At 34.8% G+C, this 57,671-nt stretch carries 55 protein-coding genes and 1 tRNA gene (1 of these 56 running past the window's edge); 33 read left to right on the top strand and 23 right to left on the bottom strand.

Going from position 1 to position 57,671, the window contains the following annotated elements; translation table 11 throughout:
• The 12 genes from IW15_RS14585 to IW15_RS14530 all read left to right on the top strand — a co-directional run.
• Positions 1 to 1,864, top strand: partial view of a SusC/RagA family TonB-linked outer membrane protein gene (locus IW15_RS14585; protein WP_034712688.1) — the 3' portion only. Its footprint begins 1,085 nt before the window's first position; the window shows 1,864 of its 2,949 coding nt (coding positions 1,086-2,949); its start codon lies off the left edge, out of view; its stop codon occupies positions 1,862 to 1,864.
• Positions 1,865 to 1,874: 10 nt separating this feature from the next.
• The gene (locus tag IW15_RS14580; RefSeq protein WP_051882058.1) at positions 1,875 to 3,419 is read left to right on the top strand and encodes a RagB/SusD family nutrient uptake outer membrane protein; all 1,545 of its coding nucleotides are present in this window, start codon (positions 1,875 to 1,877) and stop codon (positions 3,417 to 3,419) included.
• Positions 3,420 to 3,566: 147 nt separating this feature from the next.
• On the top strand, positions 3,567 to 4,184 hold the full coding sequence (locus IW15_RS14575) for a hypothetical protein (protein WP_034712687.1): 618 nt from the start codon (positions 3,567 to 3,569) through the stop codon (positions 4,182 to 4,184).
• An 89-nt stretch (positions 4,185 to 4,273) separates the two neighbouring features.
• A complete protein-coding gene (locus IW15_RS14570; protein ID WP_034712686.1) occupies positions 4,274 to 4,564 on the top strand; it encodes a winged helix-turn-helix domain-containing protein in 291 nt (96 codons plus the stop codon).
• Positions 4,565 to 4,625: 61 nt separating this feature from the next.
• A complete protein-coding gene (locus tag IW15_RS14565) occupies positions 4,626 to 5,465 on the top strand; it encodes a metallophosphoesterase (RefSeq protein WP_034712685.1) in 840 nt (279 codons plus the stop codon).
• A gap of 10 nt (positions 5,466 to 5,475) precedes the next feature.
• The gene (locus tag IW15_RS14560; RefSeq protein ID WP_034712684.1) at positions 5,476 to 5,775 is read left to right on the top strand and encodes a hypothetical protein; all 300 of its coding nucleotides are present in this window, start codon (positions 5,476 to 5,478) and stop codon (positions 5,773 to 5,775) included.
• 10 nt (positions 5,776 to 5,785) lie between these two features.
• A complete protein-coding gene (locus tag IW15_RS14555) occupies positions 5,786 to 6,166 on the top strand; it encodes a hypothetical protein (protein ID WP_034712683.1) in 381 nt (126 codons plus the stop codon).
• A 17-nt stretch (positions 6,167 to 6,183) separates the two neighbouring features.
• Positions 6,184 to 6,669 carry a Coq4 family protein gene (locus IW15_RS14550; RefSeq protein WP_034712681.1) on the top strand — a complete coding sequence of 162 codons (486 nt, stop codon included), beginning with the start codon at positions 6,184 to 6,186 and terminating at the stop codon, positions 6,667 to 6,669.
• Positions 6,670 to 6,673: 4 nt separating this feature from the next.
• Positions 6,674 to 6,964 (top strand): hypothetical protein, encoded by a 291-nt coding sequence (locus IW15_RS14545; RefSeq protein WP_034712678.1) that lies wholly within the window; start codon positions 6,674 to 6,676, stop codon positions 6,962 to 6,964.
• Positions 6,965 to 7,016: 52 nt separating this feature from the next.
• Positions 7,017 to 8,390, top strand: a complete 1,374-nt coding sequence (locus IW15_RS14540) for a DUF4153 domain-containing protein (protein WP_034712676.1) — start codon at positions 7,017 to 7,019, stop codon at positions 8,388 to 8,390.
• 5 nt (positions 8,391 to 8,395) lie between these two features.
• The gene (locus tag IW15_RS14535) at positions 8,396 to 8,935 is read left to right on the top strand and encodes a hypothetical protein (RefSeq protein WP_034712674.1); all 540 of its coding nucleotides are present in this window, start codon (positions 8,396 to 8,398) and stop codon (positions 8,933 to 8,935) included.
• A gap of 53 nt (positions 8,936 to 8,988) precedes the next feature.
• Entirely contained in the window at positions 8,989 to 9,501 is a 513-nt protein-coding gene (locus IW15_RS14530) for a hypothetical protein (protein WP_034712673.1), read from the top strand.
• A gap of 76 nt (positions 9,502 to 9,577) precedes the next feature.
• Here IW15_RS14530 and IW15_RS14525 read toward each other — a convergent pair whose 3' ends face one another.
• From IW15_RS14525 to IW15_RS14515, 3 genes are read right to left on the bottom strand one after another with little or no spacing between them, the layout of a single operon-like run.
• Complete coding sequence (locus tag IW15_RS14525) at positions 9,578 to 10,261, bottom strand: FKBP-type peptidyl-prolyl cis-trans isomerase (protein ID WP_034712671.1); 684 nt, start codon at positions 10,259 to 10,261, stop codon at positions 9,578 to 9,580.
• Positions 10,262 to 10,291: 30 nt separating this feature from the next.
• Positions 10,292 to 10,741 (bottom strand): D-aminoacyl-tRNA deacylase, encoded by a 450-nt coding sequence (dtd, locus tag IW15_RS14520; RefSeq protein ID WP_034712668.1) that lies wholly within the window; start codon positions 10,739 to 10,741, stop codon positions 10,292 to 10,294.
• 1 nt (position 10,742) lies between these two features.
• Positions 10,743 to 11,195, bottom strand: a complete 453-nt coding sequence (locus IW15_RS14515; protein WP_034712666.1) for a hypothetical protein — start codon at positions 11,193 to 11,195, stop codon at positions 10,743 to 10,745.
• A gap of 109 nt (positions 11,196 to 11,304) precedes the next feature.
• On the opposite strand from IW15_RS14515, the gene greA reads away from it, so the two are divergent.
• From greA to IW15_RS14480, 7 genes are all read left to right on the top strand, one after another.
• Positions 11,305 to 11,775: a transcription elongation factor GreA gene (greA, locus tag IW15_RS14510; RefSeq protein WP_034712663.1), complete on the top strand. Its 471-nt coding sequence runs from the start codon at positions 11,305 to 11,307 to the stop codon at positions 11,773 to 11,775.
• 37 nt (positions 11,776 to 11,812) lie between these two features.
• Positions 11,813 to 12,202, top strand: coding sequence for an HIT family protein (locus tag IW15_RS14505; RefSeq protein WP_034712662.1), 390 nt, complete (start codon positions 11,813 to 11,815; stop codon positions 12,200 to 12,202).
• Between the two features lie 57 nt (positions 12,203 to 12,259).
• On the top strand, positions 12,260 to 13,447 hold the full coding sequence (gene clpX, locus IW15_RS14500) for an ATP-dependent Clp protease ATP-binding subunit ClpX (protein ID WP_034712659.1): 1,188 nt from the start codon (positions 12,260 to 12,262) through the stop codon (positions 13,445 to 13,447).
• 74 nt (positions 13,448 to 13,521) lie between these two features.
• Complete coding sequence (locus IW15_RS14495; RefSeq protein WP_034712657.1) at positions 13,522 to 15,492, top strand: T9SS type A sorting domain-containing protein; 1,971 nt, start codon at positions 13,522 to 13,524, stop codon at positions 15,490 to 15,492.
• A 5-nt stretch (positions 15,493 to 15,497) separates the two neighbouring features.
• Positions 15,498 to 15,719, top strand: coding sequence for a hypothetical protein (locus IW15_RS14490; protein WP_034712655.1), 222 nt, complete (start codon positions 15,498 to 15,500; stop codon positions 15,717 to 15,719).
• Positions 15,720 to 15,780: 61 nt separating this feature from the next.
• Complete coding sequence (locus IW15_RS14485; protein WP_034712653.1) at positions 15,781 to 17,073, top strand: peroxiredoxin family protein; 1,293 nt, start codon at positions 15,781 to 15,783, stop codon at positions 17,071 to 17,073.
• 44 nt (positions 17,074 to 17,117) lie between these two features.
• Positions 17,118 to 17,191: transfer RNA gene (locus IW15_RS14480), tRNA-Met, on the top strand.
• Between the two features lie 348 nt (positions 17,192 to 17,539).
• Here IW15_RS14480 and IW15_RS14475 read toward each other — a convergent pair.
• From IW15_RS14475 to IW15_RS14430, 11 genes are all read right to left on the bottom strand, one after another.
• Complete coding sequence (locus tag IW15_RS14475; RefSeq protein WP_034712651.1) at positions 17,540 to 18,838, bottom strand: HlyD family secretion protein; 1,299 nt, start codon at positions 18,836 to 18,838, stop codon at positions 17,540 to 17,542.
• A gap of 192 nt (positions 18,839 to 19,030) precedes the next feature.
• Entirely contained in the window at positions 19,031 to 19,228 is a 198-nt protein-coding gene (locus tag IW15_RS22610; protein WP_131368563.1) for a bacteriocin-like protein, read from the bottom strand.
• A gap of 70 nt (positions 19,229 to 19,298) precedes the next feature.
• Complete coding sequence (locus IW15_RS14470; protein WP_034712649.1) at positions 19,299 to 21,491, bottom strand: peptidase domain-containing ABC transporter; 2,193 nt, start codon at positions 21,489 to 21,491, stop codon at positions 19,299 to 19,301.
• 148 nt (positions 21,492 to 21,639) lie between these two features.
• On the bottom strand, positions 21,640 to 21,813 hold the full coding sequence (locus IW15_RS22840) for a bacteriocin-like protein (protein WP_165585203.1): 174 nt from the start codon (positions 21,811 to 21,813) through the stop codon (positions 21,640 to 21,642).
• A gap of 103 nt (positions 21,814 to 21,916) precedes the next feature.
• Complete coding sequence (locus tag IW15_RS14465; protein ID WP_034712647.1) at positions 21,917 to 23,425, bottom strand: thioredoxin domain-containing protein; 1,509 nt, start codon at positions 23,423 to 23,425, stop codon at positions 21,917 to 21,919.
• Positions 23,426 to 23,829: 404 nt separating this feature from the next.
• Positions 23,830 to 24,720 (bottom strand): hypothetical protein, encoded by an 891-nt coding sequence (locus IW15_RS14460; RefSeq protein WP_034712645.1) that lies wholly within the window; start codon positions 24,718 to 24,720, stop codon positions 23,830 to 23,832.
• 207 nt (positions 24,721 to 24,927) lie between these two features.
• Positions 24,928 to 25,752, bottom strand: coding sequence for a GLPGLI family protein (locus IW15_RS14455; protein ID WP_034712642.1), 825 nt, complete (start codon positions 25,750 to 25,752; stop codon positions 24,928 to 24,930).
• Positions 25,730 to 26,767 carry a grasp-with-spasm system SPASM domain peptide maturase gene (gwsS, locus tag IW15_RS14450; protein ID WP_034712639.1) on the bottom strand — a complete coding sequence of 346 codons (1,038 nt, stop codon included), beginning with the start codon at positions 26,765 to 26,767 and terminating at the stop codon, positions 25,730 to 25,732. Before gwsS (IW15_RS14450) ends, IW15_RS14455 begins: the two co-directional genes overlap by 23 nt.
• A gap of 169 nt (positions 26,768 to 26,936) precedes the next feature.
• Positions 26,937 to 27,908, bottom strand: a complete 972-nt coding sequence (locus tag IW15_RS14440; protein WP_034712633.1) for an ATP-grasp domain-containing protein — start codon at positions 27,906 to 27,908, stop codon at positions 26,937 to 26,939.
• A gap of 23 nt (positions 27,909 to 27,931) precedes the next feature.
• Positions 27,932 to 28,381: a hypothetical protein gene (locus IW15_RS14435; RefSeq protein WP_034712630.1), complete on the bottom strand. Its 450-nt coding sequence runs from the start codon at positions 28,379 to 28,381 to the stop codon at positions 27,932 to 27,934.
• A gap of 115 nt (positions 28,382 to 28,496) precedes the next feature.
• Complete coding sequence (locus IW15_RS14430) at positions 28,497 to 28,700, bottom strand: hypothetical protein (protein WP_034712628.1); 204 nt, start codon at positions 28,698 to 28,700, stop codon at positions 28,497 to 28,499.
• A gap of 308 nt (positions 28,701 to 29,008) precedes the next feature.
• On the opposite strand from IW15_RS14430, the gene IW15_RS14420 reads away from it, so the two are divergent.
• Together IW15_RS14420 and IW15_RS14415 are read left to right on the top strand one after the other, a co-directional pair.
• Positions 29,009 to 30,718: a helix-turn-helix domain-containing protein gene (locus IW15_RS14420; RefSeq protein WP_034712624.1), complete on the top strand. Its 1,710-nt coding sequence runs from the start codon at positions 29,009 to 29,011 to the stop codon at positions 30,716 to 30,718.
• Between the two features lie 143 nt (positions 30,719 to 30,861).
• Complete coding sequence (locus tag IW15_RS14415) at positions 30,862 to 31,062, top strand: hypothetical protein (protein ID WP_034712622.1); 201 nt, start codon at positions 30,862 to 30,864, stop codon at positions 31,060 to 31,062.
• A gap of 70 nt (positions 31,063 to 31,132) precedes the next feature.
• Here IW15_RS14415 and IW15_RS14410 read toward each other — a convergent pair whose 3' ends face one another.
• From IW15_RS14410 to IW15_RS22835, 5 genes are all read right to left on the bottom strand, one after another.
• Positions 31,133 to 32,227 (bottom strand): hypothetical protein, encoded by a 1,095-nt coding sequence (locus tag IW15_RS14410; RefSeq protein WP_131368562.1) that lies wholly within the window; start codon positions 32,225 to 32,227, stop codon positions 31,133 to 31,135.
• 200 nt (positions 32,228 to 32,427) lie between these two features.
• Positions 32,428 to 33,402: a grasp-with-spasm system SPASM domain peptide maturase gene (gene gwsS / locus IW15_RS22085; protein ID WP_084681441.1), complete on the bottom strand. Its 975-nt coding sequence runs from the start codon at positions 33,400 to 33,402 to the stop codon at positions 32,428 to 32,430.
• Entirely contained in the window at positions 33,389 to 33,574 is a 186-nt protein-coding gene (locus tag IW15_RS14400) for a hypothetical protein (protein ID WP_034712618.1), read from the bottom strand. Before IW15_RS14400 ends, gwsS (IW15_RS22085) begins: the two co-directional genes overlap by 14 nt.
• Positions 33,544 to 34,533: a grasp-with-spasm system ATP-grasp peptide maturase gene (gwsG, locus tag IW15_RS22080; RefSeq protein ID WP_051882056.1), complete on the bottom strand. Its 990-nt coding sequence runs from the start codon at positions 34,531 to 34,533 to the stop codon at positions 33,544 to 33,546. Before gwsG ends, IW15_RS14400 begins: the two co-directional genes overlap by 31 nt.
• Before the next feature lie 62 nt (positions 34,534 to 34,595).
• The gene (locus IW15_RS22835) at positions 34,596 to 34,763 is read right to left on the bottom strand and encodes a hypothetical protein (protein ID WP_165585202.1); all 168 of its coding nucleotides are present in this window, start codon (positions 34,761 to 34,763) and stop codon (positions 34,596 to 34,598) included.
• 305 nt (positions 34,764 to 35,068) lie between these two features.
• Between IW15_RS22835 and IW15_RS14390 the strand changes: the two genes are divergently transcribed.
• The 4 genes from IW15_RS14390 to IW15_RS14375 all read left to right on the top strand — a co-directional run bounded on the left by IW15_RS14390 (position 35,069) and on the right by IW15_RS14375 (position 40,305).
• Complete coding sequence (locus IW15_RS14390; protein WP_034712616.1) at positions 35,069 to 36,799, top strand: helix-turn-helix domain-containing protein; 1,731 nt, start codon at positions 35,069 to 35,071, stop codon at positions 36,797 to 36,799.
• 136 nt (positions 36,800 to 36,935) lie between these two features.
• The gene (locus tag IW15_RS14385) at positions 36,936 to 37,130 is read left to right on the top strand and encodes a hypothetical protein (protein ID WP_034712614.1); all 195 of its coding nucleotides are present in this window, start codon (positions 36,936 to 36,938) and stop codon (positions 37,128 to 37,130) included.
• Positions 37,131 to 37,242: 112 nt separating this feature from the next.
• Positions 37,243 to 39,450, top strand: a complete 2,208-nt coding sequence (locus IW15_RS14380) for a lantibiotic dehydratase family protein (protein WP_034712612.1) — start codon at positions 37,243 to 37,245, stop codon at positions 39,448 to 39,450.
• A complete protein-coding gene (locus IW15_RS14375) occupies positions 39,451 to 40,305 on the top strand; it encodes a thiopeptide-type bacteriocin biosynthesis protein (protein ID WP_034712610.1) in 855 nt (284 codons plus the stop codon).
• Positions 40,306 to 40,823: 518 nt separating this feature from the next.
• On the opposite strand, the gene IW15_RS14370 is transcribed toward IW15_RS14375, so the two are convergent.
• From IW15_RS14370 to IW15_RS14355, 4 genes are read right to left on the bottom strand one after another with little or no spacing between them, the layout of a single operon-like run.
• Entirely contained in the window at positions 40,824 to 41,900 is a 1,077-nt protein-coding gene (locus IW15_RS14370) for a DUF3810 domain-containing protein (protein ID WP_316931882.1), read from the bottom strand.
• Complete coding sequence (locus IW15_RS14365) at positions 41,878 to 43,323, bottom strand: MFS transporter (RefSeq protein ID WP_034712608.1); 1,446 nt, start codon at positions 43,321 to 43,323, stop codon at positions 41,878 to 41,880. Before IW15_RS14365 ends, IW15_RS14370 begins: the two co-directional genes overlap by 23 nt.
• Before the next feature lie 41 nt (positions 43,324 to 43,364).
• Positions 43,365 to 44,093, bottom strand: a complete 729-nt coding sequence (locus IW15_RS14360) for a lysophospholipid acyltransferase family protein (protein ID WP_034712605.1) — start codon at positions 44,091 to 44,093, stop codon at positions 43,365 to 43,367.
• A 3-nt stretch (positions 44,094 to 44,096) separates the two neighbouring features.
• Positions 44,097 to 44,555, bottom strand: a complete 459-nt coding sequence (locus tag IW15_RS14355) for a GtrA family protein (protein WP_034712602.1) — start codon at positions 44,553 to 44,555, stop codon at positions 44,097 to 44,099.
• Between the two features lie 230 nt (positions 44,556 to 44,785).
• On the opposite strand from IW15_RS14355, the gene IW15_RS14350 reads away from it, so the two are divergent.
• The 8 genes from IW15_RS14350 (at position 44,786) to IW15_RS14320 (ending at position 57,462) form a co-directional block, all read left to right on the top strand.
• Positions 44,786 to 45,049 (top strand): hypothetical protein, encoded by a 264-nt coding sequence (locus IW15_RS14350; RefSeq protein ID WP_034712600.1) that lies wholly within the window; start codon positions 44,786 to 44,788, stop codon positions 45,047 to 45,049.
• 84 nt (positions 45,050 to 45,133) lie between these two features.
• On the top strand, positions 45,134 to 45,985 hold the full coding sequence (locus IW15_RS14345) for a BadF/BadG/BcrA/BcrD ATPase family protein (protein WP_034712598.1): 852 nt from the start codon (positions 45,134 to 45,136) through the stop codon (positions 45,983 to 45,985).
• Between the two features lie 18 nt (positions 45,986 to 46,003).
• Complete coding sequence (locus tag IW15_RS14340) at positions 46,004 to 48,292, top strand: NADP-dependent malic enzyme (RefSeq protein ID WP_034712595.1); 2,289 nt, start codon at positions 46,004 to 46,006, stop codon at positions 48,290 to 48,292.
• A gap of 292 nt (positions 48,293 to 48,584) precedes the next feature.
• Positions 48,585 to 48,782, top strand: a complete 198-nt coding sequence (locus IW15_RS23255; protein ID WP_449389514.1) for a bacteriocin-like protein — start codon at positions 48,585 to 48,587, stop codon at positions 48,780 to 48,782.
• Between the two features lie 186 nt (positions 48,783 to 48,968).
• A complete protein-coding gene (gene ruvA, locus IW15_RS14335; protein WP_034712594.1) occupies positions 48,969 to 49,553 on the top strand; it encodes a Holliday junction branch migration protein RuvA in 585 nt (194 codons plus the stop codon).
• Positions 49,554 to 49,610: 57 nt separating this feature from the next.
• A complete protein-coding gene (sov, locus tag IW15_RS14330) occupies positions 49,611 to 56,621 on the top strand; it encodes a T9SS outer membrane translocon Sov/SprA (RefSeq protein WP_051882055.1) in 7,011 nt (2,336 codons plus the stop codon).
• A gap of 111 nt (positions 56,622 to 56,732) precedes the next feature.
• Positions 56,733 to 57,110, top strand: coding sequence for a glycine cleavage system protein GcvH (gcvH, locus tag IW15_RS14325; RefSeq protein WP_034712592.1), 378 nt, complete (start codon positions 56,733 to 56,735; stop codon positions 57,108 to 57,110).
• Positions 57,016 to 57,462 (top strand): VanZ family protein, encoded by a 447-nt coding sequence (locus IW15_RS14320; protein ID WP_394331246.1) that lies wholly within the window; start codon positions 57,016 to 57,018, stop codon positions 57,460 to 57,462. The genes gcvH and IW15_RS14320 overlap by 95 nt, the downstream gene beginning before the upstream one ends.
• Positions 57,463 to 57,671: the final 209 nt, after the last annotated feature.

Genomic DNA, 57,671 nt, shown 5'->3' with positions numbered 1-57,671 from the left:
AATTTACAGTCCTTACGCTCATGATCCTACCACCTTTGCAACCATGTACGATGCATTTGGAAACATAGTGTATGATGCAGGAAATGCAAGAGGTGCTGATGCAGCGGCGGGAAGAAATATTATTCAGGAAACATTGCTGAATAAAGATATTTCTAAAAATTATTATATCATTTCAAGAGCCTATGCGGAAATTAAGGTAGATCCTTATTTAACTTTATCCACCAATGTTGGTTACGATATCCGAAACAACAGAAGAAGCAGATATATCAATAAAGTGATTGGAGATGCTGCTCCGGGAGGTGCTGCTGAAAAAACTACTTATACAGAGCAGACCATTACATGGAACCAGTTGTTGAATTATAAAAGAAAATTCGGATCTCATAACTTTGAATTTTTATTAGGACATGAAAACTATAAATATATCTATGAATATATGTATGGTTACAAGCAGGGACAAACAGTGGATAACAATGATGAGTTGATTAATTTTGTTACCCCTACATCGCTGACTTCACAAACGGATAACTACAGAAAAGAAAGTGTTTTCTCAAGATTGAATTACGATTATGATTCTAAATACCTATTGTCAGGGTCTATCCGTTGGGATGCTTCATCCAGATTCAGCAAGGATGTAAGATGGAGTTCTTTCTGGTCGGTAGGAGCAGGATGGAGAATTAAAGGAGAAGATTTCCTGAAAGAGTCTAACCTTATTAGCGATCTGAAATTACGTGGCTCTTACGGAGAAGTAGGAAATGACGGTACCAACAGCTATTATATGTATAAAAATACATTTAGCTTAGGGTATAATAATGCGAATGAGCCTGGAATATTATTCGGATTCCTTGCAGATCCTACTATTACATGGGAAACGAATAAACAAAGTGATGTAGGACTTGATTTTGGATTCTTCAACAACAGAATTAATGGTTCGGTTGAATATTATAACAGAACTACATCTGATTTGATCTTCCCGGTACCAACGCCTGTATCTTCAGGGGTTCCAAACAATAATATCAGCAGAAATGTTGGAACGATGTACAACCGTGGTTTTGAAATTACTATCGGTGGAGATGTAATCAAAAATGAAAACTTCACTTGGAGTCTAAATGCGAATGCTTCAACTCTTAAAAACCAAATCACAGGATTGTCTAACGGAATCACTGAGATTATTAATGGAACTAAGAAAATTTCTGTAGGACATTCTGTTTATGATTACTGGTTGAGACAATGGTATGGAGTAGATCCGGCAGATGGTTCTCCTTTATTCTTGGTAGCGGATGCCTTTGCCAATACAACAGCTACTGATATCAGAACTGTTAACGGAACAAAGGTGACGACCAACTTCAATAAAGCGAAGTATGATTATTCCGGGACGGCAATTCCTGATTTATTTGGAAGTTTCGGTACATCATTTACCTATAAGAACTGGTCTGTTTCTGCAATGTTTACGTATCAGTTAGGGGGTAAAACCTATGACTCTAACTATGCTTCTTTGATGTCAAGTTATTCTCAGGGAGGAGCATTAAGTACAGATATCTTGAATAGATGGACAACTCCTGGGCAAATTACGGATACACCGGCATTGAATTCATCTACTTATACAAGTTCTAACGCAGCTTCAAGCAGATGGCTGGTAAAATCAGATTTTATTACTTTCAGACAAGCAAATTTAACGTATAGTTTCAATCCGGAAATGATTTCAAGGTTTGGATTATCCGGTTTAAAACTAATGGTATCAGGAGAGAACCTTTGGAGCAAAACGGCTAGAAAAGGATTGGAGCCTTCTCAGGCTTTCAATGGAACAACGACCAACAGATATTCTCCGGCTAGAATTGTAACCATAGGATTTAACTTGTCATTCTAAAAATTCAATTATGAAAAATATTACAAAACATTATAAAAAATTGGCAGTGCTTTCCACTGCAGTGCTCACATTAGCACTCACTTCTTGTAAAAGTGATTATTTAGAAACAGATACTACCATTGCAGTGCCTGAAGATGCTGCATATTCAAGTGCTTCCAACCTTATGGCAATTATTAACGGAATGCATAGGAATTTGTATACAAGACAGAATTCTAATCAGGGTCAGAATGGTCAGGGAGGTATTATGATTATGATGGATGCCCTAGGAGAAGATCTTGTGTTTCCTTCTACCGGGAATGGCTGGTATGTCTCTACGGTAAGATGGCAAGATCAGGTAAATGAAAATGCAACCAATGATTTTTTTCCTTATCAATTTTATTATGCATTGATCAGAAATGCTAACCTGGTGATCGCTAATGGTCCTAATGTTCCTGTACCAACGGCTGCCGATGCTACTACAGTTAAAATGGCTATTGGAGAAGCATTTGCATTCAGAGCTTTTTCATATTATATGCTGGTACAGATATACGGAAAAAGATATATACCAAATACTACAAATAGTCAGTTAGGAGTTCCTATTAAATTAGTTGCAGATGAAGTTCCAATGGCAAGAAATACTGTTGAAGAAGTGTATGCACAAATTAACAAGGATTTGGCAGAAGCGTTATCAAGATTAAACGGTTCGAGAGCTACAAAATCTCATTTTAACGATAAAGTGGTATTGGGATTAAGAGCGAGAATCGCTTTGACTCAAGGAAACTATGCGTTGGCTGCATCTTCTGCCCAACTTGCAAGAGCTGGTTTTGATTTAATGAGTAGCGCTACTTATGCATCTGGTTTTAATAACCTGGAAGGAAATGGTGAATGGATGTGGGGCGCAACTATTATTGCAGATCAGACAGATTACTTCGGAAACTTTGGAGCCTATATGTCCAGAAATTATAATTCTACGAATATCAGACAGGCTCCTAAAGCAATGAATAGCAAACTGTATGCAATGTTCCCAAGTACCGATGTAAGAAGGTTGGTTGTTGATCCCCTAGGAAATCATTTTGGAGTACCCGGAACGCCTACAACTCCTGCAATACCTGCAGTTGCTTTATCTTCTACGTATTCGAAATTTGCATATACCAGCCAGAAATTCCTATCAGTAAGTGCTTCAGACAGCAGAATGGATGTACCTTACATGAGAGCTGCTGAGATGTATCTTATCGAAGCTGAGGCTAAAGCTAAAGCTGGTGATGAAACGGGATCAAAAGTGGTCTTCAATGAGCTTACTAAAAAGAGAAATGATGTTTATACAGGAGCTACAACTACTGGAGCAGCTTATATCACGGAAATTCTTAACAGCAGAAGAATGGAATTATGGGGCGAAGGATTTAGATTCCTAGATCTGAAAAGATTGAATCAGGGCTTAGATAGAACCGGAGCCAACCATTCAACGGTAGTGGACAATAATGTCATGACGGTTGCGAATACCGATACACGTTGGGAATATCTTATTCCAAGGACGGAGATCAATGCAAATCCGCTTATTGTTCAAAACCCATTATAAATTTTACACAAATTTTAATATTTTTTTTTAGAATCCTGCTTCTTAGCAGGGTTCTTTTTTTATGTCATGAAATTATTTTATTTAAAACGAAAAAAATAATTGGAAGATTAAAAATAAATTTTAACTTTGTATTTCAAAGTTCTTTATATGGAGACAAAAAACTATCACGAAGATTTATCTCATATCCGTTCCATGATGGAGCGTTCTTCCAGATTCATTTCATTAAGTGGATTATCCGGTGTTGTTGCAGGTCTGACAGCACTCATTGGTGCAGGATATGTATATTTTGTGCTAAAAAGAGAAGGGATCAGCTATTTTGATGGAGATAGGAATATCTATCAACCGGAACTGGTTCGTGAACTTGTCATTATCGGAGCCTTGATTTTATTTGTGGCTTTATTGAGTGGATATATTTTCACAGCCAATAAGAGCAGAAAGAAAGGACTGAAGATTTGGGATGCTACCACCAAGCGTCTTTTGATTACTTTTGTAGTTCCCTTAATTACCGGAGGTATTTTTTGCCTGGCGCTACTTTTCCACCATCTTTTCGTATGGATAGCACCGGCAACTTTAATATTTTACGGTTTAGCATTAGTAAGTGCTGAACGGTATACTTTAACAGATGTTAAATATCTGGGATACTGCCAGATTGTTTTAGGACTGGTTTCTTTATTCTTTCTCGGTTGGGGGTTGTTATTTTGGGCAATAGGCTTTGGCGTTCTTCATATTGTATACGGATCAATAATGCATAAAAAATATAAATAGACTTCTATAAGAATACATATAAGGTATTGTTTCCACCAGATCAATACTTATAGATTTAACCTTTAATTTATCATTTAAAATTCAAAATAGTGATTAACATCAATCAGCTCAACAAAGAATTCGAAAGCCGTGTAAGATTGGGAATTATGTCCGTTCTTATGGTGAACGACTGGGTTGATTTTTCTGAAATGAAAGGATTACTCGAAATTACAGACGGTAACCTGGCAAGCCACAGCACTGCTCTGGAAAAAGCAAACTATATTGAAGTGAAAAAAGAGTTTGTAGGAAAAAAACCAAAAACATCATACCGCGTTACACAAAGTGGAAGACAGGCATTTACAGAACATCTTGATGCCCTAGAAAAATTATTAGGACGATAAATCCTATATTTTTTTGAAATTTCACTTTGTATTTCAAAGTTCTTTGTTCAAAATATGCCAAATGAATAGAAAAACATTTTTAAAAAAGATTTTACAACTCTCCATCCTTGGAAGCTTCCCGCTGCTATATTCCTGGCAGATTGAACCGTTTTGGATTGAATTTGTACAAAGAAAGCTTCCTGTTAAAAATCTGCCGGAGCATCTCCGTGGTAAGATACTCATGCAGATCTCTGATCTCCATGTTGGAAATCGTTTCGATTGGAACTTTTTGATAGAATCATTTCAGGAAGCAAAGCAATTTAACCCCGATTTTGTAGTCTACACAGGAGATTTTGTCAATTCCGGGACAGCTTCGGAATGCAACGACTTAAAGACAGTTATGAAACACGCTGTACTGGGGAGGCTGGGTACTTTTGGAATATTAGGAAATCATGATTATGGTGAAAATTGGAAAGATCTCGAATGTGCAGAGAATATTAGCCGTATTGTTGAAAATTCTGGAATTACCATAATCAAGAATAATCAGGAAGAAATTCATGGACTGAATTTTATAGGATTTGAAGACCTGTGGTCTCCCAATTTTAATCCATCAGAAGTAATGAAAGACTATGATCCTTCAAAAGCCAATATTGTACTCTGCCACAATCCCGATGCATGTGATAAAGCTATCTGGAATGGCTATCAGGGATGGATTTTAAGCGGACATACCCACGGAGGACAATGTAGGATCCCTGGAGTAATTACACCGGTTCTCCCTGTAAAAAATAAAAAATACGTGTCTGGGGAAATTGACCTCCAGGATGGGAGAATGTTGTATATCAACCGTGCTGTAGGTCATTCTTTTCAGGTCAGGTTTATGGTTCGTCCCGAAATTACAGTTTTTATATTAACTCAAGGTTAAAAATATTATTATGAAAGAAGAAAACATTTTAACTACAGGTAAACTCTTCTTCTGGCTTTCATTCATATTGGGAAACATTTGCTTATTCGGCTATCTAATAACTAAAGATGAAGGCTTTGCATTTTATGGTTTTATGCTTTTATTTTTTGGCTCTATCCTTAATGTTCTGGTGATCATAACTTTATTAATTTATGGTGCCTTCAATAAAAATTACCTTGATACTTGCTACAAATCAATAGGAACTATTCTTATAAATATTCCAATAGCTACTTTATACGCTGTTATTGGAATCTCTATTCTAAATTTTTAATTGAACTATTATGATGAAAATTTTAAAAAATAATAATCTTAGAAAATGGTGGTTTAAAAGGAGAGCTAAATATAATATTGGTTTGCTAATTTCAGGATTTATATCATTCAACTTATATTGGTTTTTAGGAGAACTTTTGATTTTTCCTCATGATGAAAGTTTTGACGTGACTCTGTTTACAATATTTTTCCAGTCCATAGCATATTTTGTTTTCATTCTTATTGTCAATGTTTTTTACACGTTCGGTTATTTTGTTGATAAATATTTCAATAAAAATAATAGCGAAGAATTTAGAGTGAAACTTTTTAATAGTGGATTCGGAGTATCTATGTTTATACCATTCCTGATTCCCATTCTTATTGTCGTTCAGTATTTTATCGAATATTATTAAAATTAAATACATAAACTATGAAAAAATTACGTGTTAGCTTTTTACTTTTTGTGTACGGAATTACTCAAAAATTATACAGAACCTACTTTAAAAAGAAGAAAAGACAGTGGCAGTTCAATGAAAAACAGCTGCTCGAGTTTCAGGAAGATTCCTTAGGACGGAAATTAGGAGAATTCTATAAACGCCATGGATTTTCAATGATCCCAAAAATGGAAAATCATGATGTGCATCACCTCATTACAGGATGCGGAACTCAATTCGAGGACGAAATTGCCATGCAGTATCTCCTGCTGGGAAATGGTAAACTGAATGCCCACCTCCTTGCTGCAATCGTATTGGGAAGCCTTATTCTTCCGGAATATTTCAGAATGTATATCAAGGCCTATAAAAAAGGACAGGATATGAAACCGTTTTATCATTGGGATTTTGAAAGTCTGTTATGGCAGAATTTTGATCATCTTAAGGATTTTATCCAGCAGAAAAATACAACCGCTCTTTATTAATGATATGAAAAATATACAATTCAGTTCGCTTGGGAAAAATGCCTTTCTTTTCTCCTTGTTACTGGGAAGCTGCCTGTTGGTTTTATTTCTTATCACAAGAGCAGATATTGTCGTGGTTTGTGGTTTTTATTATGTAATGGCTGCAATGGTAATTAATATCCTTATCCTCTTGTATGAACTTATAGAGTTTCTTACCGATGTTTCTGAAAGAAAAGACAGCGGGAACTCTATATGGCTGATGCTTCTGAATATTCCCATAGCATTCCTGTATCTCTTTATCATCTTCAACTTATAATCTCAACGTCTTTAAATTATTTAAATCTTTCAATAAATTAATCCTCAACATCATGAAAACACATCATTATATATTTCTTACAACCCTTCTATTTGTCATCCTTTTCTATGATGAAAATATGGGTTTAAATCTAGGGATCCTGGGAGTGGTATATGCACTGCTTACTTTTTACAAAACAGTAAAAAAGAATAAAACGAAAGTTTTTAACCTTCTTTTTGCGGCAGGAATCATTTCCAGCATCTCTTTTGCATGGTACGGAGATTTTGCTTCATTTTTGGCAGTGGTAACCTCACTTTTACTGCTTTCTTTCAAATCCAGGAATAGGAGACTGACCATACTTTTTCTGATTCCGGTATTTGCAATGAATTGCTTTACCTCAGTATTCAGGATATTCAACTTTGATGCGTGGCTGCCTAAGAGAAATGTCTCAGGAATATGGCAGAAAACACTAGCTTTTGTGCTGATTCCCTTAGTGCTTTTGAGTGCTTTCTTTGGAATCTATTCTGCAGGAAGTGATCACTTTGCCAGTATTTTTACAGATTTTGAACTTGATATTAATCTGTGGCAGGTGCTCGGACTTACCATCCTGGGATTATTCATTGCCTTTAATTATTGGAATTATGCTGTTGAAAGATTTATTTATAAAAACAACAGGATGCTGGATAATCACTTTCAGGATAAAGATAAAATACAGAAATCTACATACTCATTTCTCGATCTTGATGCCGAAAGAATGAGTGGTGTTGTTTCATTCTTTTGTTTAAATATTTTATTGATTTTCTTTATCATCACTTACAATTACGAACAATTTTATGAAGTTTCCAAAACACCGGCTCAGCTTTCAGAAGAAACCCATGAAAGAGTAAATGCTGTAATCATATCTATTGTAATGGCAATTCTGGTGATCATGTTTTATTTTAAATCTGCCTTTAATTTTGATCCTAAAGCCGGCTTTTTAAGAATTTTAGCCAAAATATGGATATCACTCAATGCAGTTCTGGTATTTTCTGCCATGGCGAAAAACTATGAATATATTATCAGTTATGGTCTTACCTATAAGAGGTTAGGAGTCTTTGCATTTTTAATTTTATCTTTAATAGGACTGGCTTTGACTTTTATTAAAATTCAGAAGAAAAAAAGAAATGTATTTCTGTTTAATACCATGGCCTGGTGTTTTTATGGAACAATTTTGGCTTGCAGTTATATCAACTGGGGTGGTATTATTACCTCCCAGAATATGAAACGCCGTGATTTTGCGGTGGAATATCATTTTACGAATGTTAACTTCGGTGAAAAATATTTACTGAAATATGCTGATGAAAAAAATGATATAGCACTAAAAAAGAAAATAGTAAGAAAAATTGAAAGCAAGAAATCATCTACTTTCCTTTCAAAAAATCTTTATTATGAAACATTAAAAGAATAGTTATTATGAGAAAATCCTTATTGTTAATCCCATTGATTATTATTTCGTGCAAAAAAGATCCTAATATAACAGAAATGCCAAGTAAGGATTCTGTGGCAGTGTCTGAAATGCCGGATGCAGCTTCTAAAGCCGATTCTGTAGCACTTAAAAAGAAAGATTCAATCATTAACAATGCTCCGGCTACCAAAGAAGTACTTCGAAAAGGAGTCATGAGAAACGAAAAAGCAGGACAGATTATACGAACGGCAGATGCTTCACAGCTTCCATTTACGCTGGGGGAGGAGTTTACAGAAGATGGCCAGGAACTTGTTTTGAAATTAACCCATTATGACAAAGCTGATATTAAAGCAAAAATTTCTACTAAAGAAAAAGATTTTAATATCCGTTTTAATCAAATAAAACTTCCGAACGGAGACTATGACGGTCCTTTCGGAAGAGAGATCACTCATGAAATATCAGGGAAGGGAGAAGTCTGGCTCATTATAGGAAAAAGCAATATGGCATCCGGAAATACAAAAGGAAGCTTTACCGTAAGCGTAGATTAGGGTTTTGGTAATTTGGTATAATTTCTGCAACCTTTACGGTAAAGTGTAATATTATGAAAAATATATTTTTAACAGCAATCGCTGCTTCGGCAGTACTCGTAAGCTGCGGAACAGTACAGTCTCTTGTTCAGAATACGTTCCCATATACCGCCAATGTATTGGTTTCTACGGGAGTGCCTGCTGATAAAGAAGTTTCTTCTACTGCCACAGCAACCAATGTACAGACCTGGTTTGGTGGAAACAACAATGCAAAAATTAAAGATGTCAGAATTTCTGAAGCAAAAATATCCGTAGCCTCTCCTTCAGGAGGAAATTTAAGTGCTTTTAAATCCGTAAAAGTCTATATATCATCAGGAGGAACAAACGAAAGATTGGTTGCTTCCAGATCCAATATATCTTCAAACTCGGACACCCTTAATCTTGACCTGAACGATACAGGATTTTTGGATGAGGTCGTAAAAAGTACAGGTCTTACCGTGAGAACGGTTTATGAACTAAAGAACCAGACGAGTTCAGATATGAATATTAAAGTATCACTTAATTTCAACAGTGTTCCTGTAAATTAAATATAAAAGTTGAGCAGTAAAAAAACGTCTTTCAAAATTTTTTGAAAGACGTTTTTACTTTTTATTTAGAAAATAATTATTTAAAATCTACCAGCTCGATATCGAAAATAAGAGCTGCGCCGGGAGGAATTACGTTTCCTGCTCCACTATCTCCGTACGCAAGATCGGATGGAATATAAAATCTGTATTTAGCACCTTTGCTCATTAGTTGGATACCTTCTGTCCAGCCTTTTATCACTCCGGAAAGATTCAGTTCGATTGGTTTTCCTCCATTTTTCTCTGTAGAATCGAAAACAGTCCCATCCATCAGCTTTCCTGTATAAGCTACATTAGCTGTACTTGAAACGGTAGGTTTTGTTTTTCCGTCGCCTTCTTTCAGTACTTCATATTGCAAACCGCTTGCTGTGGTTGTTATTTTCTTGTTCAGCTTGTTTTTAGCAAAAAATTCTGCACTTTTTTTCTTATTTTCTTCTGCCTGTATTTTTGCCTGTGCTTGTTTTTTCTCACCTTGTTTCTGCATGAAACCTTGTAAGAATGTGCCCAGTTCCTCTTTTGGGAATAATGTTGGCTTATCAGAAAATCCATCTTTTATAGCCTGAGCCAAAAGATCAGGATCTACTGTGAATCCTTGCTTTTTTATATTTTCAGCAATATCAAGACCAATGTAATAAGACGCTTTTTGATCGTCTGTGTAAGATTTTTGAGCGAATGCAAGATTTGCTCCTGTTAAAAGAACTAAGGTAAATAACGTTTTTTTCATTGTTAAATGTAAATATATTTTTTTGCGAATTTAAGCTTTTGTAACGGAATCCATAACAATGGTTACAGGTCCATCATTGATCAAAGATACTTTCATGTCTGCTCCGAAAATTCCGCTGGCAGTTTTGAGTCCGGATTTTGCTATTTCTTCTTTAAAATAATCAAAAAGAGGAATCGCCTTATCCGGTTTTGCGGCTTTAATAAAAGAAGGTCGGTTACCTTTCTTGTAGTCGGCAATCAACGTAAATTGGCTTATACAAAGGATTTCCCCTGAAATATCCATCACCGAAAGATTGAGTTTGTCGTCCTGGTCTCCAAAAACCCTGAGATTCAGTATTTTCTGAACCAGCCAGTCAGCATCGGTTTTCTCATCATTTTCATCAATTCCTACCAGCAGCATGAAGCCTTTTCCTATTTCACCAACCGTTTTTCCGTCTACTTTTACACCAGCTTCCGAAACCCGCTGTACAACAACTCTCATATTAATAATAAATATTTAAAATTTTACTTACGTCGTCATAATTAAAAGGGTAAGTCTTAGGCGGAAGAGACGTTACGGTAGTAGGCTGTCCCGTAAGAAGGATCCATGTGGCATTATCTTTTGGACATCTGATGCTAATATTGTCTTTCACTTCAAGGGTTGTATTGCTGTCAGGGCAGATGTGAGGGGCGTTTCTGTCGTACACCTTGAAACTGGTGGCAGAAGCTCTTACCACAATCAAACCTCTGGAACCGGACTGCTGCTCGTTAACATAAATCCATCCTCCAACCTGGTTCAAAGGGAAGTAGTTAGGTAGGTTTAGGTTTAAAGTAACATTAATTGGGTTGCTGGGAAAGCAGCTTACTGTTTCTTCTCTGCTTCCACAAGAATTTATAGTTAAATTATTGATAATCAATAATATGAAAATAGATAATATTGAAAAAGTTTTTTTCATTTCAAATTAAATTTTTATATATTTGTAAAAATTAAACGATTATAACTCGAAAACATTGTCCGGCAAATGTCGGATTATTTTTTTATACTAAAACTAAATTTTGAAAATTATGGCAAGCTATGTTACAAAGGAGGGATTAGAGAAAATGAAAGCTGAGCTGGAACAGTTGGAAACTGTGGAAAGACCCAAAATAACGATGCAGATCGCAGAAGCAAGAGATAAAGGAGATTTGTCTGAAAATGCAGAATATGATGCGGCTAAAGAGGCTCAAGGAATGCTTGAAATGAGAATTTCAAAACTTAAAGATGTTATTTCTACTTCTAAAATTATAGATGAAAGCCAATTAGATACTTCAAAAGTTTCAATCTTAACAACTGTGAGACTTAAAAATAATGCCACTAATCTGGAGCAGGTATTTACTTTGGTACCGGATAATGAAAGCGACCTGAAAACAGGAAGAATTTCTGTAAATACACCGATTGCAAAAGGATTGCTTGGTAAAGTTATTGGTGAAACTGCCAATATCGTTTTACCGAATGGAAACAAATTATCTTTCGAGGTATTGGAAATCACTCTGTAATCTAATTTCAAGCATCTAACTTTTAACTTCTAAACACATGAGTACAATATTCACAAAAATCATTAACGGCGAGATTCCCTCTTATACCATTGCTGAGGATGAAAATTACATTGCATTTCTCGATGCAATGCCTTTAGTGAAAGGACATACTTTGGTGGTTCCTAAAAAGGAAGTTGATTTAATTTTTGATCTGGAAAGCGAAGAATATAAAAATCTCTGGGGATTTGCCCAGAAAGTCGCCAAGAAAATTAAAAATTCAGTACCCTGCGTAAGAGTAGGGGTGGCAGTAGTAGGTCTGGAAGTTCCACACGCCCATATTCATTTAATTCCCTTACAGAAAATGGAAGATATGAACTTCAGAAATGAAAGATTAAAATTAACAAACGAAGAATATACAGAGATTCAAAACTCAATTATTAATTCTTAAAAAATATGAAAATCGTAAAATTCCCTTTTTACGATTTTCTTTAATATATATTATAGTATGAATTCAAACCAATGTTCTTTCTGTGGCAGAAAAAGAAATGAAGTGCAGATGCTGATTTCTGGCCAGAATGGTTTTATTTGTGAAAACTGTATCGAGCAGGCTCATTTGATTGTAAAGGATGGGGTTTCTAAAACAGAATCTTCAGTTGCAGAAAATGTAGATGAGCTTAAAAAGCCGAAAGAGATTAAGGTGTTTCTTGATCAGTACGTTATCGGACAGGATCAGGCAAAAAAACAACTTTCAGTTGCGGTTTACAATCATTATAAAAGACTTCTTCATGCTCAGTCGGAAAATAGAGAAGTGGAGCTTGAGAAATCAAACATCATCATGATCGGTGAAACCGGAACCGGTAAAACATTACTCGCTAAAACGATTGCCAGAGAATTGAATGTTCCGTTTTGTATCGTGGATGCTACGATTTTAACGGAGGCAGGATATGTAGGAGAAGATGTGGAAAGTATTTTGTCACGACTTCTTATGGTTGCAGACTATGATGTTGAAAAGGCAGAAAAAGGAATTGTATTTATTGATGAGATTGATAAAATTGCAAGAAAATCCGATAATCCAAGTATTACCAGAGACGTTTCCGGAGAAGGAGTTCAGCAGGGATTGCTGAAACTGCTTGAAGGCAGTATCGTGAATGTACCGCCACAAGGAGGAAGAAAGCACCCTGATCAGAAATATATTCAGGTAAACACTCAAAATATTTTATTCATTGCAGGTGGAGCTTTTGACGGAATTAAAGAAATCATCGAAAGAAGAATGAACAAGCAGGCTATCGGTTTCAGCCTTGATAAAATCAATAAAGTAGATGAAGATGAATATGTATTAACAAATATTAATGCAATCGATCTTCGTTCTTTCGGATTAATTCCGGAACTTTTAGGAAGGTTTCCAATCATTACTTATCTCGATAAACTCACGAAAGAAACGATGGTAAGAATCATGAAGGAACCTAAAAATTCGATCGTGAATCAATTTATCGAACTCTTTAAGATGGATGGTACCAATCTGGTTTTTACAGATGGGGCTATTGATAAAATTGTAGAGGAAACTATGGAGAAAGGATTGGGTGCAAGAGGGTTACGAGGAACTACGGAAAAGGTGTTAGAAGACTATATGTTTTCAATAGGAGAAGAGAAAGAAATTATTTTAACGGAAGATAATATTTTTGTTAAAAAATAAAAAAAATTGTTATATAAGAAAAAAATCATACCTTTGCGGGTGAAGATTGTATTAACACACAAATAATTTATACAATGAGAAAAAGTTTATTTGCTATTGGTCTTTTAGCAATTGGTTCCTCTGTTCAGGCGCAGATACTTTGTCATGTTGACACCAATGCTAATATGTATGTGAGTGAAGGCACCCTAGTTTATAGCGGTGGGGGTGTGCAGACCAGAGGTAATGGCCTTCTGGACGTTCACGGGAATGTTATGGTTGTAGGCGCAGCCGGAGATGCTTTTAAAACAATTACTACTACGGGTACAGATAAAACCGATGGTGGAAATATCGTTTTAAGGCTGAATACTCCAGGCACTTATGCTACATCCACTTATGGACAACTTTATATTGATGGTTTAACCCAGACCAACATTACAGGAGTTGTGAGTAAAGAATTTAGAACTGATAGACATGGTAACGGTAATTATTTCCAACAAATTGCAATGCCTTTCTATGGTAAAACACTAAATACTTTATCAACTGAATTTGCTAAAACCTTTAACACAGGAAGATATAGTAATCCAATTCTAAAGTGGGATAACGCAGGTGCGGTATCTAACCATTTTACGGATTTGACGGCTACTACCAATGATGGTTCAGGATATTATATGCTTAAAGTTACCGGTAACGACTTGAATACAAGTACTCCGCCGGCAACCATGGCTACAATAGCTCCAACACCTACAGGATCTGTGTTTACTCTTAACGGTAAACCTTATGCTACTTTACCTGTTGCCACGTTGCAAAACGCTGGAAATGTTAACTTCGGAACAGGAGGTAACAATATCAACCCTCAAAATGAAAAGTATAATTCTTACCTTCAGGATCAGTTTGAGAACACTGCCAGTTTATGGACAGGATCTTATGGTAAAAATATCTACCAGTTTGGTAACCCGTTCCTTACCAATTTAGATTTATCTAAAATTGGATATGTGGAAAATGTAGGAGTTACTGACGGAAATGCAGTTTCTAATATCTGGGGTGTTAAATATTCTGCAGGTACTGTGCAAACAAGTTCTACAGGGTCTACCTATAGTACCGGAGCTCAGATTCAGACATTTAACAATGACGGAACTCCTGTTGGAGATATAGGTCTTATGATTCAACCAATGCAGCCATTTGTGTTGAAATTAAGAGATAATACTTCTCAGACTTTAAACTTTAACACTTTAAGACGTTTCAATCAAGCGGTAAGAGCAGCTGGTACTGACTATAGTGTTACTGCTGCTAAAAATGCACATGCAGGTAAACTTGCTTCAGGAAGTGTGAAACAACTTGGAGTGATCGGTCTTGACGCTAATGGTAAAGAAATTGCAAGAACATATTATGTAGTTTCTCCAACGGCAACTACCGGACACCAGGTGTCAACAGCTACAACGGTTCAGGCAGCGGCAAGTTCAGGAAACTTAATAGGTACTTTCGAAGAAGCTTTAGCAGGTGGATATGATAATAACTATACTTCACAGTACTGGTTATATATCAATGAAGCTAATGAGAGTAACTTTAAAGGTAAAAATGTAATGTTAGTAAATTACGACCTAAGTAAAGTGAAGTCTTATAAATTCGAAATCAGAGAAAATGCAGAATTAGTTCCTGTTGGAACCCATCTGTTATCTGCTGGTATCGGATTCTATTATAAAGCTACAAACGGAACTGTACAACAGGCAAAACAAGGTGATGTAATCACTGTTAGTAATGACGAATACAATTTATATTACGGAGAACCTAGTAAGGATGTTTTAGCAACTCAAAAAGCAGCTACGCCTTCAAGAACGTTAGTAGTATATAATCCTGAGATCACTAACTACGTTGTTAGATTCGATCCAAACTGGAAAAAGGCAGATATTGAGGTTTACGATATGAGTGGTAAACTGGTTATCTCTAAAAAAGCAGTTGATGCATCTAGAGATTTTGTAATTGAACTTGATGGTTCTATTAAAAATTCTTATGTTGTAAAAATTGTTTCTGATAAGGGGGAAACTGTTAACACCAAAATCTTAAAATAAAAAATATGAAAAATAATATTAGTAAACTATTATCCACTCTTTTTCTTTTTGCCGTTTTATTGGTTAAGGCTATTCCATCTACTCCTGTCCCAGGCGACGGAAGTACAGGAGGATCCGGAACTGGAGAGCCAGCAGCACCAATCGACATGTATGTTTATGTACTTTCAATAATTGCAGTTATGTTTATTGTATTCTATACAAAAAAATATAAAAGCCAAAAAGCATAAAATTTTATTAAAATAATAGTAAACTCTCTGATTAATCAGAGAGTTTTTTTATTTTTACTCAATGAAAAAGATTTATATATTATCAGCAGCATTAACTGCATTTTCTTTACAGGCTCAGTTTACTGTTACAGTACAGGCGCCATCAGATTTCAAAGAACAAGAGGCTATTTTATATACATTGAACGGTTCAAAAGATATTATTGTTACCAAAGAACAAAGTAAGAATAATACATGGACCTTTAAATATCCCACCAGCTACATGGGAATGATGAAGCTGAACTTTCCGAACACCAATAATATGGTGAGTTTTATTTCTGAAAATAAAAACGTAAGCATAAAGTTAGACGTTCAGAACAATAAAGTGAAAGACATTATCTATCAGGATGAAGCTAATTCACTTATGAACAAGCAGCAGGAAGGTTCTCAAAAGAAAGAACTGATTCTTCCTGCATTAACTCAGATTAAGGAATATTATAAAGACAATACGGATTTTGGTAAAGCCCTGAAAGAGGAGATCAGTAGACTTTCCGGTGGTGCGGGAAGCATAGATCAAACACAGCATCCGTTTATTTATTATTATAACACGAACTACAGCAAATTCTTATCTAATTCCGCAGATCCTTCTAAAAAAGCTACTCAGGATGACATTATCAATTTCCTTGATAAGTCTAATGATATGCTAGAGACATCATCATTATTAAGACCGGTATTGGTATCGTATCTTAATGCAGGTGGTAATACAAATGTCGGAACTTCTGTTGATAAACTTTTAGACCGTTTAAAGGTAGAAACACCAAGAGGACAAACAGTTTTATCTGAGCTTATTGATATTTTTGACGTCTATGAAATGGATGAATTTAAAACTAAATATCTGAACCTCGCTAAAAATCTTAAATGCACCATTAATGACAGGCTGGCTTCTACGCTGAAGTCGAATGCAAATATAGAAATGGGAGCTGTTTTTCCTAACTATAAATTCCAGGCACCTGCTAATACTACAGCGAAATCGCTACATGATATAAAAGCGGATAAAAAGATCATCGTATTCTGGTCTTCCACTTGTTCTCATTGCGAGAGCGAACTTCCTCAATTGCTGGCAAAATACAATGATTTAAAGGCTAAAAATGTACAGGTGGTAGGTTTCTCTTTAGACGTGGATAAAGATTCATATACGAAGAAAATTGCTGCGTTTCCTTGGATCAATGATTCAGAATTAAAAGGATGGAACAGCAGTTATGTAGATACCTATAATATTCATGCAACTCCAACATATTTTATTTTAGATGCTAACAATAAGATAATCAATAAACCAGACCATGTTGGCGATGTTTTGGAATATTTTAAAGCAAAATAATTTTGGTGGTAAGTAAATATTTTCTATATTTGCACCACCAAAACGGCGAGGTAGCTCAGTTGGTTAGAGCGCAGGATTCATAACCCTGAGGTCACGGGTTCAATTCCCGTCTTCGCTACAAAAAGCCCCTAGTAATAGGGGCTTTTATTTTTTCATCTTCTTTCAATCATAATTTATTTTCTTTTTATTCTAAAGAATTATCAAAATAAAAATCAACTTTTAAGTAAAAAATCAATCCATTCTGGCAAGCTTTAACTCGGGATATGGAATTGAGAATGATAAGCAATTTTCAGGATACAAAAGGTTTCTATTACAATCAGATTTAACATAGGTAAAAGCTTCTTAAATTGCTACTTCATCTATAGTTTATCAAAGGTTTCAAAATAAATTATTAACGGATAATATCATAATAAAAACCGCAGCAAGATCGCTGCGGTTTATTTTTTATATCGTATGAGAAATCAAATTAACTTTGATATCCCAGAAGTTTTCTGATTTGGTAGAAGAATCTTTCAATAAGTCGGAGATCCTGAGTTACAATCTCAGCATTCCCTCTTAGTTCTTTGTCGAAAGTAAGCGTTTTGTTGTAGCTCGTCTTTAATCCTTTTGGAAGAACTACATCTACATAGTAATTTCCTTTATCATCAGGAATAAGAGAAATATTCTGAACTTTTCCTTCTATGATACCATATTCCTGAAAGCGGTAATTGTCTAGCTTAATCAATACTTTCTCTCCTGCAATAATCTTTCCTGAATTGGCTGTAGGTACAGACATTCTACCTACCAGCTTTTCTTTGTTTTTAGGAAGAATAGAAAGGATGGGATCGCCTGTTTTTATAAACTGGTTTTCACCAAAAAACTGTTGGAAACTGGCTACTCCGTCAATAGATGAAATAACTAGGAAGTTTTGTTCCCATTGCTTTAATGATTTTCGAAGCTGCTCAAAAAGTTGCAACGTCTGAGAAGAGTAGGTGATCTTATCTTTTTCAGTGTTGATAGCGGTTCCGCTTTTTGTTTTATTTAAATTCAAAATACCTTCATCCATTTGGGATAAAGAAATATTGATATTTTCCAGATTCTGTTGAGCCTGGATATATTTTATCTTTTCATTTTCGAGTTCCATTGCAGCGATAACGCCTTGATTAAAGAGTTCCTGAGATCTCTGGTAATTTTTCTTTGTCAGCTCATATTTTGCCTGTTCCAGACTCTTTTGCTGTCTAAGGGTAGAAATCCTTATTCTGTATTCTGAAATACTCTGATTGGCTGCTAAATTTTCTGGAGCGTATGGCTGAAGCCTAGTAAAAAGCTGCTCATCCTGTAATGCTTTTGCAAAACTGTTATAATCTCCCTGCAGCTCTCCCAATTTGAATCTTGAAGCCTGGGCAAGCGGAAAGGCATGCAGTTGACCGGGAACAAGTGAATCTACCAGTTTTTTGAGTTCCAACACATCTTTATAGTTGGCTGCAGACTGCATCACCATTAACAAATCATCTTTCTTAACATCCTGATGATCTTTAATGAGGATCTTTTCTATTTTGGAGCTTATTCTGGCTTCAATTTTTTCCGGTGGATTCTGTGAAGTCACAATAATAGGTGCCGGAATAAATTCCGGATATTTGATGATATAGCTCATCAGCATAATGAGCAGTAGAATAATAAATATAATGCTGTTCCCCCAGCGTATCATCCAATGGGGAGGCTGGGTAAGAATGTCCTGAACACTTTCCGAGCGTAGTTCTATGTTGTCTAATATATCTTTTGACATCGTATTAAAAAATTAAATCTATGAAGATTTAATAATATTTCTGGTAATTAAATCTATACAGTTTGCGGAATAGATACTTTGTGAGCTATTGTAACTACTACATTTTTTTGAATATCAGCAACCCTTTGAAGAAAGTTGCTGATAGTATCTTACAGCATATAATGCTCATATGCACTCAATGCCTTTTTGTCCTTATACCCTGCAGTTTTCAGGTGAGAAAAAACTAGGATGAACACAAGCGGTCATCTTTTCACACCATGCTAAATTACAGTCGCATTGGAAAGGTGTTCCAATATCAGGTGGATTCTGTGGGAAGTAGTCTCCGCAAACTTTCCCTCCTCCTTTCAGAGACTTAAGGTCGATTCTTGTTAATTTTCTTAGATTTTTCATAGTAATATAATTTTAATTTTTCCTACTCTGTATGCTTTTCGGATTCCGCTCTTTGGTGATATCTGACGTATTAATTTCCTAATTCTAATTGGTTTTTAACCAGTCTATAGTATTCGCCGCGTAAGGCTACCAATTCGGTGTGATTTCCTTCTTCTACTACTTTTCCTTTATCCAGGACAATGATTTTATCTGCATGTTTCACAGTTGAAAGTCTATGGGCAATAACCACAGCTGTTTTTCCTTTAAAGAACTGCTCCAGGTTTTCCATAATGATTTTCTCGTTATTGGCATCCAGTGCTGAAGTAGCTTCATCAAATAGAATGTATTCAGGGGATTTGTAGACGGCTCTTGCGATGAAAAGTCTTTGCTTTTGTCCACCGCTTACTCCTAGACCTTCATTTCCAATTTTGGTATTGTAACTTAACGGCAGACCTTCTATAAATTCCTTGATATTGGCAATTTCTACGGCACGTCTCAATTTCTGTTTATCCACATAATCTTCTCCAACTGCGATGTTATTGGCAATAGTATCATTGAAAACATACCCTTCCTGCATCACCACTCCGCAGTGATCTCTCCAGAATCTTGGTGAAACATTTTTCAGATTGGTACCTCCAATTTTTATGTCTCCCTCATTCGGATCGTAAAATTTCATTAATAATTTAAGCAAGGTTGTCTTTCCGCTTCCGCTGGCCCCAACGATGGCTGTAGTCTTTTGATAAGGAATGACAAGATTCAGTCCTTCGAATACCGGAACATCTGAACCGATATATCTGAACGACATATTGCTGATTTCAAGATCTTTTTGTGGGATTTCAGAAGCATATTGCTCATCTTTCATTTCTTCATCATCCTTGTCATGGATCTCGCCTAATCTTTCAAGAGAAATTTTAGCATCCTGACTCTGTTTGATAAAGTCAATAAGCTGAAGCAGCGGGCTGTTAAGCTGCCCGATAATATACTGTACAGAAAGCATCATCCCTAACGTAAGGTTTCCGCTCAATACCAGTTTTGCAGACAGGAAGCTCACCAGAATATCTTTCATCTGGTTGATGAAATTACCTCCTACCGACTGCCACTGTTCCAGCGACAGCGATTTTATTCTTATTTTAAATAATTTCACCTGCAAAAATTCCCAATCCCAACGTTTCTGCTTTTCGGCGTTGTGCATTTTAATCTCCTGCATACCGTTAATAAGCTCAATCACTTTGCTCTGCTCCTGAGAAACCTGTGAGAATCTTTTATAGTCAAGCTCTTTTCGTTTTTTAAGGAAGAAACTGATCCATGCTACATACAGTACTGCTCCTATAAGGTACACGACAAAAAGCCTGTAATCATATAACAGGAGTACAATGCTGAAAATAATCAGGTTGACAAGAGAAAAGAGGGTATTTAAAGAAGAACTCGTCAAAAGTTGTTCTATTCTGTGGTGATCATTGATCCTCTGCATGATATCTCCGGTCATTCTTGTATCAAAAAAACTTATAGGAAGCTTCATGAGCTTGATAAAGAAATCAGAAATAATCGAAATGTTGATTCTTGCAGAAAGGTGAAGCAAGATCCAGCTTCGAATAACCTCTATACCCATTCTTCCCAAAAAGAGCATGATTTGCGCCAGCAATACCACGTAAATGAAATTCAGATCCTGGTTTTGTATACCGACGTCTACGATACTTTGGGTAAGAAAAGGGAAAATAAGGGAAAGTAAGCTTCCTGCCAATAAACCTACTGCAAGCTGGATAACCAGCGATTTGTATTTCAGCAGGTATTTTGAAAGAAAAGTAAAACTCGCTTTACTTTCATTGGTATCAAATTCGGTCTGGAAGAAAGCGGGTGTAGTTTCCAGAATAAGGGCAATCCCTTCTTCCGTATTCTCATTGGCATTCTCTCCGATCCAGGATTTGATGAACTCTTCTCTCGTATAAGTAATCAGGCCGTAACTCGGGTCTGAAATATAGACTTTATTGTTTTTATCAATTTTATAAACAACAACGAAGTGGTTCTTGTTCCAGTGTACAATACATGGAAAAGGAACTTCCTCTGCCAGCGTGTTAAAGTTGATCTGAACTCCCAGTGAGCGGAATCCTAAATTTTCTGATGCGTCGCTCAGTCCCAGCAGGCTGCTTCCTTCACGGGTCGTTTCAGAAAGAGTGCGGACTTGCTGTAAAGAGATGCTTCTGCCGTAATATTTGCTTACAATCCTGAGACACGTAGGTCCGCAGTCCTTTGCGTCAGGTTGTTTATAAAAAGGAAATTTCTTCAAAACTTATACTCATTATAAAATGCCGTCAAAAATATGACGACATTTTTCATTATCCAATATTAATATTCAAATGTATTGTCGACTAATAAAAGCACCATTGGTTGATTATATCCGACAAATGGTGCTTTAATCCCGAAGGCGGGCAATTTTAATTTAAAGGTGCATCACACAGATAGGTTGTTGGGCTGGCTCCTGAAAAAGGTCTACACGCGCCTTTTGAACAGCAATAGCCTGGACCGCAATCTCCATCAACCGGACATTGTCTAAGTCCACCTTTAATAGTTTTTAAACTTTCTCTTGTGATTTTTTGTAAATTTTTCATAGTAATTGGTTTTGATGTTTTTCCTACTGTTTTAAAGCTTTTCGGAATTCGCTTATATAGTTTTTCCTAAGATAGTGAATTTTTGTATGCTGTTTATTTTTTACTAAAAGTCTTCGTCTTCAATTAATTCATCAATGAAAAACCAAATATCCTCACGGTCATATTTATCCGGAAACTGGTGCCCGTTGATGATGAAAACCGGTGTGAATGTCAATCCGGCATCTGTATTGTCTTTCGACATTTCAATGATCGGGTTTAAATTTTCGGATCCTTCAGTTGCGGTAGATTTTGTGCTTATCTTGCTTTCGTCTTTCGTTTCAAACCATTCTTCTACCGTTTTCAGAAATTCTTTTTCCGGTTTGTTGTGGTAGATATTGGTAAAGTCTGAAATCAGTTTTGTATATTTTTCGTTAGCTTTTTCAGGGAAGTAGTTGAATCTTAGCTGAGCGGAAAGCTGCTCCGGATACTTTTCCAGAAGATCTTCCATTATTTTGTGAGCATCTTTACAAAATCCGCAGTACGGATTGGACACAATAGAAATATGAAGTTTAGCATCTTTATTTCCTAAAGAGAATGTTTCATTATCCCGGAATTCTATTTTTTCATTGTCTACAAGCTGAGATTTGAAAAGTTCATAGTTTCTTTTAAACCTAAGGTTTTTGGCATTTGATTTCTGCAGTGTTTCTTTATAGGAAAGCAGATTATTAACATAGAGTACCGCAGAAAAAATAATAATCCACAAAATAGCCGTTAATAAAAGTGTCCCAATTCCAAAGGATATATTTTCGAAAAGTAATGTACTTACAACTAATTGTCCTACCAGGATTGAAATAATCAGGAGACATACCCGGCAGAAAGTTTTTTCTACAAAGGCTTGTATATATAAGGAGTAACCGATGGCTAGCACTGATACAAAAGTGAATCCTTTAACGATATAGGCTGTAGTAGGTAAAAAAAGCCCCAGAACCACAAGTCCTGTAAAATAGATCAGTGAAAAATCGGCAAATTTTAATCCTAAAATACTTGTTTTATCCTGCTTGATAATCTTATCACATGAGTTGGCAGCCTGGCTTGCTGTGGTGTCGCCACAGATACTTCCAATGACTGAAGAAGTATTTCCGAATTTTTGGTTGAAAAGTTCGAGAGAAATATAAACTCCTGCCAGGGAAAGAACATTGAATAAGGCTTCATATAGAGTCTGGCTTAGGAATGAATAAATCAGAACAATGGCAAAGACAATATATAAGATAGGCTTGAGGTTGACAGCCGCTTTACTTTCTGCATTTTCTGTTTTCTCAAAGAGTAAAACAAAGTCTGTGGATTTTTTATGGAGATCTTCTTTGTTGAGTGTATTGGCTTTTTCTGAATAAACTGAATAACTATTTCCTGCTTTTTTTACCAGCGAAAAAGAATTATCAACAATGGCGATGAATTCTTCCGGCAGTTCATCCCAATATTCTTTATCAAGTTCATAAGCATCATTTTTCACGCCCATAAAATTCAAGGTGTCACTGAAAGCCAGCGCAGACGGATAGTTTGGGTGGGAGTTAAACTGGAAAATAAACTCCTGTTTATCAAGCTTGAGGTAGTTAATTAGTTTATCGAAAATCATATAAATATTTTTTATCTAAAATACACAGATGTTTTAAAAAAACAAAACTTTTTCTTTTTATGGTGATATATATTGTTTAAATAGAATTAACATCTTGTTATCAATGCTATTACGTTTGTAGTTGAATATCATTTTTTTGTCAATTAATAGTGTTTTTTGGTGGAAATTCCTGATTTGCATATTTTCATCACTAATGAATAGGAAGGTGAATTACTTCTATTGTGGTATCTCAGCGTTATTTGTTTGTGTTAAAGTTTCAAGCTGGCTCCTATTTTTTCAACAATTATTTTACAGATAGGCTGCTGGATTGTTTATAGTAAAGATCAAAACTTTATAAATCCGATCCAAATAAAGTATACCGTAATTGATAAATTCCGGATAGAAAGGCTATAGATTCATTACTATTATTCAGAGGAATGTGATTCATCTTCTTTGAGTTTTTTAAAGAAATCCTTTCGTATCTGGAAGCTGTGTTTTATACTCGCAATACCCAAACTTTTTCGGTTTCGGTTGGTCTGCACACTATCTTTTACTGCAATCATATTAAAACCGTAGAGGCTGGTGCCTTTGTGGGATCCTAAATGCGTATCATGCATCCGTGCATAATCAAGGGGTGAGCAATCACCGGATTTTATATATTCCAGGAGTTTTTCTTTTATATAAGGATAATACTTTTTAGATTCATTCATATGCGTAAGCAGGGTAGTCATATGAAATCCGTTGCCGTTATTTCCTGCCATGCCTATTTTTTGCTGAGATGGAAATCCATATTTTTTAAATGTCCATATGAAAAGCTCTGCATTTTTTTTTACATTTTTTCGAACAACTGCCGTATCATAAGGACGCCCTATCTGATCTCTTGTAGCAGCAACTGTGAAAGAATCAATAAGACGTTTATTCAAATCTTTTTTCCAGTCTGCTATTTTTTGTTCTACCGTATTGTTATCAATTCCATATTTATTAAAAAGGGGAAGATAGTTTTTGTATTTATCACCATAAGGAGCTATTAAAGAAATCAAATGATACAGGCTTTCTTTCCCTCCAAAATCTTCATGGTATTGATCGGCAAGGTTTATATAGGTAGCATATTCTTCAATACGCTCCTGATTTTTAGGGGTATATTTTTTAAAAAGCTCACGATATTCTTTTACGGCAAGTTTTGGATTATTGGCCAGCCTGTAGATACTGTCAATTTCATTTACCTTATTGTAATAGGGGATGTAGTTCTTTTTGCAGGATAAAAGGCATAGTGCGAGAAGAAAATAAAGACAATAATGAATGGGTAACTTTTTCATGGTGTTTTAGTTTAAAGATTATAATAAGCAGAAAATCGAGATCATCTGATGTTGGATTTCTCTGCTATATACATGTTATTATAATGATGTAAATTACACTTTTTACCGTATTCTTTCTCATTAATGAAGAAATACCTTTATTTTTCTATAAGCATATACAGATCTTTTTCTGAAGACAGTCCGACAGAAGATGCTACTATTTTCAGATTATTTGGGGTATTTTACAGCATCTAATAATTCAAGAGGGTTATTAAATTTCTTTATTTCTTCTTGTTTAATTTTTGTTAATTCATTCCAATTGATGTTTTTAAGTTCATTACCATCCTGGTCAACAAAATTTACTTTTATTTTCCCCATTTTCGCTTCTTTGTACGGATCTAAGTAATAATTAATGTAAATTTTATTTAATTGTTCTTTATTTACTTTTACAACGTTTTCTGTCTTAAAATCAACACCATTATATGGGTCATAAAATGTTTTAGCAACCTTTTTTAAAGAAAATTCATAATTTCCCTTATCATCAGAAACCCATACAATTAATCCTGGTAATCCTTTAAACAAAGAAGGACCTTCTGAAATTGGAACATCCTGAGTAAACCATGCTGTCCAATATCTGTTTTTATAATATGATGTAGCTTGCTGGCATGAATAGTCGCCTATTTTTTTAGTGTTAGATGTTATTTTCCACTCTAAATTAGGGGATTCTGCAGCTACTTCATATACATCTGTTAGTACACGATAATACTTTTTCAGTATGTTTTTATCCTTAACAATAGCATTATTAAAATCTAAAGAATAATATTGTGATTGGTTTCCATTAATTCTTATGGAATCACTTTTAAATAATTTTTCCGAATAAAAACGAGATAGATTAGAATCATACACATCTAGCAACATATTACTTTCTTTATATATCGATTGAGTAGAGTCGGGTTTGTACTTTATATTGTAAGTAACTCTTATTTTTTGAGCTATTATAATGTTAATTGAGAATGAAAAAATTATTATTTTAAGTAAAACTTTCGAGATCATAGTATTTTATTGCTTTTTGTTTTAAAGGATTCTTGCTCCATTCTTCCCATATCCCCTTATATGGATCGTAACCACATTTTAATGGTTTAGAAAAAATATTTTCCGGATTTTCTTTATATGCACGACAATCTATACAAAAATATCTATATTCACAATCCCTGCAAATTTCTATTTGATCTTTTGTAATAAACCTCTCTTTCTCTTCATTAATTTTAGGTATTAAACTTTTTGCTGATATAGTATTAAAATTTTCTAAGACATTTTGCATTGCAGGGCAGTTTTTGAGGTCTCCATTATTTGAAATAAATAATTTACCATACAAACAACTATTAACAGTCTTATTTTTCGATATATTATTTAAATCATTCAGAAAATAATCTTCACTTATTACTCCGCAATATTTAGGATTGATTAAATCTTTCTCATAGTAAATCATTGTGAATAGTCTTTTATTATCAACAATTGATTTATTTTCAGGAGAATTATAAAAATAAACTACTTTTATCCGGAAGTTTTGTTTTAATAAATTTATAACTTTTGAGCTTTGAGTCAAATCTGTATATGGTAATATTAATTCCGCTGTCCTAATGCAGGAAAATTCAATTAGAGATAATATTTTTTTAAATTTGGAAAATGAAAATTCTAAAAATCTAATTTGAATGAAAGTTGAGGAAAGATCTTCTATGAACATATATACATCTTGCAGGTTGAAATTATCTCTAATCTTATGTTCAATAATTACCTCATTAATTTTATTTGGAGACCGCCATTTAAATTGTTTACGATATCCTTTTGGTGAAATAGTATCGGTAATAGTTCCAAATTTTTCGTCAACGAAATAAGATACGGATTCCAATTCATCATTATTAATAATTGGTATGTAATAATCATCGACAAATAAATGATAAAAGTCAGTAATATTTAATATCTTATTAAAATGAAAATCACAGAGAAGGATATTTTTTGCACCCTTAACTATAAAGCAATCTTGATATAGTTCAAAAAAATTTTTCATTTTTCAAATAGTTTTAGATCTATAAAAGGGGTACACACTTTATCATATACCTTCACTTTATAGTCTGTTGAATGGTATTTATGTGAGACCGCCTTATTCAGCTCTTTTTTAGATACGAATTTTTGTAATTTCTCTGCGAATGAATCATCCAATAAGAAATGAATTAAAGTCATGTGTTTTTTATGTTGCATTCTTTTAACATTTTTTTTAATGCGAGAGCAATTTCAATTTCTAAATATGTATTGTTAAATACAGAATGGTAAGTAAACTGCCCCACAGGATTTACTTCCAAAAAAAAGTGTTCATTATTTTGATTTACTACTAAATCTATTGAAGCACAATTTAAATTCATAGACTCTAAAAGATGGTGTAAATTTTTTTCTACTTCTTCAGGAAGTCTATAAATTTCAAACCTACATTCATCATTAGCTACAGAGATACGGTGATCTACAATTAAATTATCATTTGTAATGATTTTTGTTGAATAGAATTTTCCTAATAAATAAAATGATCTTATCTCAAAACTTCTTATTATCTTTTGTTGTAATAACGCTGGTTTGAAAAATTGGGGAATGTTATTGATTTTTTCATTTACCACTGTTGTTTGCATTGTTATAATGCTATTTTCTGATCTAAAATTAACACAATTTTCAAAGGGTTTTGTTATAAATTCTTCGTCATTCGCTGTCAGGGATTCAAGAGTGTTCTTATTATTAACAATAAATGATTTAGGTATTAAGAGTCCACAATTTTGCGCCATTTGCATTTGAATCAGCTTATTTTCCGTGAGATAAAAAGGGTTTGTTAGCCAAGTAACATTTCTTTTATTTAACTCAAATAGCAAATATTCTCTTAAAGCTCTGGATTCAATCATGTTATATTCAACCAAAGAATGATATAACTTTTTTCTAATATCATGTTTTTGGCTTTCACGCAATGCATATGGAAACTTTCTAAACCAAACCACCTTAAAAGTGTCTATTGGATATTCCCCTATAAATATTGTTCCATTATTAAAATCGATTTTTAATACATCATAAATATTATCATTTAAGATATAAAACGGAATATTATAAGCATTTAGCCAATTTGAAACTTGCTCTGTAGGGGTGTCGTCAGATTTTGATATAATTAAAATCATAATATATATTTATATCTGATCAGTTATTTCAGACATTTGAAATCATTTAAATAAAACTGTATAGTTTCATCAAAGGTTGTTTTTGAAATTTTAAAAGACAATGCAGAATTACCACATTTTATGGTTCGTATATAGAACTTTTTTGTTTCTACAATAGGAGGTAGCTCCTTTTTTTTGATAATTAGAGCACAGTCATAAGTTTTATATGTGGAGTTTTGTAAATAGAATAATTTTTTACCATTATATTTATGAACAGTTTTTTTCAGTCGATACTTAATACTGTCAAACTCTTTTTTATTTTGTGCTAGATCAAACCCTCCAAAAATCATCATTGTTACTTTTAAAGAATCATTTCTAAATCTATAATAATCTCCTTCTCTTTCAAAAGAATTGTATTTAGATAGTGAACTATAAGAATTCGTCCCACAACTATATAGTAAAATTGTAAATAAAGCTATTATAAATTTTTGCATAAAATTTTAATATAAAAAATAAAGATAATTTTCCAATAAAATAAATTTACTACCCCAGATCACTATGAATATGAGGTAGTAATCAAAAGGGAGCTTATTAGGCTCCTTTTATCATTTAGTAAGGACCATCATTTGTTTGATCTATAGGTGCATCATCATCACCCATGCCAGAATCGAGGGCCTTTGGCTTATGAACTACAATTACAATTTCTTTGATTGATCTTGTAGGTGCTCCTTCACCACCAAAGATTTTGCTACCAAAAGTTTTGGTAAAATTACCCAACGATTTTGCTTCTAAGTTTTTGATTGATTTTTTCATTTTTGAATTTTTAGAATTAATATTTTACTTGCCATATATTATTCCCTGGCTTGGGAAGGCGCTGATCAGCATTTCATATTTATACTTTTGTACTGTACACATACAAAAAATAAACATTTGTGTTTTTACCTGAAGCAAAGATGTTGGTGTTTTTTTTATTTGCAAAACAAAGTATATCGGAATTAATTAATTTTGGATAATTGAATTGGATTTTTATAAATTTAGATATTATTTTATATATTTCTTTATGCAGTACCATTACTATTTAATGACAACAATAAAAATATGTATTATTGTACTTTGAAAAAATGAATAAAACATATTTTATTTTCTTTCTGTTTTTTTATTGCATATACTCTTCTCAAAGTATAAAAGGATTCCGTATATCTGATTCTTTAAAAGATAAAAAAATTAACGAACTGAATCAGGCATATGATAAAATATTCAGAATTGATAATGATAAAGCTGAGTTATACGCAAATACAATTCTGGTAAAAGGTAAAAAAGAACAAAATAAAGATGCTATTTTTGATGGGTATTATAAATTAGCGCATACTAAAGGTCTAAAACGAGAAAATGGAACTCCATATGCTGACACTTTATTTGCATTAACTCAACATTTGAATACTAATGAATATCCAGCAAGAACTTTTATTATTAAAGGGATTTTATATAGCTATGAGTTTAAATATAAGCAAGCTTTAGATGAATATATAAAAGCTCAAAATTTAGCAAAGAAAAAAAATAATATTGATCAATATTATTACATAAAGAAATTGATAGGTGTCTTAAAAACTACTACAGGGGAAAATGATGAATCCCTTTCTTTATTTTTAGAATATTATAATTATCAAAAGAAAAAAATTAATAGTAGTACAAAGGATATTAAAAATTATTTAGGGGCTATATTTTCTGTTGCAAATGCATATAATAAGCTAAAGCAATATAAGCAAAGTAAGCTCTTTAATAAGTTAGGTATTTCTGAATGCAAGAAATATGATGATTATAATAATTACCCTTACTTTATTATGTCAGAGGGAATATCTGATTATTACTTAAAAAATTATAATGAAGCTTTTGTCAATTTTTCCGAAATAGAACAGCTACTTGTAAAGAATAAGGATTATGCAAATTTATCAATCTTATATTATTATAAAGGAAAGGTTAATAAAGACCTGAATAAGGAAAAAGATGCTATCATTTTTCTTAAAAAATCTGACTCTGTGTCGAAATTTTCTAAGGGTGCTTTATATACTATAAGGGATGGATACGAAATTTTGATTGACTATTATAAGAAGAAAGCAGATAAAGAAAATCAATTAAAATATATAAATAAATTAGTTTATGCAGATAGTATTATAAACAGTAATCAGAACAATCTTTCAAAAGAAATATATAAGAAATATGACACTCCAGTTTTATTAAACGAAAAAGAAAAACTTATAACTGACTTAAATTCAAAAAACAATATTTTATTTTGGGCATTAGGGATAGGCAGTTTGCTATTTATTATTTTATCATTTTTGTTTGTAAAAAATAAAAATAAAATAAAATTATATCAGAGTAAAGCGAATTTGCTTGCTAAATCTCAGGCTACTGATGAAGTTTCGATCACTCCGACAGAAATAAAAGATGTTCAAAAAGAGAAGGCTAAAATATCTTTATCAGATCATACTTTTAAACAATTAGGTATCCAGTTAGAGGAATTTGAAAATGCGAAACGATTTTTAGATAAAAAAATTAATTTAGATGTTTTATCTAAAGAGTTCAATACAAATAGAGTGTATTTATCAAAAGCAGTAAATGAACTTAAAGGAAAAAATTTCCCCCAATATCTAAATGAATTGAGAATTCAACACATTATTGAAGAGTTAAAAACCAACAAAAATTTACAAAAACTTACTATAGCAGGTGTTGCAGAAGAAGCTGGTTTTAATAATGCTGAATCTTTTACTAATGCATTCAAGAAAATTACAGGTACACTACCATCTTATTTTATAAAGGTATTACAAGAATAATAAGAATTTTAATTTGTTAAAATATTGTATTTCAGCTTTTTGCGTTTTATTTTACAAGAAATTTATTAATTTCGGTATCTAAATTTTGAATGTTTAGACCTTTTGTTTCTTTATTTGCATAAACAATCAAATATTATGATACAATGAAACAGAAAAAAGAAATTGCACAAAAATTATCATTAAAGAAAATGCAGATGATTAAGATAAGTGTAGATAATTTATTATCAATCAAGGGTGGCGATATGAGTGGACATTCAATTTATCAGACTGATACTGTTCCTACTACTGGTGATAAAACAATCAACACCCATTTTCCTACTGGAAATGAGATTTTAAATAATTAGAATAGTTTTTACTGTTATCATTCAGAGTTCTTTATGTAAAAAGAATTTAGTATGATAACAGTGAAATTTTTTACAGAAAATCACTAAACACCACATCTCCATCCTGATCTGCAATAAAATAAACATAAGCATATTCCTCCCGGAGAGATAAAGATATTGTTTCCGAATTGATCTCGATAAGCTGCTCGGGGATGCTTTGATAGTAAACCGTTTCTTTTCTGTATAATAAAAGATGCATACCCAGAAAGCGTGTATCCAGTGTTATGGAAATATTTAAATAGTGATGCGCATACCAATCTTTGGATCTTGGAAAGAAAATTTGAATATCATAAAGTTGAGGATGATCCATTAGTATATCTCCGTTATCATTAAGAAAGACACAAGGTTCTGATAAGGCATATTCATCATTGACAAAATTAAAAAAATCGGATTTTCCCAAATCTACATTTCCCATTTTAGATTGGTCTGCACAATATATTTTTTTGTCTAATAAAATTTCACTAAGATATTGAACTGTTTTTTTCCAGCCATTGCCGGATGATTTTTCAATATGGGAAGAACCTGCATAGAGGATAGATTTTGTGCTGGGAAGCGAATTTATTTTATCAATGATGTTTTCTGCCTGGATACAATCTCTGAAACTCTGCCGTTGCGCCTTGTCCGGATGAGAAGATATTTCGGATGACTCGTAGCTGTTGACGATAAAACCTAGCTCTAAAGCCTTCCTGAGAAAAGACGCATAGCTCGGATTCAGAGTATAATATCCTATAAATGAACTAACTTGATGAATATTGCTAAGATCAGCATTGATTCCTTCCACAAAAATATTTCGGAAACCATTGTGGTAGAGCTTTTCTAATAATAATTCCATGAATATTCTGTTTTCATGGTTCAGATGATGTTCGTTGATCGCAAATATTTCCTGATCTCCTGAGATTTTTACGATATACTCTATAGCGGAAACAGGATGGTACCCTTTAAATTTTTCAACCATTTCATTTCTATTGTAGCCTATATTACGGGCTTTGTAGTGGTAAAGTAATGATTCAAAATTATTATCACCGATTCTCTGGCTTCTGAAATAGTCTAAAACTCCCAGATAATTGGGGAAAAATGAAGACTGAAGTATTTCAAGAGGGCGTTTTAAATCTTTGGTGGTATTCATTTTGGCCATTTTAGAATAGGAGCATCAGTAATTTCCGGTGTGCTGAATCAGCTTTGGAAACATTTTTCATAAAGTGAATCCCTCAGAGTTATAAAATGCGAGGGATCACCATTAACAGGAATGCCATGATGGTGGTATATAAAAAAAGAATTGGTGTTATTTTGAAAAAAAAATTGTCCATGCTCAAAATAGAGTATTAATTACTGCCATGTCGCAGTATAAGGGTCATAGCTGCAGTATTTAGGTTTTGTATTCATCTTTTCAGGACTTAGATAAGCTCTGCAATCGTGGCAGATATACCGGAATTCGCAATCCCTGCATACTTCTATCTGATCTTTAGCAATATTATAGCTTTGTATGACGGTATTGTTGGCAATATCCCTGAGATCAAAATCATTAATATTTCCGATCGCTCTCTGTATGGAAGGACAGGGTTTGATATTGCCTTCAGTATCCAGCGCCATTTTTTTGTTTAAACAGGAATTACAATGGTTAGCCTCCGCGAAATTTTGAAAGTTGATGATGAAATTCTTCGGAGAAATCCGTCCACAATGGTCATTTCTGAGTGACATTGTGTTATAAACGATCAGGGTATCCTGTATGATGAAGCTGTCATTTTCACTGCACTCAAAAAGAGAAATAGCTTTCAGTTCATTGAATTGATCTCTCAACGTATTAATATCAGACAAGACCATGGTAAAATCTTCGTTAATGGTTCTGTAATCTGACAGGCATAATGATACCGACCGGATATTGGAAATTGAAATTAGATTGAGGATATCGACTAAAAAATCTTTAGAACGGTTGTATACCCTCAATTCTAATGCTTCAATTCTGCTTTGCTCACTTTTTTCTAATAGTTTTTTTAAATGATCTGCGGATTCGTTGAGTTCAACAATCGCATTGGTTATAATAGATGAGTTTTCATGGTTAAAAGTAAGTCTTGGAAACCGTTCAGGAGTATCCGTATAAAAGCCGTAATCTTCTTCCACCAGATAATCAAGCCATTCCTTATTTTCATGATCTACGACCACGGTATTTTTAGAAAGCGCTTCATAATGTCCGGTTTCTATAAAGATGAAGTCATTTCTTCCCAGGTCACATATCAGGCTTCTTGCACTCCCGTTTACAGGGATACAATCACTATATAAGACAAAAAAATTATTGTTCATCATCTTCAAAAAATTGGATAGGTGAAATAAGCTTATAAAATGGATGGGATATTTTTCCTTTCAGTTTCTTCTTTATGGGAGCAGAGCCCTTATGCATTTCTGCCATCAGGATATTCAGAGAATATTTCTTTTTTTCTTCGTGCCCTATGATATCTTTATATTTTCGTGGTTGCATAGTTTTATTAGGTGGTCTGCAATTTTATAATCCAAATTATAATTGCAGGGGTTAGAAGTCATTCCGTATTGGCCCACAGGGTTTATTTCTAAAAATATATATTCTCCTTTTTTATTTTTAATCATATCGATAGATCCGGTTCTGAGACTAAGTTTTTTACACAATATTGTTAAGCTTGTTTTGATATCTTCAGGCAAATTATATCTTACATATCGGGTAGGGGTATCAGTTTTGATTCTGAAATCAAGCTTGGTTTCATCCTGCCCCTGGGAAAAAATAGCCATCGGATAAAATTCTTCATCAATAAAGAATATCCGCAGCTCATATTCCTTATCAATCTTGTTTTGAACAAGAGAGGGAAAAAATTCTGAGGGTACATCAGGATGGTCGAAATCAATTTCTTTAGTCAGCATGCTCATCATATAGCCGTTTTTGCTGTTCATGAAATTGGCATCATGGATTGATTTTGTGATCATACCTTCTTTAGCACTATCCGCAATAGATCTGTTCGTGATAAAAGTCTTCGGGATCTGTAAACCTGCCTGAGCTGCTTCCTGAAGAACGATAAGTTTATTCAGATTGCCGCTGGCTGCCGGATACCATATTTTATCTTTAAGTCTATAATTAATATAAGAAATCAGCGTAAGAAATTCAGCTCTCAACTGTTCCTTAAACTTGATCGAATCGAAACCGAAGAATTCAAAATTATCTTTAATGGCATTATCATAATGATCTGTATAATCCAAAGATGCAAATCTCCTGCACCATACTGCCGTAATTTTTTCGAAATCAATCTTCCGGTCTCCAATTACGACATCTCCGTTGACTTCAATAAGCATTTTGTGCTCAAAAATATCCGAAGTCGTAATAACCATATAGTCTTCAAAGCCTTTATCTTTAAAAATATCGATCAGCTTTTGAGTGGAATAGTCCCAATAATTGGTTAAAAATAGTATCATGTTGAATTTCGATAGATGTTAAAAGGCTGTTTTATGGGAAAACAGCCCTTTTATATGGGCTACTAACCAGTCCAATCAGAATCGTCACCGTCAAGCTGCCATCCTCCGCCTTGGCAAAGAGTAGTAGTTTCGTTAGTGGTAGATGTAATTGGGCTAAGTTTACCTCCAGCTACTTTTTTCATCATTTTCTTTTCGATTGAAAACGCATTTAATTTTTTTAAATTTTTCATTTTCTAAAATTTTTTAATTAATATTTTCTTTGCCATACAAACCCCGGCACAGGGCTTACTGATCAGTGTATTATTGTAGGGCGCCTACAAGGTTTTGTGTTCTTACCTTCTGGAACAAAGATGTGGATGTTCTGCTTTTCTGGCAAACAATGTATCCCGTAATTGATAAATTTCGAATAGTTATTAGTAGAGTTTGATAAAGATAAATGTTGGATTTTTGAAGTAATATTTTGTACATTAATGTGTTATTGTATTCTTATAGAAAAAGATAAAAATGTGTATTATTGCAGTTGGAAAAAACGTGTATGAATAAATATTTTCTTCTCCTACTCACTTTTTTTTGTCAGATAGTATGCTTTTCGCAAAGTATAAAAGGTTTTTATATTCCAGATTCTTTAAAAAAGAGAAATAATGAATACTTACAAAAATCCTATGACAAAATTTATAGAATAGATAATGATAAAGCAGAACTGTATGCAAATACCATTTTATTAACGGGGAAAAAAGAAAAAAATAGTGAGGCAATTTATGATGGATATTATAAATTGGCACATACTAAAGGACTGAAATTTGAGAATGGAAAACCTTATGCGGATACATTATTAAGTTTGACTAAGCATCTAGATACTAAAGAATATCCTGCAAAAGCTTTTATTATTGAAGGTATTTTGTACAGTTATTCATTTAATTACAAGGCTGCGTTGAATGAATATGTTAAGGCTCTGAATTTAGCTAAGAATAAGAATGAGGATCAATACTATTATATAAAGAAACTGATAGGTATTTTAAAAACGACAACAGGCGAAGATGAAGAGTCACTTTCTCTATTCTTGGAATATTATAGTTATCAAAAGAAAAAAATTAAGACTGATACAAAAGATATTAAAAATTATATCAGTGCAATATTTTCTGTAGCAAATGCATATAATAAGATAGAGCAGTATGAAAAATGTAAATTTTATAATAAATTGGGAATTGCCGAATGTAGGAAATACAATGATTATAACAGCTATCCCTATTTAGTTATGTCAGAAAGCATAGCAGACTATAATCTGAAAAATTATAACGATGCTTTTGTAAATCTTTCGAGTATAGAGAAAGATCTAACAAAAAATAAAGACTATGCAAATCTATCAATATTGTATTATTATAAAGGAAAGATCAACTATGATCTGCATAAAGAAAGTAAGGCAATTCCATTTTTGATTAAATCAGATTCACTTGCGAAGCTTTCACAAGGTGCATTATATACAATAAGAGATGGATATGAGATTTTAATAGATTACTATAAGAAAAAGGATGATAAAGAAAATCAACTTAACTATGTTAATAAGTTGATGTATGCAGATAGTATAATTAATAACAATCAAAACTATCTTTCAAAAGAAATATATAAAAAGTATGATACAGTTGTATTACTAGACGAAAAAGAAAAACTGATTAGTAGCCTTAATAACAGGAATTCATTATTATTCTGGATTTTGGGTGCAGGTTTTCTTATCATATCTGTTTTGCTCTATGTGTATGTTGAAAACAAAAAAAGGATAAAAGAATATCAGAAACAGGCAGATCGTTTGCTGGAAAGATCAAAAGAATCATTTTCCGATTTCACAGCTGTACCTCTTCCTATTGAAACAAAACTAGGTCTCCCCGAGAAGGAAGAAAGGAGCAAAATTTTGTTGTCAGATGAAAAACTTCAGGATATAAGAGCCAAATTGGAGAATTTTGAGGGAGAAAAAGGATTTTTGCGTAAAAATATTACGGTAGATAGCTTAGCAAAAGAACTTGGAACCAACAGAGATTATCTTTCAAAATCTGTAAATGAACTTAAAGAAAAAAACTTCTCACAATATATTAATGAATTAAGAATTAATTACGTGGTAGAGGAGCTTAATAAAAATGAGAAACTTAGAAAATATACCATTTCGGCTATAGCAGATGAAGTAGGATATAATAATTCGGAGTCATTTTCTAATGCATTTAGAAAAGTTACTGGAACTTTACCATCTTATTATATCAAATTATTGGAAAAATAGGGTGTTTTTATTAATACTGATAATGTGCGTGTTATATATTTTTTAATACGATATTGATCAATTTAGAGAATCTTTTTTTGGGGCAATTACAATTATTTGGTTTCTTTGTGGTAGTTACTTTATAAAATCGTTTCACATGAAAGAAAAACAAGAAAAGAAATTATCTTTGAAAAAGTCACAAATGACTAAAATTAGTAATCAATCATTATCATCAATAAAAGGTGGATTAGCGCAATGTAGTGGTTCTGTTTTTCATACAGGAACTACGGTGGGAACTGACACTGGTGTTTCTCAAAATGTTATAGAGGACGTTAAAGATAGCTATAACTAACACTTATATCACTTTTGAAATAAAGTGACATCAAATAATTTTAATGGCAAATATCAAAAAAGATATTTGCTATTTTTTATTACTATAAATCTATATAAATAGCACTCTAATAATGCCTCGTTTTCCCTATCAGTTTTTTGATGAATATGTAGTACGCTCACCGTTATTTTCGCTTAAAGACTTTATTGAAAAGACAGACCGTGATGAAATTCCGGATGAAGTATTGCGGGAAATTTGCACAGACCCTGTTTTTCAGGAAGCTGTTTATCTCGCCTCGCCTTATCTGCATGGAGAGATTCTGAAATGGCTCAATTCCGAAGGGAAATTCTCTTCCAGACAGCATGAAAAACTGAAAAACACCGTATTAAAATACTACAGTCGAATGAGTACACGCTGTACTCCGTTCGGTCTTTTTTCAGGCGTTGGATTAGGAAAATTTAATACCGATATTTCCACTTCGATATCCAATAACCAACAACCGGCAACCAACAATCAGATTCGGGATACCAAGCTTGATATGCATTTTTTGGTCGCACTGTCCGAAACGCTGGCAAAAATTCCGGAGATTAAAAGCCAACTTTTATTTTATCCGAATACCAGTATCTATAGAGTAGGGAGCAGGATCCGGTATGTAGAATATACGTATGCTGAAGGAAAAAGAGAATATGTAATTTCATCAGCACCCAATTCCCAAGAACTTGATCAGTTACTGAAGTTTGTCGAAAAAGGAAAAACAATAGTCCAAATTGCGGAAACTCTTATCAATGATGAAATCACAGAAGAAGATGCCGCCGGATTTATTGAGGAATTAATAGAAAATCAGGTTTTGGTAAGTGAGCTGGAGTCTAATGTTTCAGGTGCCGATTTTTTAGATGCTATCATTGCTGTAGTACGAAAATTTGGGGCCGACAATTATACCGATATCCTTGTTTCTATACAAAAGAAGCTTGAACATATGGATATAAAGCTCGGGAATTCAGTTTCTCTATATACCGAAGTAGAAGAGCTGATGAAGTTTTTCAACATCAATTATGAGCAGAAATACCTTTTCCAGACAGATTTATATTTCAACAATACATTTCAACTGCCTCTAATATGGAAGAAAGAATTAAAAACGGCTATTACCTTTGTGAACCGGATGACCTTGTTCAATAAGAATACCGTTTTTGAAACCTTTAAAAAAGCTTTTTATGAAAGGTTCGAAACAGAAGAAGTACCCTTAACTTATGTATTGGATACTGAAATTGGAATTGGCTATAAACAGAATATCCAGGCCAAAGGACTGCATCCGTATTTAGAAGATATCAATCTTCCGGGTAAAGTGATGAAACCGGAATGGAATCTAAGACTAAACCCTGTTCAGATTATTTTAAATAAAAAGATTCAGGATAACCTGTTGGATAGAGCATTTTCCATTGAACTTCATGAGGACGATTTTAAAAATTTTGAAGAATACTGGGAAGATTTACCCGATACTCTTTCTTTTATGACAGAGATAGTTTCTGAAAACGGACAGGATAAATTATTTTTTAACGGCGGTGGCGGAAGCAGTGCCGGAGATTTGCTGGCAAGATTCTGTTCTGAAAAATCAGAAGTCAGAAACTTCGTAAAAACAATTGCTGACAAAGAAAAAGCCTTAAATCCTGATGTGATTTCTGCTGAGATCGTCCATCTTCCGGAAGCCAGAATTGGAAATGTCATCCGGCGCCCTCTGCTTAGAGAATATGAAATACCTTATCTCGCCCAGTCTGTCTTGCCTCAGGAAAAGCAGATTTCGGTTGAAGACCTCTATATTTCGATCAAGAATGACAGGGTTGTCCTGCGTTCAAAAAAGCTGAACAAAGAGATTAAGCCTTATCTTACCAATGCACACAACTATTCGGCAGATTCATTGCCGGTTTACCATTTCCTGTGCGACTTATATTCGCAGAATAAACGTTCCGGATTATCTTTCTATTGGGGAGATCTGAAAAAAATCTACCGTTTTTTACCAAGAGTTGAATATAAAAACATCATTCTTTCAAAAGCACAATGGAAGATTAAGGAGGAGGATGTCAACATACTGCTCCCTGTAATGGATAATAAAGACGAATTTCTGTCATCGTTAAAAACCTGGAGAGTCAAAAGACAGATGCCGAAATGGATACAATGGGTCCAGTCAGACAATACCCTTGTGCTGAACCTTGAAAATTATACCTGTGCAGCACTTTTAATGACCACAATACAGCGCAGAAAATCGATCACAGTTGAAGAATTTCTGTATCATGAAAAAGAAGATTTTGCCCGGCAGTTTGTATTTTCTTTATATAAAGATCAATAAATGGAAACACCAATCAGAAAATATATTCCCGGAAGCCAATGGCTGTATGCTAAGATCTATACAGGAGTAAAGACCGCAGATATTATTCTGAAAGAGTCAATACAACCGCTTTTACAACATTTGAAAGAGGAAGGTCTCATCAAAAAATGGTTTTTTATCCGGTATAATGACCCGAAATCCCATTTACGGATCCGGTTTGAACTTTCAGATACCGGCAGTTTTGATGCTGTACTTTCACAGATTACTTCTTCTTTGGAGGAATATATCCACTCCGGAGAAATCTCAGATTTTAGGATGGATACTTACGACAGAGAGATCGAAAGATATGGGGCAGCATGTATTGAAGAAGCAGAATTTTTATTTTGGAAGAGCAGTGAACTTATTCTTCATGAATATCTGTATTTTGAGGATGAGGAAAAAATCATCGTATCCCTTTTTTATATAGAGGAAATGCTGAAATGTTTAGACCTTTCTATGGCTGAAAAGCTTGAGTGGATCAAGGTTTCCAATCTTACTTTTAAAAAAGAGTTTCATGCCGATAAAAACCTTAACAGCCAGCTTGATAAAAAATACAGAACTTTTAAGCCTAGCTATCTCGAGTTTCTTGAGTCTGAAGAATATTTGGACTTTAGAACAGATATCCTGGCCCATATCACAGAAAGCTCTGAAGCGTTGCAACATGTAAAACAACATTATTCAGAAAAAGAACTCCGGTATTTCTTTCAGAGTATATTTCATATGAATATAAACAGGATGTTTATTTCCTATCAGAGACTGTTTGAAATGATCATTTATGACTATCTCTACCGGTATTATAAAACAATTGGATACAAAAATTTGGATTCAAAAAGTTAAGATTAGGATGGAAAGTGTACTTTTGGATTTAATAACTCCTCTATTTCATTTTCAAACTTCCGGACATTGGTAGAAAAAGAAAGCTTTAACCCGAACTCAGATTACCATATCTTTTAAATACATCCTTATTAAAAATGGGATATTTCATTTTTAGAGTTATAATATAATAACTCCAATTTTTTAGTACGGGAAAACAGTTGGTAATCTAGAATAAATAAAATTTAGACAATAGATTGATTTATTGTTTTTTTACTGCTAAAACGATTATTTTACTATTATTTTGCTATTTATTCAATGTCTAAGCGCTTATTTTCTTTATTTGATGTGAACTCAAAAAAACTCAAAAAATCTTAAATTTTTCATAAAGTTTTAAAAAAGGCAGGAAATGTTTTTGTAGTTATAAAATATATTGTACTTTTACATCGCCTTGAATGAGGGAACAAGTCAAGGTAATAAATTTTTTTTCATCATTTGTGTTTTTAGAATCGTATCGCCTGATACGATTCTTTTTTTTGTATTTACTTTTCGTATTGTAAAAGAAGATCTATGAAATAAGAATAGGTAACCGAACCTTCCTGCTGATTGCTTTTAAGAAACAGGTTATTCGTAAATCCGAAAAAGTCATCCAGCCAACCCTGATGTTTCATGATAAAGCTTCTTTCATACAGACGGTCTCTTTTCATCCCGGCAGAATAATTATTAATGATAGATTTTACAAATTTAGGATCATCTGCAACGATAAATCTTAAAAGGCTTTTTAAGGTAAAGTATTCCGTGCTGTATTGAAGATCGGCATTGTTGGAATTAACCCCGATGAGATATCCCACGAAATTAGCCTCCTGTTCTCTTGCAAAGCCCAATTGATGGGAGCTTTCATGAGCAGAGGTAAAAGGGATGAATGTAGGCGGTAGTGCGGCGTTATACTGTGCCTCGGCAGTGAAAGGATTGTAATAGCCCAGAATGCCAGTAAAATTCATTACATATTTAAACAAACTCGGTTTAAAAGAATTGATTCCCGTGGCTTTTTTATTGGAAATATAAATAGGAAGTCTTTTCTGCTGCAAAAGAATTTCCTCCTGCACCGATTTCAGATCAGTAATAATAAAAATTCCGTTATGATCTTCCTGTACCCGTTGCCTGCTTACTTTGCACTTTTCAAGATAGCGCAATGCCAGGACTTTTGCTTTTTCTATTGAGGGCTCTTGCGGATTCGGAAGTTTCCTGATAATAGGAGTCTGGAAATACAGCATTCCCCAGAATAGCTGATACACAAAATAGCAGACATTAGCAGTCACCAGCAGATTGAAAAAAGAACGGTTTCTGGTTTTCTTCCGGAAACATTTCACAAGTTGATACAATAGATAGATACCGAATACCACATAAAGAAGATCTCCAAACGAAAAAGGAATCCATGCAAAAGACATCTGATGAAATCCTTTCTGGAATTCAAAGAAATGCTCAAAAAAGCGGATGGCAATTTCTGATTGAGAAAAAATGTAAAACAAAAGAAATTGGGCAAGTAATACACCTGCCCAAAATCTCTTTTTCTTATATAATGATATTTTTGTCGTATTAGTGACCACTTCCTTTGGCAATTTTATCAAGATCAATTCCCTGAGACTTCAGAATTCCGCTTACCCGGATTGCATAGAAAGCAAGATAAGCAAAACAAACAACACCAACGATGTAGCTTGAGTGGATCGTAGTAAGATCAGCAACATATCCCTGAATAAGGCTTACAATACCTCCTCCCATAATCATCATGATCAGTAATCCAGAACCCTGGTTCGTGAACTTTCCAAGACCATTGATCGCAAGAGCGAAAATACAAGGCCAAAGAGTAGAGCAGAACAAGCCCACACTTGTAAAGGCATATACAGAAACCATTCCTTTAGTAAACATACCGATCAATAAAGCGGTAATACCTGCACATGAGAAAATAAGAAGCATTCTTGCCGGATTTCCTTTGCTCAGAATATCACAAATGATCATCGCAATGATGATAAGTCCGTACACATAGAAATGAGTAAGATCGTGCTTGGCAATAGCATTCACCAAAAGGAACACCCCAAAAGCCAGGTAAGGAGCTAAAAATCGTAATATTTTTTTGAATCCGGCACTGAAATCAAAAGCATCAACAGCACCCGTCCATCTTCCGATCATCATAGAAGCCCAGTATAAAGAAATATACGGTGCAATGTCCTTCGTATGGAATCCTAAATCTTTCTCCATATAAGCAGGAAGGTTACTTGCTGTAGATACTTCCACACCCACATACACAAAGATAGCAATCATCCCTAGAATAAGTTGTGGAAACTGAATCGCAGAAGTTCTGTGTTCTCCCGGAACAACATCTTCTGTCTTTTCAAGAATCGTAGGAGTGATGGCAGGAAGTGAAGAGAATTTTAGCATGATTGCCACTAATACAAAGGCAACACCTAAAATCAGGTAAGGAATCTTAACACTTTCAATGCTGACTTCTGAACTTGCTGCTGTAGCAGAACCGAAGATAGCAAAAGATACAATAAGAGGTCCGATAGTCGTCCCTAAATTGTTGATTCCTCCAGCCATGGTAAGTCTTTGAGAACCTGTTTCGGCAGGACCTACCTCAATAGCCAGCGGATTGGCTACAATCTGCTGCAGGGAAAACCCTAAACCTACAATAAAGAGTCCGGAAATCATTAATGGGAATGAACCCATATTAGCGGCAGGATAGAATAACAGTGTTCCTGCTGCAGAAATAAGAAGGCCGACGATTAAGCCATTTTTATAACCTATCTTGTTGACTAAATCTTGTTTCAAACCTTTTGAAACGGCCATATAAATTAAAGAACCCACAGTATACGCTACATAAAAGCAGATCTGCACCAGCATACTTTCGGTTTGGGATAAATTAAATGCCTTTTTGAATACTGGGATCAGAATGTCATTACTAGCAGCTACAAATCCCCAGAAAAAAAATACAGTAACCAACGGGATAAACTGGCCCCAATTAGTTTGTTTAGAATAATTTGACATGTTTGTTAAGAATTTCTTAATAACAAATATAATTATTTCTTTTAAATACAGTGTTCAAGCAACGTTTTTTTTATTTCGTCAAAAGCCTCTGTTTTTAGATTTTTTGGAACGTCCGATGGCTCTATAATTCCGTTAAAATATACCCTGACTTTCCCGGGACGGCCTTTTGAATTGTCAAACGGAAAGATATCCTTCAATCCAACGAACGTATATACCGCAATCGGAGAGTGATGCTTTGAGGCCAAAGTAAAAGCTCCGTCTTTAAAATCATCTAATATGACAGACGTATCATCCGGTACACCGCCTTCAGGGAAAATAACAATGCTGTTTCCTTCCTCCATCTTTTCGGCACATCTTCTGTAGACATCCGCACGGCTTCTTGGGCTCCCTCTGTCTACCATCACGCATATCCTTTTATATATAGTGCCAAAAATAGGAATCTTTACAAGCTCTTTTTTTCCCACAAAACATAAGGGATGGTCTGGAAATAAAATGCAGGGAAGCATGATATCCATAATAGAGGTATGGTTGGAGATAAAAACGTATTGTTTGTTTTTATCAATTTTCTGATCAGAAAGTTTAATCAATTCATATCTCAAACCCATTCCGTAAAACAGGGCAAAGCACCAGATCCGGATAAACTTATAAGCATATTTGTAATGCTTTTTATTAAAGGATAAAATATAAACAGGAATTCCCATGGTTATTGTTAGAACAAATGCCAACAGAATCAGCCAGAACCTCCATAGATAATTTAAAATTTTCGCCACAGCTTAACCGTTAAAAATTACTTTCTTCTTTATAGAATAATTAAGGATGGAAACCAGCAGGATCGCAGCGATCTTACTGATCATTTCCGGGCTCAAGGTATAACAAATTAAATTGATATTGTCTTTAAATACAAAACTGTAAAATATCTGGAAAAAGCCCAGACTTAATAAAGTGGAAACGAAAGAAACCCCTATGAAATAAGCAAACTCCCTTGTTTTGGAATGCTTGCCTCTTTCAAAGACGAACCAGATGCTCAAAAAATAATTCGTGATGATCCCGCATCCGGTAGAGAAAATATTACTCAAAGGATAATGCACACCGTGGAAGTTGACTTCTCTGGGGAAAAAATGGGGAACATGCATGCTGAAGATTTTAAAGCTTCCGATTTCTACAACAGCACTCAGTCCTCCTGCTATGATGAAGAACAAAATCTGTTTCTGGCGTATTAATAATTCTCTCATTCAATTTATATGATGTGCAAATTTATAACTATATGTTAAACACTGAAAAAAGTTGTTAAAGTTTTTTTTTACATCAAATTTATTTCTACCTTTAATTTCCAGAATGAAATAATCCTAACCTGATAATAAATTCATTTTCAACTACTTGTGTTGATGGTTTTTCTATCTTGTAATGCGTGACAATGCATGCGACCCCTATATTTTGTGACTCAATTTATAATAATATTTGTATGAAACATCAAAACAAATACAGAAAATTCCAGCTTCAACAGAAAAATATTGAGGCTCTAGAAAAAGAGAACTCACGCTTTAAAAGAGTATATTCTGAATATGAAAACATGTCTGATGAACTTTGGAATCTGGAGAATGATAAAACTGAACCAGTTCCGGATGATTTTATTAATGCAATGATTCTTCAGGCTTCATATCTTGAAGATGAAATTGAAGATTGGTTAATAAGGTTCAACAAAAAAAAAACTGATATAAAACAGTAGTGATTTTAAACAGCTTCCAGGTTGTTTTAAGCGCTATTTAAAGATAAATTCATAATTTAGCATCCTTAAACTAAAATGTAAAATATGGTTGCTATTGTTGATAGTGGTTCTACCAAATCGGATTGGGTAATACTTGATGATTTCAAGAAGGTTTTTCTAAAAACAGAAACCATTGGATTTAATCCGAACTTTATCAATAAAGAACTGATTGTTCCTGAAATAGAAAAGAACAGCAATCTCATATTAGTAAAAAATTCAATAACAAAAATTTTCTTCTATGGATCCGGATGCGGAATCAAGAAAAACTGTGAAACCATCGAAGAAGAACTTCTAAAAGTATTCGGAAAAGCTGAAATCATCGTAAAAGAAGATCTTATGGCTGCTGCATATGCTGCGTATAATGGGAAACCGGCCATCGTATGCATTTTAGGCACAGGATCCAATTCCTGCTTTTTTGACGGCGAAAATCTAAAGATAGAGTTGCCGTCACTTGGCTTTTTAATTGGCGATGAAGGAAGCGGAAGTGCCATTGGAAAACAACTGGTACGCAGGTATTTTATGAAAAAGCTGCCTGCCGACCTTCATACTGAATTTCAGGATGAATATAACCTCACGCTTGAGGAGGCATTAAAAAACATGTATCATACTACCAGACCGAATGCTTATTTAGCTGACTTCAATAAATTTGTTGTCGAAAGAAAAGATCATCCTTATTTTCAGGATATGGTGTTTGAAGAAATGAAAAGCTTCTTCGAATATCAGGTCCTGCCATATAAACAAGCAAAAGAAGCCGAGATTAATTTCATCGGCTCTATTGCCTATTACTATGAGAATATTCTCCGTTCTGTTGCGGCAGAACTTAATTTAAATGTGGGACATGTTGTACAAAAGCCTATCGAAAGTTTAGTCAGCTACCACATTAAATATATACTTTAAATCAAAAAACAAAATTCTATGTCAAGTAAAACCCACCGCGACGAAAAGAACTTTAATCAGGCCGCGTTAGATTATCATAAAGCCGAACCTAAAGGGAAAATTGAAGTAATCCCTTCAAAACCGCATTCATCTCAACGTGATCTGTCGCTGGCGTATTCGCCGGGGGTAGCAGTTCCTTGTATGGAAATTCACAACAATCCCGAAACCGTATACGATTACACAGGAAAAGGAAACCTGGTAGCCGTAATATCCAACGGTACAGCCGTTCTTGGATTGGGAGATATCGGAGCGGAAGCATCCAAACCCGTAATGGAAGGAAAAGGGCTTCTTTTCAAAATCTTTGCAGATATCAACGTTTTTGATATTGAAATCAACGAAAAAGACCCTGAAAAATTTATTCAGATTGTAAAAGGTATTGCTCCTACTTTTGGAGGAATCAACCTGGAAGATATCAAAGCACCTGAAGCATTTTATATAGAACAGAAGCTTAAAGAAGAATTGGATATCCCTTTGATGCATGACGATCAGCACGGAACAGCAATTATTTCTGCTGCAGCCCTGATCAATTCATTGCAGATTGCCAATAAGAATATTGATGAGGTAAAAATGGTAGTAAATGGAGCCGGAGCGGCTGCCATTGCTTGTACCAACTTATACATTTCTTTAGGCCTGAAAAGAGAAAACGTTCTGATGTGCGATAGCAAAGGGGTAATCAATCATAAAAGAGAAAACCTTACTCCAGAAAAAATAGATTTCATCGCCAATACAGATCTTGAAACGTTGGAAGATGCTGTAAAAGGTTCAGATGTTTTCATCGGATTGTCTAAAGGAAACGTAATGACTCCTGAAATGCTATTAAGCATGAATGAGAATCCTATTGTTTTCGCTTTGGCAAACCCTGATCCTGAAATCGCTTATGATTTAGCTTTTGAAACCCGTAAAGACGTTATCATGGCGACAGGAAGAAGTGACTATCCTAACCAGGTGAATAACGTATTGGGATTCCCTTATATTTTCCGTGGAGCATTAGACGTTCAGGCTAAAGGAATTAATGAAGAAATGAAGCTGGCTGCTGTACATGCTATTGCGAACTTAGCGAAAGAACCGGTACCGGAAGCTGTAATTCTAGCTTACAATGTACAAAACCTGCAGTTCGGAAGAGAATATTTCATTCCAAAACCGTTTGACAACCGTTTGATTACCAAAGTATCAAGTGCGGTTGCAAAAGCTGCTATTGAAAGCGGTATTGCAAGAAAAACAATCGCTGATTTTGATGAGTATGAAAATCAGTTGCTGGACAGAATGGGAAGAGATGAAAAATTGGTGAGAATGATGCAGAGCCGTGCTAAATCCAATCCAAAAAGAATCACCCTTGGCAATGCTGAAGAATATAACGTACTGAAAGCAGCACAGATTCTTTACGAAGAAGGAATTGCTTTCCCAAGTCTTTTAGGTGATAAAAAATACATCAAAGAGCAGATGGAACGTTACGGAATCAACCTTGATATTCCTATTATCGATCCAAGCGATGACGATCAGAAAGAAAATAGAAAAAGATACAGAGAAACCCTTTGGAAACTTCGTCAGAGAAAAGGGATGAATGAATACAAAGCGAAAAGATATGTGCGTCAGAGAGATTATTTCGGTCCGTTAATGTTGAGACATGGAGACACCGATGGTCTTATCGTAGGATTCTCTAAAAACTATACTTCCGTATTGCGTCCGGTATTAGAAATTATCGAAAAAGACAAAGGAGTAGATAAAGTAGCAGCGATGATGATGATCCTTTCTGAAAAGAAACCTATTTTCTTTGCAGATACATCTATCAACCAAAATCCTACTGCTGAAGACCTGGTAAATATTGCTAAAATGGCGGAAATGACTGTGAAATCTTTTGCCATTGAACCAAGAATTGCCATGCTTGGATTTGAAAACTTTGCTGCGATATCAGACACTTCTAAAAAAGTAGCTAAAGCGGTAAGTATCCTTCATGAGAAATATCCTAAAATGATTGTTGACGGAGAAATTCAACCGGATTTCGCCATGAATGCAGATCATTTAAGTGATTATCCTTTCTCAAAGCTGGGAACCACGCCTGCCAATACATTTGTATTCCCTAACCTGGAAAGCGCGAATCTATCCTATAAAATTATCAGAGGAATGAAAGTGGCTCAGGTAATAGGACCCATCCTGATGGGACTGAAACAGCCTGTGCATGTACTTCAGATGCGTTCAAGCGTAGATGAGATTGTGAATCTGGCTACGGTTGCAGTACTTGATGCTCAAAGAAGAGAAAACAAAAAATAATAAAGAGTTTATTCTTTATGGGAATAAAAGCAGTATACTAATTTTAGTGTGCTGCTTTTTTATTATTTATCAGTCTGCCATTATATCATGGACTTGTAATTTTCATAGTTGATATTATTAAAATTACGATAAAATCTGTTTGAAAAATATAGGTTTTATACGCTGTTGCAATTCCTTTATTCCTAATAAAATAGGTGAATTGGTTGTTGTTTTAAATAAATTTAAAATTTGCTTGTTTATTTTGTAAGAAAATAAATATATTTATCACTGTCAAATCAAAAAAATATTTACCATGAAAAACATTAAAAGACTTTCAAGAGAAAATTTGAAACAAATCAGTGGAGGAATTATCAGAGACCAACCTATTAAATCTCCTGATGGAGGGTATTACTGTCTTCCATCTCAAGGGCAGTTATGCTTAGTAGGCTGTACACCCACGTGTGTAAATGGAGCATGTAACATAAGTATGTGTTTGGATATAAATCCTTAGAATATTTATCAAACTCAATCATTTCAATTATAAAACCTGTCCGTTCGGATGGGTTTTTTATATTTATTGTATTTAATATGAATTCATTGAATGTACGATCAAAATTTAAGTTAAAAAGCATTCGCACGTGAAATGAAAATATTAATTAGTTTAAATTGCTATATTTGGGAGTTTTAAAAATTAATAATGATATTTTCTTTACAAGGCACTGTCCAGGAACTCACACCTACTTACGCAGTAATCAATGTCCAAGGAGTTGGTTACTATGTAGGTATCAGTCTTATGACCTCACAGACACTGACTTTACATCAGGAGACTTTTTTATTTATCCAGCAGATCATCCGTGAAGATGCCCATCTTCTTTTCGGATTTAACACTCGTTCGGAAAAAGAAATGTTTAATCTGTTAATAAGCGTTAACGGAGTAGGGGCTGTATCTGCCCTCATTTTACTATCAACTTTAACCTTGGAAGAGATTGCTTCGGCAATACTTTCAAGCAATAGCGCATTGATCCAGAAAGCTAAAGGAATCGGTGCCAAGACTGCCGAGAGAATTATTGTTGATTTGAAGGATAAAGTCCAGAAATTCGGCAGTTCAGCAGAAAATATTTCTATGCTGGTAGATAATAAAATCAAGGATGAAGCGTTATCTGCATTAGAAGTTTTAGGGATTCCTAAACGAATGAGCGAGAAAATTGCAGACAGAGTAATTAAACAAAATCCAGTTGTTTCGGTAGAAGAATTGGTTAAACAAATTTTAAAAAACATTTAACATTTGGTGGCAAATAATAAGCATCTCAATATATTTTTGTTCCTGTCGTTTCTGTGTATGTCCGTAAGTACATTCGCCCAGCAGATACGTGATACCGCTATCATAAGGAAAGAATATGAATTGGCCGACCCTACGAGGTACGAAGCCTTTTACGACATAAAAACAGGAATGTACTACGTATATCCTAAAATAGGAAATACCGTAACGGGACCTCCCACAGCCATGTCGCCCGAAGAGTATAAAGAATTTATGCTGGCAACCCAGACAAAGGCTTACTACAAAGAAAAATCTGATAAATACAACCTTCTTTTCCGAAAAGATAAAACAGATGCCCGACGAAAAGGGCTGATTCCCTCACTACTCATCAACAACAAACTCTTCGAAACGATATTTGGAAGCAACAAAATTGAAATTATCCCTTCCGGATATGCTTCTTTGGATTTTGCGGGACTGTACCAAAAAATAGACAATCCGCTGATTTTACCACAGAACAGAACCAGTTTTACCTTTGATATTAATCAGAGAATTCAGCTGGGATTATTGGGTAAAGTTGGAGAAAACCTTCAGCTAAAAGCCAATTACGATACCCAGAGCGGCTTTGCATTTGAAAACAGAATGAACCTTGTCTGGCAGGCAAAAGGAAACTGGAAAGACCTTCAGCAAAAAGGACTTGGAGATGTTGATAAACCCAATGCAGGAGGTGAAGATAAAATCATCAAAAGAGTTGAATTCGGTAATGTAAACATGCCGCTTTCTACCAGTTTGATCCGTGGTTCACAATCCTTATTTGGGGTAAAAACAGAGTTCCAGCTGGGGAAAACCTATGGAACTGTTGTCCTTTCACAGCAGCAGGGTGAAGCCCGAAATATTGTTGTGCAGGGTGGAGGAGTAATGAATAACTTTAAAGTAAACGCGATTGATTATGAAGACAATCAGCACTACTTTTTAGGACACTACTTTCTTAATAATTACGACAATGCTTTGCTTAACTATCCTCAGATCAATTCAAGAGTCAATATTACAAGAATGGAAGTTTGGGTGCTGGACCAGGGGAACAGCAATCTTGCCTACCAAAAAAGTATTATCGGGATCAGGGATCTGGGAGAAGGTGCTTCCGGAATGCCGGATAACTCACAGAATGGGTTGTACCAGGCAGTAACGTCAGCAATAGGGAGTCCGAGAGAGGCCGGAAATAACTATACCAGTACTTTCCAGGGCCAGAATTTTCCAGGAAGTACAGAACCTTATGATAATGGGGAACATTTTATCTTCAATACCAAAGCAAGAAGATTGAATGCCAATGAATATATCTTACAGCCACAGTTAGGATATATCTCATTAAATCAAAAGCTTAATGAAAATCAGCTCTTAGCAGTTTCATATTCATATACCGTTAACGGAACCAATCAGGTGTATAAAGTAGGGGAATTCTCCGAAGAAAGTCCTGTTTTGGTAACCAAAGTATTGAGATCGAATAATAAAGTCAATACACAGTCGCCTATGTGGGACCTGATGATGAAGAACATCTATTCAATGGATGCAGGGCAGGTAGCACAGGACGGGTTTATCCTTAACTTATTTTATAGAGATCCAAAAACAGGAGGTAAAGTAAATTACCTGCCGGGTACTACCGTTCAGGATACCAATTTATTGAAACTATTAAACTGGGACCGTCTTAACATGAATGGTGACCTCCAGAACAACGGAAACATTCTGGGAGATGGTATTTTTGACTTTGTTAACGGAATTACGATAAGGCCGGAAACCGGGAGATTAATCTTTACTAAAGTTCAGCCTTTTGGTAACTATATGCAGTCGTTGGTAGGAAACGACCCGCAATATGTTTTCCATGACTTATATGACCAGCAGAAGCAGGTGGCTACTTCCAGTAACCTGGCACAGCGATACACCATGGAAGGGCGTTACAAAGGTACACAGGGGCAGGGAATCTCTCTGGGTGCTGTAAACGTTCCGCAGGGATCCGTAAAGGTTTCTGCCAATGGAGTTCAGCTGACGGAAGGAGTAGACTATACGGTAGATTATATGCTGGGAACCGTTACCGTTATCAACGAAAATGTAAAGCAGTCCGGACAGGCTATTAATATCTCACTTGAAAACCAACTGACATTTAATACCCAAAGAAAAAGATTCTTAGGAGTGAATTTGGAAAGAAGATTTAACGAAAACTTTATCTTAGGAGGTACAGTAGTAAACTATTCCGAATCGCCTCTTACCCAAAAAGTAAATTACGGCCAGGAAGCAGTGAACAACACCATGGCGGGGATTAATTTGATGTATAATAATCAGCTTCCATTCCTGACAAGATTAACGGATAAAATCCCGTTGATTAATACGGAAGCACCATCAAATTTAAACTTTAAAATGGAGGCGGCTTATCTTCTTCCGGGATTAAACAAAGGAACAAATGACCAGTCTTACATAGACGATTTTGAACAGACAACATCTAAGATATCCTTAAAAGAACCTACAGCATGGAGTCTCGCATCCAGACCTGAAAAAAATCCGGGAGCACCGTTTAACGGACCTCCGGGGAATGATATGCTGACAAGTGGTTACGGAAGAGGATTGCTATCCTGGTATAATATTGATCCTAGATTTTATGGAATCGGTGGAAAGGCACCTGCAGGAATTACGGCACAATCTGTTTCCAACCACGCTTCCAGAAGAGTACAGACTTCTGAGATCTATAACAATAGAGACTTTGTCGCAGGAGAGCAGACATTTACAAATACTTTTGATATATCCTATTATCCTCAGGAAAGAGGTCCGTACAACGTGAATCCTAATACTGAAACGGCACAAAACAGATGGGCGGGGATCATGAGACCGATAAGCGTTTCCAACTTTGTGAATTCTAATATCGAATACGTAGAATTCTGGATGATGGATCCCTATGCAGACGGAAATAACTTAGGAACCAATCCAAAACTATTACTTCATTTAGGGAACGTATCCGAAGACATCTTAAAAGATGGAAAAATGCAGTATGAGAATGGCCTTCCGACTCCGGGAGCACCTTCTACGACCACCAGCTCAAATTGGGGAACACAACCGAAGCAACCACCAATTCTGTATGCGTTTTCAAGTGAAGGAGACGACAGAAGAATGCAGGATGTAGGATATGATGGATTAAGCTCAGATCAGGAATCAATGAAATTTGGGAATACCTTCGTAAACCCGGTTACCAATATTGCTGACCCTGCAGTAGATGACTTCGTTTTCTATATGTCCAGCAAGTTTACAGGAAGCCAGGCAGCGTCAGTTGTTCAGAGATACAAATACTTTAGAAACCCGGACGGAAACTCTCAGGCGAACTCTCTAGAGGTTTCCTCACAGACTCCGGATGCGGAAGATATCAACAAAGATTATAACCTGGATCAAACAGAAAACTATAACGAATATGTTGTTAATCTTGATAAAGGTAGCCTTACATTAGGACAGAATAATATTGCCGATGTAAAAACAGTACAGGCTACGTTCCAGAACGGACAGACTTCTGATGTAAAATGGTACCTGTTCAGAATTCCGGTTTCGAAATATGCAGAACCTGGAGCCGAAGGAGATCATGATCCATCAGTCCTTAATAATGTAAGATTTGCCAGATTAATGCTTGCAGGATTTAATCAGACTTCTACCATCAGATTTGGAACCATGGATCTTGTAAGATCAGACTGGAGAACATATCCGAACCTTATTGCAAGTCAAACGGTAACTTCACCACAGGAAGGTACTGGAGGAGGTGCCAATCTAAATAATAACTTTGAAGTAGGAAGTGTAAATATTGAAGAAAATGCACTGAACCAACCGCCATATGTACTGCCACCGGGAATCGACAGACAGGTATTGAGCGGGAATGCAGGAGCACAGAGACAAAATGAAGCGTCTCTTTATATGAATGTGAAAAGTCTTGCAAGTGAAGCAAGAGGAGTTTTCAAGAATACTTCTCTAGATATGAGAAGATATAAAAAATTGAAACTTTTTGTTCATGCTCAGGATCCTAAAAATAGAGATGAGAACGTTGGAAGACTAGATCCTAAAACTAAATTTTTCATCCGTTTCGGTAGTGATGCTACAGATAACTACTATGAATATGAATCTTCATTAGTACTAACCAGAAATACATCAACTACCCCATTGGAAATCTGGCCGGTTGAAAATAATGTTGATCTTAACATACAGGATTTTGTTGATGCAAAAATTAGAAGAGATAAAAATTCTCCAAATGATATCATCACTAGAATTGCAGATCCAGTATTTCCTACAGGTGATACTTTTAAAAAGATTTATATCAAAGGACGTCCGAGTTTAGGGAATGTTACCACAATTATGATTGGGGTAAGAAATGAAGATGGCAGGACAGGGTCACCAATAGACAGGATTCTTTGGGTAGATGAAATCCGTCTTTCGGAAATTGAAAATGATGGCGGATATGCAGGAAATGCCAGTTTAAATTTCAATCTGGGAGATTTTGCAACAGTGAATGCCAATGCTTCCTATACATCAGTTGGCTTTGGAAATATAGATTCAAAACCGGCAGAAAGAAATCAGTCTGCACAATCTGCATTCAGTATCAATACAGCAGTTAACGTAGATAAGTTTCTTCCGGAGAAAAGTGGAGTGAAAATCCCGGTGAACTATTCTTACTCACAAACCATAGAAGATCCAAAATACAATCCTTTGGATACCGATGTTGAATTCAATAAAGCAGCCAATAAAGAGCAGCTTAAAAAGGTAGCCAGAACGTATACTCAGCAAAGAAGTATAGGAGTGGTGAATATGCACAAAGAAAGGGTGAACCCTAATAAAAAGCCTAAATTCTATGATATTGAAAACGTTTCCGTAACAGCGGTATACAACGATGATTTCTTCAGAGATATTTATACAAAAAGAAATTACAGACAGTATCTTAGAGGATATGTAGACTATAACTACACCTTCAAGCCTTGGGTAATTAAGCCTTTCAATAAAATGATCAGCGATACTGCAAAATCTGCTAAATATCTGAAATGGGTAAAAGAATTTAATTTCAATCCGATTCCGACAAGATTATCTTTCAGAACAGAAATTGATAGAAACTTCAACGAATTAGAATTCAGAAACGTTGAATCTATTTTAAGCGGAAATGTAGGAAATGATTTTGCAGCCATTAAAAACAGAAACTTCTATTTCGGTTGGCAGTATGGATTAGGATTCAACTTTACAAAATCGTTGAAATTAGAAATCAACTCTGCAACAAGAACCCTTAATGATAATGCAGATGTCAATATGATGGACAACAAGTCGATCTTTGGAAATGTACTAAGAGCCGGAAGACCGGTATTGTACAACCACAGAGTACAGCTGAATTATAAACTTCCGTTCCAGTACCTTCCATATCTTGATTTCATTGATGCTGAGGTGGGCTATGGATTTACGTATAACTGGAATTCCAGGTCTACAGCGTTGCTTACAAGTCCGGGTGGAAGTCTGGGGTCAATAGGGCAGAACACCAATACGATTATGGCAACAGCAACGGCGGATATTCCGAAGTTCTTTGGCCAGTTCAAATATTTCAAAGATATCTCTACGAAACTTCAAAAACGTAAACAGGAAATAGACTCTTTAAATAATGCCTATACCCAACAGTGGGAGAAGAGAAGATACCGATACAAAGACTATAAATTCAAAAATAGATTAACAGTGCTTCAGAGCGCAGCATTCCTTCTGACATCTTTCAAGCAGTTGAATGTTAATTATACTGAAAATAACGGAACAGTACTTCCTGGACTTTTATCAGCACCAAACTGGTATGGTTACGGGCAAACACTGGGTGGACCTACTATCGGATTCTTAATGGGATCTCAGGCGGACATCAGAAGAACCGTGATGGAAAACGGATGGGTAAGCAACTCGGTGTATATGACAGATCCGTATATCAGAATGTCCACAAGAGAATTCAGAGCCAATCTCCAGATGGTGCCAATGAATGATTTAAGAATCGACCTGAGCGTACTTCATAATTATAACAGGAATTTTTCCCATACCGGATTTAATTATGTAGATGGCAATAACGTGGCAAACCCTGATTATACATTTGCAAATGATTTAGTAACGTACTCCAACTCTGTAGTGCTTCTTAAAACCTCTTTCAAACAAGGGCAGGCGGTGTACCAGTCTATCAGAGAAAATGCAATGGCACTTTCTCAGCAGTTGGCAGGTCCGGGAGCAACAATCAATAATGACGGCTTTGCAGAACATTACAGTATTGCTAACGCCTATGTTTTGATTCCTGCATTTAGAGCTGCAGTAGAAGGCAGGTCAATAAAAAGTATGGGCAATGCCAAAAAGGCAGGACTTCCTTTACCAAACTGGAAGGTGATCTATTCAGGATTAAGAAACGTTCCGATGATCAACGGGCAGTTTACGAAATTTGATATCCTACACGGATATACGGCAACATATACGGCAACAGGAATTCAGTCAAGTATTGATTATTTCAACAGATTGACAACTGGTAGCGTGTTTGATGTCAACAATGATTATTACAATCCGTTTACCTTCTCTCAGGTAGGATACGTAGAATCCTTTTCACCACTGATCGGGATTGATGTTACCATGAGAAACAACATGCAGTTTGGACTTCAGTACAACAGAAACAGAATGTTGTTATTAGGATTAGTTAACCAAACCCTTACCGAAGATGCCAATACCGAATATGTAGTAAGATTGGGATACATTGTCCGTAATTTCAGACTCGGAATGGCAAACACCAGAGGAAGCAGAGGAAAAGGAAGCGACCTGAATATCAGAGGAGATATTTCTCTTAGAGACAGTAAGACATCCATCATGAATATATTGTTAAATGATTCCCAGGTAACAGGAGGACAAAAACTCCTTAACGTTAAGATCTCTGCAGACTACAATGTTTCCGAAAACTTAAACCTGAGAGTGTTCTACGAACAAATGACATCCAAGTATAAAATATCGACAGCTTTCCCGCTGTCTACCGTAAGAGCAGGATTGTCTGCTACATTTACTTTCGGAGACCCTGGCGGAGGTAGTTTCTAGAAAATAACAAGCTTAAAATGAGAAGCCCCTTAAAATAAAGGGGCTTTTTTTATATTCAATATTTGAACCTTTTATTATTTTGAATACATTTGTATAAATAAAAAATTAAAAATGAACACACCATCAGAATTAAAGTACACTAAAGATCACGAATGGATTAAGATCGAAGGAAATGTTGCTACAATTGGAGTTACAGATTTCGCACAGGGAGAACTTGGAGATATCGTATACGTAGATGTAGACACTGTAGACGAAGACCTTGAAGGTGGAGCTGTTTTTGGAAGTGTAGAAGCTGTAAAAACTGTTTCAGATTTATTCTTACCTATTGCTGGAAAAGTTATTCAGTTTAATTCAGACCTTGAAGACCAGCCTGAACTTTTAAATACAGATCCTTATGGAAACGGATGGATTATTAAAGTCGAAGTTGCTGATGGTGCAGATCACTCTGAATTGCTTTCTGCTGAAGAATACCAGGCAATCATTGGATAAGATTTCAAAAATAACCAGTAAGATATTGCCCATTTATTGGGCATTTCTTACCTATATGCTTCTGAAGCCCGGAGAAGAGAACCGTGAATATTGGTTTATGTTCAGTGGCATCGACAAAGTTCTCCACCTAAGCATATTTGCGGCCTTGGGGTTCTTCCTTATATCGGCCTTTCCTAAAATTAAATTTTCGTATTTTTTTCAGATCATTCTTATATATGCCTTTCTTACCGAGATTCTACAGGAAGAGATGGGGCTAGGAAGATCAATGGAGACCTTAGATATAGTAGCTGACGCCATTGGTTGCCTAATCGGATACTATATATATAAAAGAATCCTTCCCCATTTTTTCTAGCAACTTCCCTGAATTTTACATGCATCACTATTGTGGATAACTCCACTGATTGATATAAAAATTTCATAATCAAAACATTAGGTAATAACTTATCCACTTTGCGAATATTATGTTAAATAAAGTTGGTGGTGAGGGTTAAAGTTTCTATCTTTGCCCCACTGAAAACGAGAGATAGTAGGTAGCGCAGAGACAGTAATTGATATAAGGAA

The organism is Chryseobacterium soli, from assembly GCF_000737705.1.
In the GTDB taxonomy this organism is placed as follows: Bacteria; Bacteroidota; Bacteroidia; order Flavobacteriales; family Weeksellaceae; genus Chryseobacterium; species Chryseobacterium soli.
Note: the sequence above shows the minus strand (reverse complement) of the source record. Positions and strands in the feature narration are given on the sequence as shown.

Bases quoted from the DNA above. Each gene is read 5' to 3' on its own strand.
- IW15_RS14580 (WP_051882058.1), top strand. From the start codon at position 1,875: ATGAAAAATATTACAAAACATTATAAAAAATTGGCAGTGCTTTCCACT.
- IW15_RS14485 (WP_034712653.1), top strand. From the start codon at position 15,781: ATGAAAAAGATTTATATATTATCAGCAGCATTAACTGCATTTTCTTTA.
- IW15_RS14465 (WP_034712647.1), bottom strand. From the start codon at position 23,425: ATGATTTTCGATAAACTAATTAACTACCTCAAGCTTGATAAACAGGAG.
- IW15_RS14490 (WP_034712655.1), top strand. From the start codon at position 15,498: ATGAAAAATAATATTAGTAAACTATTATCCACTCTTTTTCTTTTTGCC.
- IW15_RS14560 (WP_034712684.1), top strand. From the start codon at position 5,476: ATGAAAGAAGAAAACATTTTAACTACAGGTAAACTCTTCTTCTGGCTT.
- sov (WP_051882055.1), top strand. From the start codon at position 49,611: ATGTCCGTAAGTACATTCGCCCAGCAGATACGTGATACCGCTATCATA.
- gwsS (WP_084681441.1), bottom strand. From the start codon at position 33,402: ATGATGAACAATAATTTTTTTGTCTTATATAGTGATTGTATCCCTGTA.
- IW15_RS14375 (WP_034712610.1), top strand. From the start codon at position 39,451: ATGGAAACACCAATCAGAAAATATATTCCCGGAAGCCAATGGCTGTAT.
- IW15_RS14440 (WP_034712633.1), bottom strand. From the start codon at position 27,908: ATGATTTTAATTATATCAAAATCTGACGACACCCCTACAGAGCAAGTT.
- IW15_RS14565 (WP_034712685.1), top strand. From the start codon at position 4,626: ATGAATAGAAAAACATTTTTAAAAAAGATTTTACAACTCTCCATCCTT.
- gwsG (WP_051882056.1), bottom strand. From the start codon at position 34,533: ATGATACTATTTTTAACCAATTATTGGGACTATTCCACTCAAAAGCTG.
- IW15_RS14340 (WP_034712595.1), top strand. From the start codon at position 46,004: ATGTCAAGTAAAACCCACCGCGACGAAAAGAACTTTAATCAGGCCGCG.
- IW15_RS22840 (WP_165585203.1), bottom strand. From the start codon at position 21,813: ATGAAAAATTTACAAAAAATCACAAGAGAAAGTTTAAAAACTATTAAA.
- clpX (WP_034712659.1), top strand. From the start codon at position 12,260: ATGAATTCAAACCAATGTTCTTTCTGTGGCAGAAAAAGAAATGAAGTG.
- IW15_RS14455 (WP_034712642.1), bottom strand. From the start codon at position 25,752: ATGATCTCGAAAGTTTTACTTAAAATAATAATTTTTTCATTCTCAATT.
- IW15_RS14535 (WP_034712674.1), top strand. From the start codon at position 8,396: ATGAGAAAATCCTTATTGTTAATCCCATTGATTATTATTTCGTGCAAA.
- IW15_RS14365 (WP_034712608.1), bottom strand. From the start codon at position 43,323: ATGTCAAATTATTCTAAACAAACTAATTGGGGCCAGTTTATCCCGTTG.
- IW15_RS14545 (WP_034712678.1), top strand. From the start codon at position 6,674: ATGAAAAATATACAATTCAGTTCGCTTGGGAAAAATGCCTTTCTTTTC.
- IW15_RS14435 (WP_034712630.1), bottom strand. From the start codon at position 28,381: ATGCAAAAATTTATAATAGCTTTATTTACAATTTTACTATATAGTTGT.
- greA (WP_034712663.1), top strand. From the start codon at position 11,305: ATGGCAAGCTATGTTACAAAGGAGGGATTAGAGAAAATGAAAGCTGAG.
- IW15_RS14355 (WP_034712602.1), bottom strand. From the start codon at position 44,555: ATGAGAGAATTATTAATACGCCAGAAACAGATTTTGTTCTTCATCATA.
- IW15_RS14495 (WP_034712657.1), top strand. From the start codon at position 13,522: ATGAGAAAAAGTTTATTTGCTATTGGTCTTTTAGCAATTGGTTCCTCT.
- IW15_RS14530 (WP_034712673.1), top strand. From the start codon at position 8,989: ATGAAAAATATATTTTTAACAGCAATCGCTGCTTCGGCAGTACTCGTA.
- IW15_RS14350 (WP_034712600.1), top strand. From the start codon at position 44,786: ATGAAACATCAAAACAAATACAGAAAATTCCAGCTTCAACAGAAAAAT.
- IW15_RS14415 (WP_034712622.1), top strand. From the start codon at position 30,862: ATGAAACAGAAAAAAGAAATTGCACAAAAATTATCATTAAAGAAAATG.
- IW15_RS14540 (WP_034712676.1), top strand. From the start codon at position 7,017: ATGAAAACACATCATTATATATTTCTTACAACCCTTCTATTTGTCATC.
- dtd (WP_034712668.1), bottom strand. From the start codon at position 10,741: ATGAGAGTTGTTGTACAGCGGGTTTCGGAAGCTGGTGTAAAAGTAGAC.
- IW15_RS14515 (WP_034712666.1), bottom strand. From the start codon at position 11,195: ATGAAAAAAACTTTTTCAATATTATCTATTTTCATATTATTGATTATC.
- gwsS (WP_034712639.1), bottom strand. From the start codon at position 26,767: ATGAAAAATTTTTTTGAACTATATCAAGATTGCTTTATAGTTAAGGGT.
- IW15_RS23255 (WP_449389514.1), top strand. From the start codon at position 48,585: ATGAAAAACATTAAAAGACTTTCAAGAGAAAATTTGAAACAAATCAGT.
- IW15_RS14380 (WP_034712612.1), top strand. From the start codon at position 37,243: ATGCCTCGTTTTCCCTATCAGTTTTTTGATGAATATGTAGTACGCTCA.
- IW15_RS14320 (WP_394331246.1), top strand. From the start codon at position 57,016: ATGGAAACGGATGGATTATTAAAGTCGAAGTTGCTGATGGTGCAGATC.
- IW15_RS22610 (WP_131368563.1), bottom strand. From the start codon at position 19,228: ATGAAAAATCTAAGAAAATTAACAAGAATCGACCTTAAGTCTCTGAAA.
- IW15_RS14475 (WP_034712651.1), bottom strand. From the start codon at position 18,838: ATGTCAAAAGATATATTAGACAACATAGAACTACGCTCGGAAAGTGTT.
- IW15_RS14420 (WP_034712624.1), top strand. From the start codon at position 29,009: ATGAATAAAACATATTTTATTTTCTTTCTGTTTTTTTATTGCATATAC.
- IW15_RS14505 (WP_034712662.1), top strand. From the start codon at position 11,813: ATGAGTACAATATTCACAAAAATCATTAACGGCGAGATTCCCTCTTAT.
- IW15_RS14410 (WP_131368562.1), bottom strand. From the start codon at position 32,227: ATGAATACCACCAAAGATTTAAAACGCCCTCTTGAAATACTTCAGTCT.
- IW15_RS14385 (WP_034712614.1), top strand. From the start codon at position 36,936: ATGAAAGAAAAACAAGAAAAGAAATTATCTTTGAAAAAGTCACAAATG.
- IW15_RS14575 (WP_034712687.1), top strand. From the start codon at position 3,567: ATGGAGACAAAAAACTATCACGAAGATTTATCTCATATCCGTTCCATG.
- IW15_RS14430 (WP_034712628.1), bottom strand. From the start codon at position 28,700: ATGAAAAAATCAATCAAAAACTTAGAAGCAAAATCGTTGGGTAATTTT.
- IW15_RS14525 (WP_034712671.1), bottom strand. From the start codon at position 10,261: ATGAAAAAAACGTTATTTACCTTAGTTCTTTTAACAGGAGCAAATCTT.
- IW15_RS14400 (WP_034712618.1), bottom strand. From the start codon at position 33,574: ATGCAACCACGAAAATATAAAGATATCATAGGGCACGAAGAAAAAAAG.
- gcvH (WP_034712592.1), top strand. From the start codon at position 56,733: ATGAACACACCATCAGAATTAAAGTACACTAAAGATCACGAATGGATT.
- IW15_RS14345 (WP_034712598.1), top strand. From the start codon at position 45,134: ATGGTTGCTATTGTTGATAGTGGTTCTACCAAATCGGATTGGGTAATA.
- IW15_RS14550 (WP_034712681.1), top strand. From the start codon at position 6,184: ATGAAAAAATTACGTGTTAGCTTTTTACTTTTTGTGTACGGAATTACT.
- ruvA (WP_034712594.1), top strand. From the start codon at position 48,969: ATGATATTTTCTTTACAAGGCACTGTCCAGGAACTCACACCTACTTAC.
- IW15_RS22835 (WP_165585202.1), bottom strand. From the start codon at position 34,763: ATGAAAAATTTAAAAAAATTAAATGCGTTTTCAATCGAAAAGAAAATG.
- IW15_RS14390 (WP_034712616.1), top strand. From the start codon at position 35,069: ATGAATAAATATTTTCTTCTCCTACTCACTTTTTTTTGTCAGATAGTA.
- IW15_RS14460 (WP_034712645.1), bottom strand. From the start codon at position 24,720: ATGAAAAAGTTACCCATTCATTATTGTCTTTATTTTCTTCTCGCACTA.
- IW15_RS14555 (WP_034712683.1), top strand. From the start codon at position 5,786: ATGATGAAAATTTTAAAAAATAATAATCTTAGAAAATGGTGGTTTAAA.